At 72.9% G+C, this 57671-nt stretch carries 39 protein-coding genes and 2 pseudogenes (1 of these 41 running past the window's edge); 27 read left to right on the top strand and 14 right to left on the bottom strand.

Annotated elements, in window-relative coordinates; translation table 11 throughout:
* The coding region (gene gatB, locus A949_RS0109335) for an Asp-tRNA(Asn)/Glu-tRNA(Gln) amidotransferase subunit GatB (protein WP_019355744.1) at positions 1–1287 on the top strand (1287 nt) is incomplete at its 5' end.
* A 67-nt stretch (positions 1288–1354) separates the two neighbouring features.
* Here gatB and A949_RS0109340 read toward each other — a convergent pair.
* Positions 1355–2326 (bottom strand): MBL fold metallo-hydrolase, encoded by a 972-nt coding sequence (locus A949_RS0109340; RefSeq protein ID WP_019355745.1) that lies wholly within the window; start codon positions 2324–2326, stop codon positions 1355–1357.
* A gap of 186 nt (positions 2327–2512) precedes the next feature.
* Here A949_RS0109340 and A949_RS0109345 point away from each other — a divergent pair, with 186 nt between their 5' ends.
* Positions 2513–2956, top strand: a complete 444-nt coding sequence (locus A949_RS0109345) for a DoxX family protein (RefSeq protein ID WP_019355746.1) — start codon at positions 2513–2515, stop codon at positions 2954–2956.
* 147 nt (positions 2957–3103) lie between these two features.
* Here the strand turns inward: A949_RS0109345 and A949_RS0109350 are convergent, their stop codons facing one another.
* From A949_RS0109350 to A949_RS0109360, 3 genes are read right to left on the bottom strand one after another with little or no spacing between them, the layout of a single operon-like run.
* Positions 3104–3856 carry an AIM24 family protein gene (locus A949_RS0109350; RefSeq protein WP_019355747.1) on the bottom strand — a complete coding sequence of 251 codons (753 nt, stop codon included), beginning with the start codon at positions 3854–3856 and terminating at the stop codon, positions 3104–3106.
* 18 nt (positions 3857–3874) lie between these two features.
* On the bottom strand, positions 3875–4561 hold the full coding sequence (locus tag A949_RS0109355) for an AIM24 family protein (RefSeq protein ID WP_019355748.1): 687 nt from the start codon (positions 4559–4561) through the stop codon (positions 3875–3877).
* Between the two features lie 12 nt (positions 4562–4573).
* On the bottom strand, positions 4574–6337 hold the full coding sequence (locus A949_RS0109360; RefSeq protein WP_019355749.1) for a TerD family protein: 1764 nt from the start codon (positions 6335–6337) through the stop codon (positions 4574–4576).
* Positions 6338–6893: 556 nt separating this feature from the next.
* Between A949_RS0109360 and A949_RS0109365 the strand changes: the two genes are divergently transcribed.
* From A949_RS0109365 to A949_RS0109380, 4 genes are all read left to right on the top strand, one after another.
* The gene (locus A949_RS0109365) at positions 6894–9182 is read left to right on the top strand and encodes an MMPL family transporter (RefSeq protein WP_019355750.1); all 2289 of its coding nucleotides are present in this window, start codon (positions 6894–6896) and stop codon (positions 9180–9182) included.
* Positions 9139–9918, top strand: a complete 780-nt coding sequence (locus A949_RS0109370) for a hypothetical protein (RefSeq protein WP_019355751.1) — start codon at positions 9139–9141, stop codon at positions 9916–9918. Before A949_RS0109365 ends, A949_RS0109370 begins: the two co-directional genes overlap by 44 nt.
* Positions 9919–10236: 318 nt before the next feature.
* Positions 10237–10431, top strand: coding sequence for a hypothetical protein (locus tag A949_RS0109375; RefSeq protein WP_019355752.1), 195 nt, complete (start codon positions 10237–10239; stop codon positions 10429–10431).
* Between the two features lie 148 nt (positions 10432–10579).
* A complete protein-coding gene (locus A949_RS0109380; RefSeq protein ID WP_019355753.1) occupies positions 10580–13822 on the top strand; it encodes an AAA family ATPase in 3243 nt (1080 codons plus the stop codon).
* Positions 13823–13877: 55 nt separating this feature from the next.
* Here A949_RS0109380 and A949_RS38965 read toward each other — a convergent pair.
* From A949_RS38965 to A949_RS0109390, 3 genes and pseudogenes are all read right to left on the bottom strand, one after another.
* Positions 13878–13964: pseudogene (locus tag A949_RS38965) on the bottom strand (DUF6191 domain-containing protein); the annotation flags it as partial.
* A gap of 10 nt (positions 13965–13974) precedes the next feature.
* Positions 13975–15132: a PQQ-dependent sugar dehydrogenase gene (locus tag A949_RS0109385; RefSeq protein WP_106428779.1), complete on the bottom strand. Its 1158-nt coding sequence runs from the start codon at positions 15130–15132 to the stop codon at positions 13975–13977.
* 193 nt (positions 15133–15325) lie between these two features.
* On the bottom strand, positions 15326–16321 hold the full coding sequence (locus A949_RS0109390) for an aldo/keto reductase (RefSeq protein ID WP_078533983.1): 996 nt from the start codon (positions 16319–16321) through the stop codon (positions 15326–15328).
* Between the two features lie 249 nt (positions 16322–16570).
* Here A949_RS0109390 and A949_RS0109395 point away from each other — a divergent pair, with 249 nt between their 5' ends.
* The 6 genes from A949_RS0109395 to serA all read left to right on the top strand — a co-directional run bounded on the left by A949_RS0109395 (position 16571) and on the right by serA (position 26941).
* The gene (locus A949_RS0109395; protein ID WP_019355756.1) at positions 16571–17548 is read left to right on the top strand and encodes a 2-hydroxyacid dehydrogenase; all 978 of its coding nucleotides are present in this window, start codon (positions 16571–16573) and stop codon (positions 17546–17548) included.
* Between the two features lie 339 nt (positions 17549–17887).
* Complete coding sequence (locus A949_RS0109400) at positions 17888–21178, top strand: putative bifunctional diguanylate cyclase/phosphodiesterase (RefSeq protein WP_237735782.1); 3291 nt, start codon at positions 17888–17890, stop codon at positions 21176–21178.
* A 283-nt stretch (positions 21179–21461) separates the two neighbouring features.
* Positions 21462–23324, top strand: a complete 1863-nt coding sequence (locus A949_RS0109405) for an acetolactate synthase large subunit (protein ID WP_019355758.1) — start codon at positions 21462–21464, stop codon at positions 23322–23324.
* Between the two features lie 30 nt (positions 23325–23354).
* Positions 23355–23879 (top strand): acetolactate synthase small subunit, encoded by a 525-nt coding sequence (gene ilvN / locus A949_RS0109410; protein WP_019355759.1) that lies wholly within the window; start codon positions 23355–23357, stop codon positions 23877–23879.
* A gap of 78 nt (positions 23880–23957) precedes the next feature.
* Positions 23958–24956 carry a ketol-acid reductoisomerase gene (gene ilvC / locus A949_RS0109415; protein WP_019355760.1) on the top strand — a complete coding sequence of 333 codons (999 nt, stop codon included), beginning with the start codon at positions 23958–23960 and terminating at the stop codon, positions 24954–24956.
* A gap of 395 nt (positions 24957–25351) precedes the next feature.
* On the top strand, positions 25352–26941 hold the full coding sequence (gene serA / locus A949_RS0109420) for a phosphoglycerate dehydrogenase (RefSeq protein ID WP_019355761.1): 1590 nt from the start codon (positions 25352–25354) through the stop codon (positions 26939–26941).
* A 205-nt stretch (positions 26942–27146) separates the two neighbouring features.
* Here the strand turns inward: serA and A949_RS0109425 are convergent, their stop codons facing one another.
* The gene (locus tag A949_RS0109425) at positions 27147–28379 is read right to left on the bottom strand and encodes a PucR family transcriptional regulator (RefSeq protein ID WP_019355762.1); all 1233 of its coding nucleotides are present in this window, start codon (positions 28377–28379) and stop codon (positions 27147–27149) included.
* A 251-nt stretch (positions 28380–28630) separates the two neighbouring features.
* Here A949_RS0109425 and A949_RS0109430 point away from each other — a divergent pair, with 251 nt between their 5' ends.
* The 3 genes from A949_RS0109430 to A949_RS39500 all read left to right on the top strand — a co-directional run bounded on the left by A949_RS0109430 (position 28631) and on the right by A949_RS39500 (position 31766).
* Positions 28631–29557: a proline dehydrogenase family protein gene (locus A949_RS0109430; RefSeq protein ID WP_019355763.1), complete on the top strand. Its 927-nt coding sequence runs from the start codon at positions 28631–28633 to the stop codon at positions 29555–29557.
* A gap of 68 nt (positions 29558–29625) precedes the next feature.
* A complete protein-coding gene (gene pruA, locus A949_RS0109435; protein ID WP_019355764.1) occupies positions 29626–31257 on the top strand; it encodes an L-glutamate gamma-semialdehyde dehydrogenase in 1632 nt (543 codons plus the stop codon).
* 380 nt (positions 31258–31637) lie between these two features.
* Complete coding sequence (locus A949_RS39500; RefSeq protein WP_019355765.1) at positions 31638–31766, top strand: hypothetical protein; 129 nt, start codon at positions 31638–31640, stop codon at positions 31764–31766.
* 107 nt (positions 31767–31873) lie between these two features.
* Here A949_RS39500 and A949_RS0109445 read toward each other — a convergent pair whose 3' ends face one another.
* Positions 31874–33496 carry a purple acid phosphatase family protein gene (locus tag A949_RS0109445; RefSeq protein WP_019355766.1) on the bottom strand — a complete coding sequence of 541 codons (1623 nt, stop codon included), beginning with the start codon at positions 33494–33496 and terminating at the stop codon, positions 31874–31876.
* 150 nt (positions 33497–33646) lie between these two features.
* Between A949_RS0109445 and A949_RS0109450 the strand changes: the two genes are divergently transcribed.
* The 4 genes from A949_RS0109450 (at position 33647) to cimA (ending at position 39970) form a co-directional block, all read left to right on the top strand.
* Positions 33647–34714 carry a 3-isopropylmalate dehydrogenase gene (locus A949_RS0109450; protein WP_019355767.1) on the top strand — a complete coding sequence of 356 codons (1068 nt, stop codon included), beginning with the start codon at positions 33647–33649 and terminating at the stop codon, positions 34712–34714.
* A 347-nt stretch (positions 34715–35061) separates the two neighbouring features.
* Positions 35062–36168, top strand: coding sequence for a branched-chain amino acid aminotransferase (locus A949_RS0109455; protein WP_019355768.1), 1107 nt, complete (start codon positions 35062–35064; stop codon positions 36166–36168).
* A 166-nt stretch (positions 36169–36334) separates the two neighbouring features.
* Positions 36335–37981, top strand: a complete 1647-nt coding sequence (locus tag A949_RS0109460; protein WP_019355769.1) for an alkaline phosphatase D family protein — start codon at positions 36335–36337, stop codon at positions 37979–37981.
* A 330-nt stretch (positions 37982–38311) separates the two neighbouring features.
* Positions 38312–39970, top strand: coding sequence for a citramalate synthase (cimA, locus tag A949_RS0109465; RefSeq protein ID WP_019355770.1), 1659 nt, complete (start codon positions 38312–38314; stop codon positions 39968–39970).
* Positions 39971–39988: 18 nt separating this feature from the next.
* On the opposite strand, the gene A949_RS0109470 is transcribed toward cimA, so the two are convergent.
* The 4 genes from A949_RS0109470 to ureA form a co-directional block, all read right to left on the bottom strand.
* Positions 39989–40627: a TetR/AcrR family transcriptional regulator gene (locus tag A949_RS0109470; RefSeq protein WP_019355771.1), complete on the bottom strand. Its 639-nt coding sequence runs from the start codon at positions 40625–40627 to the stop codon at positions 39989–39991.
* Between the two features lie 136 nt (positions 40628–40763).
* Positions 40764–41798, bottom strand: coding sequence for an agmatine deiminase family protein (locus tag A949_RS0109475; RefSeq protein WP_019355772.1), 1035 nt, complete (start codon positions 41796–41798; stop codon positions 40764–40766).
* Between the two features lie 117 nt (positions 41799–41915).
* The gene (locus tag A949_RS0109485) at positions 41916–43637 is read right to left on the bottom strand and encodes an urease subunit alpha (protein WP_019355774.1); all 1722 of its coding nucleotides are present in this window, start codon (positions 43635–43637) and stop codon (positions 41916–41918) included.
* Positions 43634–44455 carry an urease subunit gamma gene (gene ureA / locus A949_RS0109490; RefSeq protein WP_019355775.1) on the bottom strand — a complete coding sequence of 274 codons (822 nt, stop codon included), beginning with the start codon at positions 44453–44455 and terminating at the stop codon, positions 43634–43636. The genes A949_RS0109485 and ureA overlap by 4 nt, the downstream gene beginning before the upstream one ends.
* 183 nt (positions 44456–44638) lie before the next feature.
* Between ureA and A949_RS0109495 the strand changes: the two genes are divergently transcribed.
* The 3 genes from A949_RS0109495 to A949_RS0109505 all read left to right on the top strand — a co-directional run bounded on the left by A949_RS0109495 (position 44639) and on the right by A949_RS0109505 (position 48295).
* A complete protein-coding gene (locus A949_RS0109495; RefSeq protein WP_019355776.1) occupies positions 44639–46105 on the top strand; it encodes a cytosine permease in 1467 nt (488 codons plus the stop codon).
* Between the two features lie 238 nt (positions 46106–46343).
* The gene (locus A949_RS0109500; RefSeq protein ID WP_019355777.1) at positions 46344–47966 is read left to right on the top strand and encodes an acyl-CoA carboxylase subunit beta; all 1623 of its coding nucleotides are present in this window, start codon (positions 46344–46346) and stop codon (positions 47964–47966) included.
* Between the two features lie 74 nt (positions 47967–48040).
* Positions 48041–48295 (top strand): acyl-CoA carboxylase epsilon subunit, encoded by a 255-nt coding sequence (locus A949_RS0109505; RefSeq protein ID WP_019355778.1) that lies wholly within the window; start codon positions 48041–48043, stop codon positions 48293–48295.
* A gap of 138 nt (positions 48296–48433) precedes the next feature.
* Here the strand turns inward: A949_RS0109505 and A949_RS0109510 are convergent, their stop codons facing one another.
* On the bottom strand, positions 48434–48649 hold the full coding sequence (locus tag A949_RS0109510) for a hypothetical protein (RefSeq protein WP_026004489.1): 216 nt from the start codon (positions 48647–48649) through the stop codon (positions 48434–48436).
* A gap of 564 nt (positions 48650–49213) precedes the next feature.
* On the opposite strand from A949_RS0109510, the pseudogene A949_RS32975 reads away from it, so the two are divergent.
* From A949_RS32975 to A949_RS0109535, 5 genes and pseudogenes are all read left to right on the top strand, one after another.
* A pseudogene (locus A949_RS32975) lies at positions 49214–51913 on the top strand (nitrate- and nitrite sensing domain-containing protein); the annotation flags it as partial.
* 1339 nt (positions 51914–53252) lie between these two features.
* Positions 53253–53666, top strand: coding sequence for a roadblock/LC7 domain-containing protein (locus A949_RS0109520; RefSeq protein WP_026004490.1), 414 nt, complete (start codon positions 53253–53255; stop codon positions 53664–53666).
* 67 nt (positions 53667–53733) lie between these two features.
* A complete protein-coding gene (locus A949_RS0109525) occupies positions 53734–54147 on the top strand; it encodes a DUF742 domain-containing protein (protein WP_019355780.1) in 414 nt (137 codons plus the stop codon).
* A gap of 49 nt (positions 54148–54196) precedes the next feature.
* On the top strand, positions 54197–54799 hold the full coding sequence (locus A949_RS0109530; protein ID WP_432069473.1) for a GTP-binding protein: 603 nt from the start codon (positions 54197–54199) through the stop codon (positions 54797–54799).
* A 366-nt stretch (positions 54800–55165) separates the two neighbouring features.
* A protein-coding gene (locus A949_RS0109535; RefSeq protein ID WP_078565378.1) for a nitrate- and nitrite sensing domain-containing protein crosses the window boundary here: on the top strand, positions 55166–57671 show its 5' portion. 677 nt of this gene lie beyond the right edge of the window; 2506 of the gene's 3183 nt are visible here — the first part of the coding sequence; it begins with the start codon at positions 55166–55168; its stop codon lies off the right edge, out of view.

The following is a 57671-nucleotide window of genomic DNA, read 5'->3' on the forward strand; positions in this document are numbered from 1 at the left end:
ATCGGCCTCGCGCTGAACTGCCGGATCGCCGACTGGTGCCGCTTCGCCCGGAAGAACTACTTCTATCCGGACATGCCGAAGAACTTCCAGACCTCCCAGTACGACGAGCCGATCGCCTTCGACGGCTATCTGGACGTCCAGCTGGCGGACGGCGAAATCTTCCGCGTGGAGATCGAGCGCGCCCACATGGAGGAGGACACCGGCAAGTCCACCCACGTGGGCGGGGCCACCGGACGCATCCACGGCGCCTCGCACTCGCTGCTGGACTACAACCGGGCCGGCATCCCGCTGATCGAGATCGTCACCAAGCCGATCCAGGGCGCGGGCGAGCGGGCGCCGGAGGTCGCCAAGGCGTACGTCGCCGAACTCCGCGAGCTCATCAAGGCGCTCGGCGTCTCCGAGGCCCGGATGGAGATGGGCCAGATGCGCTGCGACGTCAACCTCTCGCTCCGCCCCAAGGGCATCGAGAAGTTCGGCACCCGCAGCGAGACCAAGAACGTCAACTCGCTGCGCAGCGTCGAGCGCGCCGCCCGGTTCGAGATCCAGCGGCACGCCGCCGTGCTCTCCTCCGGCGGCACCATCATCCAGGAGACCCGGCACTTCCACGAGGAGGACGGGTCCACCACCTCCGGCCGGGTCAAGGAGGAGGCGGAGGACTACCGCTACTTCCCCGAGCCCGACCTGGTGCCCGTGGCACCCGCCCGCGAGTGGGTGGAGGAGCTGCGCGGCACCCTGCCGGAGCTGCCCCGGGTGCGGCGGATGCGGCTGCGCGAGGAGTGGGGCATCTCCGAGCACGAGATGCAGTCGGTGCTCAACGCGGGCGCCGTCGACCCGATCGTCGCCACCGTGAACGCCGGCGCCCCGGCCGACCAGGCCCGCAAGTGGTGGATGGGGGAGCTCGCCCGGCGCGCCAACGAGGACGGCAGCGAGCTGACAGCGCTGCCCATCACCCCCGAGCAGGTCGCCCGGCTCTGCGTGCTGGTCGCCGAGGGCTCGCTGAACGACAAGCTCGCCCGGCAGACCATCGAGGGCGTGCTGGCCGGTGAAGGCGGTCCGGACGAGGTGGTCGAGAAGCGCGGCCTCAAGGTCGTCTCGGACGAGGGCGCGCTGGGTACCGCTGTCGACGAGGCCATCGCCGGGAACCCGGACATCGCCGAGAAGGTGCGCGGCGGCAAGATCCAGGCCGCCGGTGCCCTGGTCGGCGCCGTCATGAAGGCCACCAGGGGCCAGGCCGACGCGGGCCGTGCCCGCGAGATGATCCTGGAGAAGCTGGGCGTCGAGGGCTGAGCCCGTTGAGCTGAGCCGTGACGGGTGGGGCACCGGATGGGATGGTTCCGGTGCCCCACCCGTGCGCTCAGAAGGAATGCGGCCGGCTGGCGAAGGCCACCATCTCGGGCAGGACCGCGGCTATCGGCTCCGGGGCCGTACCGTTCAGATGCCGGTACTCGGTGCCGACGGTCACCACGAGCCGCTCGGGCAGCCCGAGCCCCGGCCAGCGGCTTTCCCCGGCTATCGCGCGGGCAGCCTCGACGGCGGGCACCCCGCGGGCATGCAGCGCATGCGCCCGCTCTCGCACCTCTCCGAGGTAGTCGATGTGGGCGCGCAGCCCCGCCGGGTCGAGCACGGGGCCGTGCCCCGGCACGATGGTCTCGGCCCCGCAGGCCAGCACCCCCTCGCACGCCTGGATGACATTCTCCAGTGGCCCCGCCCAGTGCACCGCGTGGTCGCCGGGCTCCTCGGGTGTCGAGGCGAAGACGATGTCGCCGGTGAACACCGTGCCGTGGTCGGGCAGCTGAACGATCAGGTCCCCGGTGGTGTGCGCGGACGGCAGGCTGGTCAGCACGACGGGGTGACCTCCGACGGTCAGCTCCAGCTCCCCCTCGAACACGGTCGTCGGCGCGACGACCTCCGTCCGGGACCAGTCAAAGTGCCCGAAGTGTTCGGCGAGGTAACCGCCGACCGGCGACTGCGCACCCGCCCCCTCGATCAACTCCCGCAGCTGCTGCGGACTCGGCTCGATCTCGATGTGGTGCCGTGCCTCCCGGGTGGCGATCACCTCGGCGCCCGGCACGACATCGGCGCCCCACAGGTGGTCGCCGTTGGCGTGGGTGACCACGATCCGGGCTATCCCGCGCCCGCCGAGTATCCGCTGCGACTCCGCCAGGAACGCCTCGGCCAGGGGCCGGTCGTACGGGGTGTCGATCCACAGGGCCTCATCGGAGGCCGCCAGCAGCCCGCAGTTGGCGAGCCCCCAGCCACGCCGCGGTGGCTTCCACAGGTACAGGTCGTCAGCGAGGGGCAGCAGGGCCGTGGGGGAGAGTGCCATGGGCCCGATTGTGCCGTGGAGCATCGCCGCGGGCCGTCGCCGGGGCGGGTCCCGGGCGTCGTGGCGGGCGCGGGCGTGGGTGCGGTCGGCGGAGGAAGGTGACGGGTTCCGGTGCGAGCGATGAGTTCCGGCGGGTGGCGGGGTCTGTCCTTTCGAGAGTTGCCCGCACCTTCCCGAGGAGCCCCGATGTCCCAGACCCTCAGCGTCCCGTCCGCCACCGCCGACCGCCAGGAGGCGACCGGTCGCCGTGCAGAGCTCGCGGCGAAGATCCTCGTCGTGCTGCTCGCCCTGTTCTTCGGAACGGCCAGCGGAGCGCCCAAGCTGTTCCGGGCCCAGGCGGCGGTCGACGCCTTCGACCGGATCGGCTGGGGCGACTGGTTCATGTACACCGTCGGCTCGCTGGAGGTGCTGGGCGCGGCAGCGCTGCTGGTCCCGCTGCTGTCCGAGGCGGCGGCGCTGGCGTTCATCGGCCTGCTGGCCGGTGCCGCTCTCTTCAACCTGACCGTGCTCGACGCTCCCGGGGCGGTGGTCACCACCGTCGCCACGGCCGCGCTGTGCGGCTTCGTCGCCAGAGTGCGGCGAGGTGCCACGGCGCGGCTGCTGCACCGCCTGCGCTCCGGCCGTCCGTGACGGCGCCGCTGCGCCGACGGCCTTCGGCGGCCCGGCTCGGGAACCGGTCTGCGTGCGCGTCCTCCCAGGCGCGGCGCGGGCCGTCTCCCGGCTGTGCCAGGTGGGCGCCCCGGCTGTCCCTCGGGCACAGCCGGGGCGCCCACCGGCTCAGTTGGTGAAGATGTTGCCCTGGTTGTGGCCGCGGGCCCCCTGGGCGCCCATCCCGTACTGGGCGCGCAGTCCGCCGCCGAGCTGCGCGTGCTGCGGCGGGAGCAGCTCGCTGGGCTGCACGAGGGCGTAGCCCTGGCCCATGAAGGAGAGCTCCCAGCCCTCACCGGTGCTGCCGCGGCGGCGCCAGACGCCCTGCGAGGAGGTCTGGGCCTGCATCTGCACCCGCAGCCCGCTGGACCAGGCGACGACCGCGTCCGAGTCGGCGTTGACGTAGGTGTCCGGGGTGACGTTCAGCAGCAGCGGCTGTCCCGAGGTCATCAGCGCCACCTTGCCCTGCCCGGTGATGTTGAGGTTGTAGGCCCCGGTGCCGGAGATGCCGAACTGGCTGTCCACCGAGATCACCTCGTGGTGCAGCGTGGAGTCCATGGCCAGGACGTAGGCCGCGTCCACGGTCAGCCCGTCCCGGTCGATGTCCACCACATGGACGTACTGCGCCAGATTGGCCAGGAAGACCGTCCCCTGGCCGGAGCAGCGCATCAGCGGCACCTGCTCGCGGACCGGGCCGCGGTGCCCGCCGCGCGCCTGGTACTCGGCGTCGAACTCCAGCAGCCCCTGGTAGGCGACCATGGCGCCCTTGCGGGCCAGCACGTCGTCATGGCCCCCCAGCCGCACTCGCAGCAACTGCGGGTTCTGCACCGTGTAGCGGTCCTCCGTGGCGACCTCGGCGTATCCGAAGAGCGAACTCTGCACGGCTGTTCTCCTTCCCCCTCAGCCCCGGACCCGGATGCGGTCGGTGCTGTCCTCGCTCGGCTGGACCACCACGAAGCCCTGTCCGGAGAAGGCGATCTGGTACGCCTCGCCGCTGCCCCGGCCGATGAGGGCTCCGGCCTTCATGCTGCGCTTGCTCTTCATCTTCAGCCCGCTGGACCAGGCCACCAGCGCGTCCGGGTCGACGTAGGTCTCGTCCTCGCCGCGTCCGCAGTCCACGACCACGGGGGTGCCGCGCGAGGTGAGGGCCGCCCAGCCGGTGCCCCGGACGGAGACGTTGAACAGGCCCTGACCTGCGAACTTGGCGAGCCCCTTGACCCGCTCGACGCCCCACTGGAGGTGCGCGTCGAAGGCCAGCAGATTGGTGCCGTTGATCGACAGCCCCTCCTCGGCGAGGTTGACGCAGACCACGTCGGCGCCGTAGTCGGCCAGGTAGAGCAGGCCGTCGCCCCGGCAGAGCATCAGCGGGTTCTGCTCGCCGGTCAGCCACTGGGAGGCCAGCTGGCGGACGGCGGGCGGATTGGCCTCGTACTGCACGAAGCCCTCGTAGGCGACCATCGAGCCCGGCCGCGCGAACAGGTCCTGGCCCGACTGCATGGCCACCTTGACCATGTGCGAGCCGTGGTTCTCCATGCGTGCTGCCACGGGAGCGGGCGCGAAGCCCGCGAGCGGTGCTGGCTGGTTCATGACGGGCTCCCCCTAGACCTCGTACGGCTGGACGACGATGAAGTTGCCGGGTGCCCCGCGGAACTGGAGGTTCACGGTCTCCCCGCTGTGCCCCGGATAGGCGTTGCGGTGCAGCCGCACCTGGCTGGTGACGATGACCTGTGCCGCCGCCGACCACGCCACGACCGCCTGCGCGTCGGCGAAGGTGGTGGGGGTGACGGGGAGGACGACCGGGGTGCCCCGGGTCTTGACGACCACGGTGCCGGTTCCGCTGAACTGCATCGTGAACAGTGCGCCCCCGGGGATGCCGTGGCCCTCGATCCGGCGCACCTCGTGCTGCAGCGACTCGTCGAAGGCGAGCACGTTCTCGGCCGAGACGCACAGTCCGTCGCCCTGCAGTTCGACGGGGTGGACGTGTGCCGCGTCCTCGGCGAAGAAGACCTGCCCGCGGCCGGTGCAGCGCATGAGCTGCATCTCCTGGCCGGTGGCGTTGCCGACCACGCGCCCGGTGAAGCCGGCGCCCTTGTAGGAGAAGTCGACCTTTCCCTGGTAGAGCACCATGCTGCCCTGTCTGGCGAGCACGGGCCGGCCGTCGACGCCGAGGTCCGCGCGGACCAGGGAGGGATTCTGCAGGGTCCAGCGCTGGCCGTCGGGCGCCTCCTGGAACTTCTGCAGGACCGCGCCGATGCCCGCGGCCGGGCCCGGCGGGACCTGCGGGAACTGCGGTGCGCCGGGACCGCCGGGCGGCTGCTGCGCGAACGGATTGGAGAGCTGCTGCCCGCCGGGCGGCCCCGGCTGCTGCGGAGGCGGCGGCTGGTGCTGCGGGTAGGGCTGTGGTGCCTGTGGTGCCTGTGGCATCCCGCCGGGGGCGAACTGCGCTCCGCCGGGCGGCCCCGGCTGCGGCGGTGGCGGCGGACCGCCGTGCTGCGGCTGGAGCGGACCCACCACGGTCGGAGCGCCGTGGAGATCGGGAGCGGACGGTGGGGGTGACTGGGGCTGCTGGGGAGCCTGGGGTGGCTGAGGAGGCTGCGGCTGCTGCGGTGCCTGCGGTTGTTGCGGCGGCTGTGGTGCCTGCTGCTGCGGCACCTGCGGCTGCTGCGCAGCTGCTCGGGGCTGCGGAGCCTGTGCCGACGCGGGTGCCGGTGCGGGCGCGGGGCCCGCCGGAGGGGCGAACCCGGGAGCGGGCTGCGGCGGCGGAGCGTCTCCGCCCGGTGGCGCGAAGCCCGGCACCGCCCCGGCCCCGGGAGCGCTCTCCTCCTGCTGCTCCTCCAGCACCTCGCCGCCGAAGTGCGTGAGCAGCGCGTCCAGCCCGCCGTCGAATCCCTGGCCGATCGCGGCGAACCGCCAGACGTCGTCCTTCCGGTAGATGTCGCCCAGCATCACGGCACGCTCGGTGCTGAACTCCGAGCCGTCGAAGGGGTAGCGGGCCACCTCCTCGCCGCCCGCCACCAGGCGGATGTAGCCGGGGCCGATCCCGGACATCTGCCCGGCCCCGTCGAGCGAGGCCGTGAACGACAGCCGCCGCACCTGCGCGGGAACCCGCTCCAGCGTCACCCGGAAGGACTCGGTGTCCCCGGCCTGCGCCCCCAGGAGCTGCAGGGACTCCTCGGGCGAGGCGGGTTGGTTGAAGAAGACGAAGTAGCGGTCGTCCGAGAGCTGCTCCTGCCCGTCCAGCCCGAAGCAGCTGATGTCGAAGGAGAGTCCGGCTCCGGCGATCTGCACGCCCACGTACAGATCCGTGCCGGCCGTCAGGTCACTGATCCTGGCCTTGTGGCCGCGTTGGAATTCCCTGGACATACGTAACGACCGTCCCCCATCCCGTGTGGTGCGTGCGCCGGGCCTTCCGGCCTCCTGCGGACCGTCCGACCTCCGCGAGGGGATCGCCGGACGGCTCCCACAGGCTAATGGGTACCGACGACGGCGGTACCGCGCGAGTTCCCCCGGAGCCCCCGGCACGCGGCGCACGCCGGGCTTGCGTGGATTCGCGCCGGTCCCGCGCGGCCGAAGCCGCGCGGCACCCTTCCGCGGCGGGGCTCACCGCACCCTTCCGCGGCGCGTCCCCCGCGCCGGGGCTCGCCGGCCCCGGCCCGGAGCGCCGCGGCGGGAGCACCGTCCGAGCGGTGCGGACGCGGCTACGGACTGAGACCCCGGCCCGGGCCGCTGTGGGTATCGCCACAAACGCCGCAATCGATCTCCGTGGGATGGCACGCTGCAGAGCACGGTCCTTGAGGTGGGGTGTGCTGCCGCCTCGGACCGCCGCTCCCGGCCGACGGCCGGGAGGCCCGATGCGGCGGACAGGAGTCGACGCGCTCCGTTCCCCGCCCGTACGACACCCGGGAGCAGGCGACCGCCCGTGACCGCTCTTGCCCGCTGGTGCCTGAGGCGCCGCCTCCTCGTCCTGCTGCTCTGGCTCGCCGCGCTGGCCGGTGCCGTGACGGCCTCCTCGCTTCTCGGCAGCGCCTATTCCGACGACTACGGCGCCCAGGGCACCGAGTCCGGCCGGGCGGCGGAGCGTATGCACAGCGCCTTCCCCGACCGGGCCGGTGCCAGTGACACGATCGTGTGGCACTCGGAGCAGGGCACGGTGCGCGCCACGGCGGTCCAGGAGCGGATGACCGAGGCGCTGCACGAGGTCGAAGGTCTGCCCGGCGTCGAGTCCGTGGAGTCGCCCTACGGCGCCGGGGGCGGCGGCGCGATCAGCCCCGACGGGCACACCGCCTACGCCGCTCTCACCTTCGACGGGCCCACCGACGAACTGGGCGGGCAGACCGTGCAGCGCGTCCTGGACACCGTCCAGAACGCATCCGGGGACGGCCTGCAGGTCGAGGCGGGCGGCTCCGGCGTGGCGGTCGCCGAGGCCCCCACGGCCCACCTCGCCGAGGCCATCGGACTGGCGGCGGCGGCCGTCGTCCTCTTCCTGGCCTTCGGCTCGCTCGCCGCCACGGCGCTGCCGCTGATCACCGCGGTCGTCGCCGTGGGCACCGCGACGGCAGGCACCGGGCTGCTCAGCCGGCTGATGACCGTCGCCGACTTCGCGCCCATGCTGGGCATGCTCATCGGGCTGGGCGTCGGCATCGACTACGCGCTGTTCATCGTCACGCGGCACCGGCGCGGGCTGCGCGCCGGGCTGCCGGTGGTCGAGGCCGCACGCCGGGCGGTGACGGTGTCGGGACGCGCGGTGGTCTTCGCGGGGGCGACGGTCTGCATCGCCCTGCTGGGCATGTTCATCCTGCGGCTCGGCTTCCTCAACGGAGTGGCGATAGCCGCCTGTCTGACCGTGCTGCTGAGCGTGGCCGCCTCCGTCACCCTGCTGCCCGCCCTGCTCGGTTTCATCGGTATGCGGGCCCTCAGCCGCCGGGAGCGCCGTCAGCTCGTCGAGCGCGGTCCGCGACCGGACCGTCCCACGGGCTTCGCCATGCGCTGGTCCGCCTTCGTCGAACGGCGGCCCAAGCTGCTGGGCGGGGTCGCGGCCCTGCTGATGGCCGTGCTGGCGCTGCCCGCGCTCGGACTGCACCTGGGCACCTCGGACCAGGGCAACGACCCGGCGGCCAGCACCACCCGCAAGGCCTACGACATGCTCGCGGACGGTTTCGGGCCGGGCACCAACGGTCCGCTGACGCTGGTCGGCGAGCTGGACGGGGCCGGCGACAAACTGGCCTTCGACCACCTGCGCGGTGACATCCAGCACACCCCCGGGGTCGCCCAGGTCAGCGGGCCCGAGTTCAACGGCAGCGGCGACACCGGAGTGATCACGGTGGTGCCCGACAGCTCCCCGCAGTCCCGGTCCACCTCCGATCTGGTGGACCGGCTGCGCGGGGACGTCCTGCCGAAGGCCGAGGAGGGGTCGACGATGGAGGTCCTGGTCGGCGGGTCCACCGCGGGTCACGACGACTTCGCGGACATCATCGTCGGCAAGCTCCCGCTGTTCGGCGGCGTGGTCATCGGCCTCGGCTCGCTGCTGCTGCTGGTGGCCTTCAGGAGCATCGGCATCCCGGTCAAGGCTGCGGTGATGAACATCGCGGCGGTCGCCGGAGCCTTCGGCGTGGTGGTGGCCGTCTTCCAGTGGGGCTGGGGCAGCGAACTGCTCGGGCTGGGCAGTGCCGGCCCCATCGAGCCCTTCCTCCCGGTCATCATGATCTCGGTGCTGTTCGGGCTGTCCATGGACTACCAGGTCTTCCTGGTCAGCCGGATGTACGAGGAATGGCGGCTGACCGGCGACAACCGGCGTGCGGTGCGGGTCGGCCTCTCGGAGACCAGCAAGGTGATCAACTCCGCGGCCGTGATCATGATCTCGGTCTTCGGCGGGTTCGTGCTCAGCGGCGACCGGATCATCGCCATGTTCGGCATCGCGCTGGCCGCGGCGGTGGCCCTGGACGCGTTCGTCCTGCGCACGCTGCTGGTACCGGCGCTGATGCACATGCTCGGGGGCGCCAACTGGTGGCTGCCCAAGTGGCTGGACCGGCGGCTGCCGCGACTCAGCATCGAGCCGGAAACCAGCGCCGAGGAGGAAGCGCCCGTCACCACTCCCGTGCCGGTGGTCGGACAGCGTCCCGGCTCTCTCATCGGTCTCTCAGAAACCGCCCCTACCGTGGCCGCCCATGGCTACCGAAAGCACCACGACCACGCAGAACACGACCGTTAGGTCCCCGGACGAGGAACCGGCCGACGAGGCGGCCGCAGCGGAGCAGCGCAGTCCGGCGGCCGAGGAGCGGGCCGGGCGCGGCACGGCCCGGCGCGGCGGTGACGACGGCAAGGAGCCGGAGGAGGACGCGGCAGGCTCGTCCACCGCGGACGGGGACGGAACGGGCCCCGACGCCGCCGCGGACGCTCCCGACAGCGGGAGCGGCAGCGACGGCGACGAGTCCGGCGCCGGCGAAGACGACGAGGACGGCGGGGACGGCGGGGACAGCGGGGACAGCGGGGACGCCGACGACGGCCCGCGGGCCGCGGACTCCGGCCCCGGCCGGCGCCAGGACTGGGCAGGCGGCGCGGTGGCCGTCCTCAGCGCCGGGCTCGGCCTCGCCTCGCTGACCGGCACCTCCTTCAGCGACATGCTGCGCGAGCGCAAGAGCCTCATCGGCCAGATCGAGAGCAGCGCCCAGGGATCCGGTGGGTCCGCGGCCGACCAGGTCAACTCCCTCTACGGGGCGCCCTGGCACGCGGCGGCCGTGGTCAACGGGATCTTCGCCGCACTGGCCGTCGTGGTCGGCGCCCTGCTGCTGGCGGCACTCACCGGCCGCAGCCGGACGCGCAGCTGGGTCAAGGCCGTGGCGCTGGGCGGGGTACTGCTCGGCCTGGTCGGGCTCCTCGTCGCCGGGGGCATGTACTTCGACCTGTTCGCCGCGCAGCCCGAGGTACCCGCTGCGCCCGGCCAGTGAGCTCCCGGGGTCCCGCGGCCCCGGCCGGTGAGCCCCCCGGTCCCGCGGAGTCCTTCGGTCTCCCGCGGAGTCCTTCGGTCTCCCGCGGAGTCCCCGGGCTCCCGGCCGGGCCCGGACCCCCTTCCCACCCCGTGCGGTACCTCCTCCTCAGGTCCTCGGGCACCCGGGACCAGGGCCCTAAGGCCCCCGGGCCGACGCCGGTCGAGGTCCTAAGGCACCCGGACCGCCAGGACCGGGCAGTTGCCCGATGTGCCGCACCACCCTCAGGGAGGACTGTGGAAGCACAGTTCGCAACCACTCCCCGAGGGGGCCACGGAGATGCTGTACGACCTCGACCACACCCACCACCTGAGCCGGATGGACGATTTGCGCCGCGAGGCCGAGCACGAGCGCCTGGTCCGCGCGGCCAAGGCGGCACGCCGGGAGCAGGGCCGCGCGGGCGCGCGCTCCTGGCTCGGCCGCAGGAGCCGGGACCGGGGCGAGGGTGAGCGGGTGTGGGTCCCGGCCGCGTGAGCGCGGCGCGTGCCGCCCGCGGCAGGGGCGCCGCGGGCGGCGGACCGGCCACCGGGCACGGCGCGGCCGTGCCCGGCGCGCGCGTTCCCGGAGCGGCCGCGCCCCGGACGTCCGCCGCCGGAGCGGCCGCGCATAAGGCAGATGCCTTATGACGGTGCCGGATGCGATGCTGAGCGACGTGCCCCTGCAAACCGGTGTCAGTCCCGTGTTCGTCGGCCGTACCGCCGAACTGACCGCACTCACCACTGCCCTCACCCGCGCCGGTACGGGCGCTCCCCAGGCGCTCCTCCTCGGCGGCGAGGCGGGCGTGGGCAAGACCCGGCTGCTGGAGGAATTCCTCACCCGGGTCCGCACGGCCGACGGGGTCACCACCCTCGGCGGCTGCCTGGAACTGGGCGCGGACGGCCTCCCCTTCGCCCCCTTCACCACCGCGCTGCGCGGGCTGCGCGGCGCCGTGCCGCCCGCCGCGCTGGCCGCCGCCGCCGAGGGCCGCGAGACCGAACTGGCCCGGCTGCTACCGGACCTGGCAGCGCCCGGAGCAGCGGCGCCGCAGCGCGAGGAGTACGACGACGGCGCCGACGGCGGGCGCGCCCGGCTGTTCGAGGCCACGGCCCAACTGCTGGAACGGCTGGCCGCCGACCGCACCCTCGTCGTCGCCCTCGAAGACCTCCAGTGGGCGGACCGCTCCACCAGGGAACTGCTCGGCTACCTCTTCCGCTCCGTACGCACCTGCCGGCTCGTGCTGCTGGCCACCTACCGGACGGACGACATCCACCGCCGCCACCCGCTGCGTCCCTTCCTCGCCGAGCAGGACCGGCTGCGCACCGTGCTGCACCTGGAGCTGCCCCGGCTGACCCGCGGCGAGGTGCGCGACCAGATCACCGGCATCAAGGGCGCCGAGCCCGCCGGGGAGCTGGCCGAGGAGATCTTCTGCCGCTCCGAGGGCATCCCCTTCTTCGTCGAGGAGCTGACGGCCACCGAGGCCGCCTGCGCCATCAGCAACTCGCTGCGCGACCTGCTGCTCGTCCGCGTCGAGGCGCTGCCCGAACCCGCCCAGCGTGTGGTGCGGCTGGCGGCGGGCGGCGGTTCGGCCGTGGAGCACGCCCTGCTGGCCGCGGTCGCCGGACTCGCCGAGGACGCGCTGCTGGAGGCGCTGCGCTCGGCGGTCGGCGCCAACGTGCTGCGCCCCACCGCCGACGGTTCCGGCTATCTGTTCCGGCACGCCCTGCTGCGCGAGGCGGTACGGGAGGACCTGCTCCCCGGCGAACTGGCCCGCATCAGCCGCCGCTACGCCGAGACGCTGGAAGGCGATCCGTCCCTGGTTCGCGCCGAGGAGCGGCTGGCCCGCCTGGCGCACTACTGGCACCGCAGCCGGGACGCGGCCAAGGCGCTGCCCGCGGCGCTGTCCGCCGCCTGCGAGGCCCGGGACCGGCACGCGTACGCCGAGGAGCACAGCCTGCTGGAGCGGGTCATCGAACTGTGGGACGAGGTGCCCGAGGAGGACCGGGCCGCACTGCCCGCGCTGCGGATCCCGCGCACCTTCCCGAGCGCCGACGCCGCCGAGGACCCCGACGGCCACCGGGCTCCCGCCTTCCGGCCGCCGGGCTTCCTCGAGGTGCTGGCCGAAGCGCTCACCGCCGCCCGCGTCAGCGGCGACGTGGCGCGGGCCAAGGTGCTCGCCCGCCGTGCCCTGGCCCGGCTGGACGAGGCGAAGGACCCGCTGACCGCCGCCTGGTTCCAGCTCAGGAGTGGGCTGCTGCTGGAGGACATGGGCAAGGGCGACGGCTGGGCGCAGATCGCCAAGGCCCAGGAACTGGTCCGCGGGCTGCCGCCGTCGGCGGTGCACGCGGAGGTGCTCTCCGGCGCCGCGAGCTGGGGCATGATCCACCGTCCCGGGCGGGAGGCGCTGGCGACCGCCGTGCGCGCGGTCGAACTGGCCCGGGTGGTGGGTGCGACCACCATCGAGCTGGACGCCAGGGTCACCCTCGGCACCCTGCTCGCCGAGTCCGGCGATCTGGAGGAGGGGCTCGCCGAACTGGCCCGGGCGCGGGACGAGGCGGACGAGGCCGGCGTCACCAGCGTGATGACCTGCGCCGCCATCAACATCGCCGTGGAACTGGAGGCGGTGGGGCGCTCGGCGGAGGCCGCCGAGGAGGCCGCCGGAGCCGCCCGCGTCGCCCGGGACCGCGGGCGCCCCAACTCCTACGCGGGAGCCCTCGCCGGACAGGCCGAGGCGCTGCTCTCGACCGGGGACTGGCGGCGGGCGGAGGACCTGCTCGAACGGGCCGCCGCGGCGGCCCGCGTGGCCGACGTACGCGCCTGGGTGGCGCTGCTCCGTGCCCGGCTGGCGCGGGACCGGGGGGACCTCCCGGGGCTGGAGTCGGCCGTCGAGGAGGCCGCGGCCACCATGGGGTCGTCCCCGGCGGGCGAGCCGCAGCGGGTGGTGGCGCTCCGGCTCTTCACGATGGCGCTGGCGGCCGAGCGCGGCGCGGTCGCCGCGGCCCGCCGCGAGCTGAGGACCGCCCTCCAGGAGGGTTTTCCGCCGGGCACCCATCCCTACGCATGGGCGCTGCTGTACGCGGCCGCCTCCTGCGAGGCGGAGCTCCGCGGCCTGCCGGACGCCGAGCGGGGGCGGGACGAGGTGCTGGCCGAACTGCGCCGCGCGGCCCGCAGGCTGCCCCGGCCGGCCCCCGTGTGGGAGGCGTACGCGCTGCTGCTGGAGGCCGAGCTGAAGCGGGCGGCGGGGGAGGGCGATCCGCGGGCCTGGGAGGCGGCGGTGCGGGCCTGGGAGCCGGTGGGCCGCCCCGTGCCGCTGGCCCGTGCCCGGCTGCGCTGGGCCGAGGCGCTGCTGGACGCGGAAGCCCGGCGCGGCGACTGCCCGGCCCCGCGGGAGCTGCTGGGGCAGGCGCACTCCGCCGCGGTACGACTGGGCGCCGCGCCGCTGCGGGCCGAGGCCGAACAGCTCGCGGCCCGCGCCCGGATCGTGCTCGGCGGTGGCGCGGACTCCGGGCGCCCGGCCGCCGACCGGCCGGTATCCGCGCCCGCCGACCCGGCGGAGGCGTTCGGACTCACCCGGCGGGAGCGCGGTGTGCTGGAACTGGTCGCCGAGGGCCGCAGCAATCGGCAGATAGCCGAGCGCCTCTACATCGCCCCGAAGACGGCGAGTGTGCACGTCTCCAACATCCTCGCCAAGCTGGGTGTGGCCACTCGCGGCGAGGCGGCGGCCATGGCGTTCCGGCTGCGGCTGGTGAGCCCGAAGAGGCTCAGTTCCGCGGCGGTTCCGGACGGGGACGCCACGGCGGACGCTCCGCGGACGGCGGCTGCTCCGGGCGCCGCAGTGTCCCCGACGGCTCCGGCCGCGGCTCGATCCGTTGCTCGGGTGGACGGATGAGGGCCCGGCCGGAGGACAGGTCGATGGGCCCCTTTCCGGGGTCGCCGACGCCCTCCTGGACCCGGGTGTGCTCCAGCCGCCGCTGCTCGTCGTCCGTGTGCTTGCTGCCCGGTGAGAACAGCTCCTGCATCAGGTTGAACATCTGACCATCCTCAATGCACCTCGAGTCGCAGGATGCGGTCGTCCCCCTTCTCCGGCGAGCCGCGTCCGTCCGTCTCGCTCGTGACCAGCCAGAGTCCGTGGCCGCCACCGCTGCCGCGGTCGGCGACCACCGTCCGGAGCCGCCCGTACTTCCCCTTCAGGAACGCCTGGGGGGCGGCGGCGGGTTCCCCGCCCTCGAGCGGGATCCGCCACAGCCGCTCCCCGCGCAGCCCCGCCATCCACACCGACCCCGCGGCGACGGCCAGTCCGCTGGGGGACGCCTCGTCCGTGCGCCACTGCTCGACCGGGTTCTCGAACCTCTTGTCGTCACTCCTGCCCTCGGCGTCCGGCCAGCCGTAGTTTCCGCCCGGCTCGATCAGATTGAGTTCGTCCCAGGTGTCCTGCCCGAACTCGGAGGCCCACAGCCGCTTGCCGCGGTCCCAGTCCAGACCCTGCACATTGCGGTGCCCCCAGGAGTAGACGACCGAGTCCGGGTCGGGGCTGCCGTGCCCCGCGGGTTCGCCCTCGGGCGTCATCCGCAGGATCTTGCCGCCCAGCGACTTCTTGTCCTGCGCGAGTCCACCGTCGCCGGACTCACCGGTTCCGGCGTAGAGCATCTTGTCCGGGCCGAACGCGATCCGCCCGCCGTTGTGGATCCGTCCCTTGGGGATGCCCTTGAGGATGGTGTCCGGCGCTCCGAGCTGGTCGCCGGGCTCCTTGGCGGGGTCGTAGAGCATCCGCACGATCCGGTTGTCGGAGGCGGAGGTGAAGTAGGCGTAGACCATCTTCCCGGCTTCCGCCCCGTCCGGCGGGACGGCCAGTCCCAGCAGCCCGCCCTCGCCGCCCGGCTCCACCCCGGGAACGGTGCCCACCTCGGTCTTTCTGCCGCTGTCGCCGTCGATGCGCAGGATCTTGCCGGTGTCCCGCGAGGAGACGAGCAGGTCCCCGCCGGGCAGCGGGGCCAGCCCCCAGGGCGACTCCAGCCCCGTCGTGAGCGTCTTGACCACCTTCACCGAACCCTTGGCGGGAGCGGCGCTCGGCGAGGGCGCCGCGGCGGTGCTGCTCCGCGCTCCCGAGGGCTCGTCCCCGCCGTCGCCCCCGCCGGAACATCCCGCGCTCAGCGCCAGCGCGCAGACCGCGACGACGCGCAAACCTGCCGTACCTCGCACGTTTCGGCTCCTCGTTCTCGATCGGCGTCCCCGGCCGGCGTTCCCGACCGGCGTCCCCGGAAGGGTCCTCGGTCAGTCCTCGGCCGGTGCTCGACAGGCGGACTCCCCAGGGGACCACATCCTCCCCCGGCCGCGCCGCCGAGGCGCGGTCGTCCGCCGGATTCTCCGCCGGGCGCCGGAGCCGCCCGCCGGGTCAGTCCCAGGAACCCTGCGCGGCGGGGAGTCCGTCGACCTCGGCCAGGTCCTCGGCGGTGAGCGCCAGTCCGGCGGCGCGGGCGTTCTCGGCGGCCCAGTGCGCCTTCTTGGTGCCCGGCACCGGGATCACGTGCCGGCCCTGTGCGAGCACCCAGGCCAGGCCGACCTGCGCCGGGGTGGCGTTGCCGTGCCGTCGGGCCACCCGGCGCAGCCCGGCCACGATGGGCTGGTTGGCGGCCATCATGTCGGCGGTGAAGCGGGGGTGCCGGGCGCGCACGTCGTCCGGCTCGAAGCCGCCCCCGGTGGTGAGCGCGCCGCTCAGGTAGCCGTTGCCCAGCGGCATGGCGGCCAGGAACCCCACACCGCGCGCCTCGCACCAGGGCAGCAGGGTCTCCAGCGCCTCGCGGGACCAGACCGACAGCTCGGCCTGCACCCCGCTGACCGGGAACACCTGCTGGACGCGTTCGAGCTGCCGTATGGTCCCGTCGTGGATACCCGCGTCCGCGCGGCGATCGGCGCGGGCGCCCACGGCGCAGAAGCCCAGCGCGCGTACCTTGCCCGCCGTCACCAGCTCGGCCATCGCGCCCCAGGTCTCCTCGATCGGTACCTCGGGGTCGGCCCGGTGCAGCTGGTAGAGGTCGATCACGTCGGTCTGCAGCCTGCGCAGCGAGGAGTCGCAGGCGCGCCGCACATAGCCGGGGCGGCCGTTCGCGACGATGTGCTGCTCGCCCACGAGCAGTCCGCACTTGGTGGAGACGAACGCCTCCGCGCGCCGCTCCTTGAGCGCGCGCCCGATCAGCAGCTCGTTGGTGAAGGGGCCGTACATGTCGGCCGTGTCCAGCAGCGACATCCCCGCGTCCAGTGCGGTGTGCACCGCGCGCAGCGAGCTGTCGCCGCGCTGCTCGGAAGTGGAATAGGCCCAGCTCATCGGCATGCATCCGAGGCCAACGGCGCCCACGCCGAGCGCCGCCGCACCGATTGTCCTGCGCTCCACCTGGTACCCGCTCCCTCCCGGACGGCTCCCAACGTAACGGTTGCCTCCGGCGCCACACACGTTCGCTCCCACCACAGCTTCCCCCCGAGGTCCGTCCGTTCCGCCCGGTCCGCCGAGTCCGTCCGCTCTCCCGGCGTTCGCCTGCATCCCCTGCGTTTCCCTGCGTTTCCCTGCGTTTCCCGGCCGTGCCCCCGACTCCGGACGGGAGGTGCCCCGGAACCGCCGGCGCGGTCCGACTAGTCTCTCCCCATGGCCGATGCGAAGGAGATCTGGCTCGCGCTCCCGCCGGAGAGCGTCGAGGGCCTTCCCGACAACCTGACGTACCGGTACTGGACCGGAGAGCAGGAGTTCCCGGCGGACCCTGCCGACTGCGCCTTCTACGTCGTCCCCTATTCCGTGCGTGCCGAGGTCGCCGTACGGCCGCTCGCGCGGATGACGGGGGTGCGGGTCGTCCAGACCCTCACCGCGGGGATCGACCACATCGCGCCCGCCATCCCGCGCCTCCCCACCGGGACGCGCGTGTGCAACGCCCGCGGCGTGCACGACGCGAGCACCGCCGAGCTGGCCCTCGCACTCACCCTCGGATCCCTGCGCGACCTGCCCGGATCCGTCCGCGCCCAGGACCGCGGCGTCTGGCGGTCCGCCTTCCACCCGGCGCTCGCGGACCGCACGGTGCTCATCGTCGGGTACGGCGCGGTGGGCGAGGCCGTCGAGCGGCGGCTGCTGCCCTTCGAGGTCGCCGCCGTGCACCGGGTCGCCCGCTCCGCGCGGCAGGCACCGCTGGGGCCGGTGCGGCCGCTGGGCGAGATCGGTGAACTGCTGCCGCAGGCGGATGTCGTGATATTGGCGACCCCGCTCACCGAGCAGACCCGCGGCCTGGTGGACGCGGACTTCCTCGCCCGGATGAAGGACGGGGCGCTGCTGGTCAACGTCGCGCGCGGGGCCGTGGTGGACACCGCCGCGCTGCTCGCCGAGACCGGGACCCCGGCCTCGGCCCCGGGTGCGGAGGACGGCGTTCCGGGGCGGCTGCGGGCTGCGCTGGACGTCACCGACCCGGAACCCCTCCCGCAGGACCATCCGCTGTGGCGGGTGCCCGGTGTGCTGATCACTCCGCATCTCGGAGGGCCGACTTCCGCCTACCACCCCCGCGCGAGACGACTGCTCGCGTCGCAACTGAGGCGCTGGGCGGCCGGTGAGGAGCTGGCGAACACGGTGGCCGTGGCGTAGGGCCGGTAAACCCCCCGAGGCCGCGAGAGGCAACGCTACGGATCCGTACGACTGCACCCTGTACCGAGCTTCCCTCTTATGGTTACGGTCTGTATTGGGACTATGTCCCTGAGTGACGAACCTGGTGTATCGTCCCGATCGGGGGGCGAAACCCGGACACGAGGGGGGCGACGGGCGAATGTACGATCAACGGACGAATTGCCGTGCGGGCCGCGGGGACGGCGCCCGCGGACATTCCAACTCTCCAGCGGAACCCCCGCGTTGCGGGGCTCCGGCGCAGCTGTCCCGGAACGGCCGGACGGGCGCGGCAACGCGACCCCCGTCTCCACGGGTGGCGCGATGACCACCCACGAAGCGGCCCCCAGGCGGGGCCCGTGCTGGACCGGCACCCAGACCGCCCGCCCCGACGGCACCGCCCGGAGCGAGGCACCGCCGCCCGCGCCGCTCCCCGCGTATCCGCCGCACCCGCGGCAGCGGCGGCACACCCGGCCGGCGTCGGCGCCCCGCCCGTCGCAGACCGCGCCACGGGCCCGGGCGGCGACACCGACGCTGCCGCCCACCGCCCGGCCGCGCGACGGAGGAGACTCCGGCAGCGGCGGCCGCGGCACCCTGCTGCCGCAGCTCGCCCTCATCCTGGTCTGCGCCGCCTACGCCGTCGGCGCGGCCTTCGGCTGGGGATCCGAGACGGTCGCCGTCCTCATGGGCGACTTCGGACTCAGCGCCGCCGCGCTGCTGGCCGGCGGCTCGTGCCTGTGGTATGCGCGCATCCAGCGGCGGGAGGCGGCCGGCCATCTGTCGGCCCCCGCCCGCGCCCGCCTGGAGGCCAGCCGCCCGGCCTGGGTGCTCTTCGGCGTCTCCTCGCTGATGGCGGGGTTCGGCAACGCGGTGTGGGGCTGGTACGAACTGGTGCTGCACCAGGCGGTGCCGCGCCCCTCGCTCGCCGACTTCTGCTTCCTGCTGTTCGCCCCGCCGGCCATCGTCGGGCTGCTGGTGCTCGCCAAGCGCCCGGTGACCCGGGCCGGCTGGGTCTGCCTCAGCCTCGACGCCTGGCTCATCGGCGGCTCGCTGCTGACCCTCTCCTGGTCGCTCGCCCTGGCCCACACGGCCTACTGGCAGGGCGACTCGGTCGCCAGGGCCGCGCTCAACCTGGCCTATCCGCTGCTCGACATCGTGCTGGTCAGCATGGTGCTCGCGCTGCACTTCCGGCGCTCCTCGGCGCACCGCAGCGCCATCAACACCGCCATCGGCGCGCTCGCCCTCACGGTGCTGTGCGACGCGCTGTTCACCTCCCCGATGCTGCGTGAGCACTACTCCTCGGGGCAGCTGCTGGACGCCGGGTGGTTCGCCGGCTCGCTGCTCCTGGCCTACGCGCCCTGGGTCGGCCGGGCGCGCAGGAGCGACGGGGAGGCGGCCTCCACCGCCGCGCAGCAGCCGCTGGCCGCCACCGACCGGCAGGCCGAGGCCCGGGCCACCAACCCGAGCCGCCCCATCTCGGGCTCGCTCAGCGCGCTGACCCCCTACCTGGCGGCGGCCGTGTGCACCCTGGGCATCCTCTACAACTCGGTCGACGGCCGGGACATCGACCGCGTCGTCCTCTACACCGGCTGCACGGTCGTCCTCGCGCTGGTGCTGCGCCAGGGCATCATGCTGCTGGACAACATCACGCTGACCAGGGAGCTGGCGCAGAAGGAGAACCACTTCCGCTCCCTGGTCCAGGGTTCCAGCGACGTCATCATGATCACCGCGGCGGCGGGCACGCTCCGCTACGTCTCACCCGCCGCGGCCGGGGTCTACGGGCGCAGCGCCGAGGACATGGTGGGCTGCGAGCTCTCCTCCCTGGTGCACCCCGAGGACCTGGGCCAGGTGAACCACGAACTGCGCCGCTTCCTGGCGACCTCCGCCGACCGGGAGTCCAGCACCCGCGTCGAGTGCCGCTTCCGGCACGGCGACGGGCACTGGCTGAACGTCGAGTCCACGGTCAACCGCTACCAGGGCGGGCTGATCTTCAACAGCCGGGACGTCACCGAGCGGGTGCGGCTGCAGGCGCAGTTGCAGCACAACGCCTCCCACGACGCCCTCACCGACCTGCCCAACCGGGCGCTGTTCACCGAGCGGGTCCGGCAGGCCATCGGCGGTCGCCGCGGGGGCGACTGCGGTACCGCCGTGCTCTTCATCGACCTGGACGGCTTCAAGGCGGTCAACGACACCGTCGGCCACCAGGCGGGCGACGAACTCCTGGTGCAGGCGGCACGGCGGTTGCACGACTCCGTGCGTTCCGGCGACACCGCGGCCCGGCTGGGCGGCGACGAGTTCGCCGTCCTCATCCGCGGCGACGGCGAGCCGGGGCGGATGCCGGACGCCGAACGCGAGCTGCGCATCCACGACATCGCCGACCGGCTGCGGGTCACGCTCTCCGACCCGTACCGCGTCGAGGGCACGGAGCTGCGGGTCGCCGCCTCCATCGGCATCGCCTTCGCCGAGCCCGGCATCACGCCCGGTTCCCTGATGCGGAACGCCGATCTGGCGATGTACCGCGCCAAGCAGGCGGGCAAGGGCCGGGTGGAGCTGTACGCGCCGCAGATGCAGGCCGAGGTGGTCAAGCGGGCCGAGCTGGCGGCGCGGCTGCGCAGCGCGCTGCACGACGGCGAGTTCGCGCTGCTGCACCAGCCGATCGTCGAGCTGGCCAGTGGCAAGATCACCGCGGTCGCGGCCGAGGCCCGCTGGCGGTCGGCCCAGGGGATCCTGTTCACGCCGGCGGAGTTCCTGCGCACCGAGGGCGCCTCCGCCCGGGAGGCGCGCGGGGCCGGCGGCGAGCGGGCCGCCGAGGTGAGCCGGTGGCTGCTGGAGGAAGCGGTGCAGCAGGCCGCCGCCCGCCAGCGCGCCGGGTACGGCGCCCCGGTGACCGTGCGGCTGCCCGCGCGGCGGCTGACCGAGCCGGGGATGGAGCCGCGCAGCATCGGCGCCCTGCTGGCCCGGCACGGTCTCGCGGCGGCACCGGGCCCCACCGGCGGTACCGCCCTGGGCGCCCCGGCGGCCAACGCGGGGGTGCCGGGGGCGCCGGGTGCGCTGATCCTGGAGCTGTCGGACAGCGATCCGCGGATCCCGCTGGACGAGCTGGAGCGGCGGCTGACGGCGCTGCGCCGGCTCGGGGTGCTGATCTCGCTGGACGGCTTCGGCAGCGGCTATGCGGCGATCTCCGCGCTGCGCAGGCTGCCGGTGGACATCCTGCGGCTGGACCGGGGGCTGACGGACGGGATCCTGGAGTCCACCCGGCAGCGCAAGATCACCTCCGGGCTGCTGCGGATCGCCGGGGACCTGGGGCTGACCACCGTCGCGGAGGCGGTCGACCTGCCGGAGCAGGCCACGCTGCTGCGCGAGATGGGCTGCACCCACGGGCAGGGGGCGGTCTTCTCCGGTCCGCTGGACGAGCACCGGCTGCGCACCGCGCTGGCCCGCGGGGTCTACGCGGTCCCGGAGTCCACCCGCAGCGGCGGGGCCTCCGGGTACGGCGAGGAGCATCCGGAGGGCCGGGACGCGACCGTCACCGTGCCGGCGACGGTGCCCCTGGCACGCGGCGCGGGGGCGCTGCCGGTGAGGCAGGAGGGTGCGGCGGATCCGCTGGCGCACTGACCGCCTCGCCCGAATGCTGAGACGGCCGTCCCACTCACTTGACACTCGGGGCTTGACGGGGAGAGGGTCAGTGCCATGCGCACCCGAATTCTCGTACTTGGACAGCGCGTCGGCTGACCGCGGGACCCACCGATCCCGCGTCCACCAGCGGCGCGCTCCCCTCGCTTGCCTCACGGCACGGGGGGTTTTTTGTTGCACCAGCACCTGAGCACGAACCAGCGGTGAACCGAAGAAACCGCCCAAAACGAGCGTCAACCCTCACTCTCCGAGAAGAGATAAGCCGATGACCGATCAGGCCACCGGGGCCCCGAAACCGCAGCCGCGGGCCCGCAACAGCGGACAGTCCAACTCCGTGCCGGCCCAGGCAGCCCCCCGCATCACGGGCGCCCAGTCCCTCATCCGTGCTCTCGAGGAAGTCGGCGCCGACACCGTATTCGGCATCCCCGGCGGCGCCATCCTGCCCGCCTACGACCCGATGATGGACTCCTCCCGGGTCCAGCACGTCCTGGTCCGGCACGAGCAGGGGGCCGGGCACGCCGCCACCGGCTATGCGCAGGCCACCGGCAAGGTCGGCGTCTGCATGGCCACCTCGGGGCCCGGGGCCACCAACCTGGTCACCCCGCTCGCCGACGCCCACATGGACTCCGTGCCGCTGGTCGCCATCACGGGGCAGGTCGCCACCTCCCTGATCGGTACGGACGGCTTCCAGGAGGCCGACATCTGCGGCATCTCGATGCCGGTCACCAAGCACAACTTCCTGGTCAAGGACGCCGACGACATCCCCAGGACGATCGCCGAGGCGTTCCACATCGCCTCCACCGGCCGTCCGGGCCCGGTGCTGGTCGACATCGCCAAGGACGCGCTCCAGCGGGAGACCGCCTTCCAGTGGCCGCCCACCACCGAGCTGCCCGGTTACCGCCCGGTGACCAAGCCGCACGGCAAGCAGATCCGGGAGGCCGCCAAGCTGCTGGCCGACGCCCGCCGCCCGGTGCTCTACGTCGGCGGCGGCGTCCTGAAGGCCGGTGCCACGGCGGAGCTGAAGGTGCTCGCCGAGCTGACCGGCACCCCGGTCACCACCACGCTGATGGGCATCGGCGCCTTCCCCGACAGTCATCCCCAGCACCTGGGGATGCCGGGGATGCACGGCACCGTCGCGGCCGTCACGGCGCTGCAGAAGGCCGACCTGATCATCGCGCTCGGCGCCCGCTTCGACGACCGGGTCACCGGAAAGCTGGACTCCTTCGCCCCGCACGCCAAGATCGTCCACGCGGACATCGACCCCGCCGAGATCGGCAAGAACCGCGCGGCGGACGTGCCGATCGTCGGGGACGCCCGCGAGGTGCTGGCCGATCTCGTCGTCGCCCTCCAGGCCGAGGCGGCCGAGCACCCCGACCGGCACGGCGACCGCTATGCCGACTGGTGGACGCTGCTGGACCGCTGGCGCACGACCTACCCGCTGGGCTACGACCTGCCCGAGGACGGTTCGCTGGCTCCGCAGCAGGTCATCCAGCGGATCGGGGAACTGGCACCCGAGGGCACCATCTTCGCCGCGGGCGTCGGCCAGCACCAGATGTGGGCGGCCCACTTCGTCACCTACGACCGGCCCGCCACCTGGCTCAACTCGGGCGGACTGGGCACCATGGGCTACGCGGTCCCGGCGGCGCTGGGCGCCAAGGTCGGAATGCCCGACCGCGCGGTGTGGGCGATCGACGGCGACGGCTGCTTCCAGATGACCAACCAGGAGCTGGTCACCGCCGCCCTCAACGGCGCGCCGATCAAGGTGGCGATCATCAACAACGGAGCGCTGGGCATGGTCCGCCAGTGGCAGACCCTCTTCTACAACCAGCGGTACTCCAACACCGTCCTGCACAGCAGCGAGGAGGGCGAGCCCGGCCGGGGCACCCGCGTGCCCGACTTCGTGAAGCTCGCCGAGGCCATGGGCTGCGTCGGCATCCGCTGCGAGGACCCCGCCCAGCTCGATGCGGTCATCGAGAAGGCGAATGCCATCAACGACCGGCCCGTCGTCGTGGACTTCATCGTCCACGAGGACGCCATGGTCTGGCCGATGGTGGCGGCGGGCACCTCCAACGACGAGGTCATGGCGGCCCGCGGGGTCCGCCCCGACTTCGGCGACAGCGACGACTGACCAGGAACAGGAAACGGAAGGCACCGAACGATGTCCAAGCACACGCTCTCCGTGCTGGTGGAGAACACCCCCGGCATCCTGGCCAGGATCGCCTCGCTCTTCTCCCGCCGCGGCTTCAACATCGACTCCCTCGCGGTGGGCGTCACCGAGCACCCCGACATCTCGCGCATCACCATCGTGGTGAACGTCGAGGACCTGCCGCTGGAGCAGGTCACCAAGCAGCTCAACAAGCTGGTCAACGTCCTCAAGATCGTCGAGCTGGAACCCGCCTCCGCGGTGCAGCGCGAACTCGTCCTGGTGAAGGTCCGCGCGGAGGGCGAGACCCGCTCCCAGATCGTGGAGATCGTCCAGCTGTTCCGCGCCAAGACCGTCGACGTCTCCCCGGAGGCCGTCACCATCGAGGCCACCGGCAGCGCCGACAAGCTGGAGGCGATGCTGAGGATGCTGGAGCCGTACGGCATCAAGGAACTGGTGCAGTCCGGCACCATCGCCATAGGGCGCGGCGCCCGCTCCATCACCGACCGGAGCCTGCGTGCGCTGGAGCGCACGGCCTGACCCCGCCCCCGAACCCTCCGCCCGCCCGGCCGTCATAGGTTGGGCAGCACCCATCATCAGCACAAGGAGAAACCCCAAGTGGCCGAGCTGTTCTACGACGACGACGCCGATCTGTCCATCATCCAGGGCCGCAAGGTCGCGGTCCTCGGATACGGCAGCCAGGGCCACGCCCACGCGCTGTCCCTGCGCGACTCGGGCGTCGACGTCCGGGTCGGCCTGCACGAGGGCTCGAAGTCGCGGGCCAGGGCCGAGGAGCAGGGCCTGCGGGTGACCACGCCGGACGAGGCGGTCCGGGAAGCGAACGTGGTCATGGTCCTGGTCCCGGACCCGCTCCAGGCCAAGGTCTACGAGGAGTCCATCGCCCCCCACATCGAGGACGGCGACGCGCTCTTCTTCGGCCACGGCCTGAACATCCGCTACGACTTCATCAAGCCCCCGGCCTCGGTGGACGTCTGCATGGTCGCCCCGAAGGGCCCGGGCCACCTGGTCCGCCGCCAGTACGAGGAGGGCCGCGGCGTGCCGTGCATCGCGGCCGTGGAGCAGGACGCGAGCGGCGGCGCCTTCGCGCTGGCGCTGTCCTACGCCAAGGCCATCGGCGGCACCCGCGCGGGCGTCATCAAGACCACCTTCACCGAGGAGACCGAGACCGACCTCTTCGGCGAGCAGGCCGTCCTCTGCGGCGGTACGGCCGCGCTGGTCAAGGCGGGCTTCGACACCCTGGTCGAGGCCGGCTACCAGCCGGAGATCGCCTACTTCGAGTGCCTCCACGAGCTGAAGCTGATCGTGGACCTCATGTACGAGGGCGGTCTGGAGAAGATGCGCTGGTCCGTCTCCGAGACCGCCGAGTGGGGCGACTACGTCTCGGGTCCGCGGGTGATCAACGACCAGACGCGGGCCGAGATGAAGAAGATCCTCGGCGACATCCAGGACGGCTCCTTCGCGAAGAACTGGATGGCCGAGTACAACGCCGGTCTGCCCCGGTACAACGAGTACAAGAAGGCCGACGAGGACAGCCTGCTGGCCACCACGGGCAAGAACCTGCGCTCCCTGATGAGCTGGGTCGACGAGGAGAAGTGACCCTCGTCCGGCGCTGAGCAGCCGTCCCGGCCGCGCCCGCGCTCCGCGGAACCGGAGCGCACCCGCGGCCGGGGCGGGCACGTCCGCGCCCGGGGTTCCGCACGGACCCCCGGGCGCGGACGCGCAGCGCGCCGGGGCGGGTGCCGGGTGCGCCCGCCCGGAGCGGAATCCGCCGGAATCCACCCGAACCCGTACCGCCGCAGGCGCCGGGTGTTCCGTTCCGCGGCCCCGAGGGCACGCTCAGGGGCGGAGGCCCGCCCCGCAGGCGGTGTGGACCGATCGGCCACATCGGGGCGGTGCCCTCGATAGACTGCGGGTCCACAGGCTCACAGCGTCGTGCGTCTGCTCCTCCCGCCCCGCAGGGAAACGCGCCGTCCCAAGAATTTGGAGACCACGTGAGCAAGCCCGTAGTACTCATCGCCGAAGAGCTGTCGCCCGCGACCGTCGAAGCGCTGGGGCCGGATTTCGAGATCCGGCAGTGTGACGGCGCCGACCGGGGCGAACTCCTCCCCGCTCTCGCCGATGTGGACGCCGTTCTCGTCCGCTCCGCCACCAAGATCGACGCCGAGGCCGTGGCCGCGGCGCACAAGCTCAAGGTGGTCGCCCGCGCCGGAGTCGGACTCGACAACGTGGACGTGCCCGCCGCCACCAAGGCGGGCGTGATGGTGGTCAACGCCCCCACCTCCAACATCGTCACCGCGGCCGAACTGGCCTGCGGCCTGCTCATCGCCACGGCCCGGAACATTCCGCAGGCCAACACGGCGCTCAAGAACGGCGAGTGGAAGCGCAGCAAGTACACCGGCGTGGAGCTGAGCGAGAAGACGCTCGGCGTGGTCGGCCTGGGCCGGATCGGTGTGCTGGTGGCCCAGCGGATGTCGGCGTTCGGGATGAAGGTCGTCGCCTACGACCCGTTCGTGCAGCCGGCGCGGGCCGCGCAGATGGGCGTCAAGCTGCTCTCGCTGGACGAGCTGCTGGCCGTCTCGGACTTCATCACCGTGCACCTGCCCAAGACCCCGGAGACCCTCGGACTCATCGGGGACGAGGCGCTGCACAAGGTCAAGCCGAACGTGCGCGTGGTCAACGCGGCACGCGGCGGCATCGTCGACGAGGAGGCGCTGGCGGCGGCGATCAAGGAGGGCCGGGTCGCGGGCGCGGGGCTGGACGTGTACGCCTCCGAGCCGTGCACCGACTCCCCGCTCTTCGCCTTCGACCAGGTCGTGTGCACCCCGCACCTGGGCGCCTCCACCGGTGAGGCGCAGGAGAAGGCCGGTATCGCGGTCGCCAAGTCGGTGCGGCTGGCCCTGGCGGGCGAGCTGGTGCCGGACGCGGTCAACGTGCAGGGCGGGGTGATCGCCGAGGACGTGCGCCCGGCGCTGCCGCTCGCCGAGAACCTGGGCCGCATCTTCACCGCGCTGGCCGGCGAGGTCGCCGTCCGGCTGGATGTGGAGGTGTACGGCGAGATCACCCAGCACGACGTCAAGGTGCTGGAGCTGTCCGCGCTCAAGGGCGTGTTCGAGGACGTGGTGGACGACACGGTCAGCTATGTCAACGCACCCCTGTTCGCCCAGGAGCGCGGGGTCGAGGTGCGGCTGACGACCTCCAGCGAGTCCGCCGAGCACCGCAACGTGGTGACCGTGCGGGGCACCCTCGCGGGCGGCGAGGAGGTCTCGGCTTCCGGCACGCTGTCCGGCCCCAAGCACCTCCAGAAGCTCGTCGCCATCAACGAGCACGGTGTGGACCTCGCGGTCGCCGACCACATGGCGTTCCTGCGCTACAGCGACCGGCCCGGTGTCGTCGGCACCGTCGGCCGCGTCCTGGGCGAGTCGGGTGTCAACATCGCGGGCATGCAGGTCTCCCGCGCCGAGGAGGGCGGCGAGGCGCTCGTCGCGCTGACCGTCGACGGCACCATCGGCGCCGCGGCCCTCTCCGAGATCGCCGACGAGGTGGGTGCCACCCACGCCCGGGCGGTCAACCTGACCGAGTGACGCGGGGCCCCACGAGGGGCCCACGCAGGCACAGCGGAAGGGGCCGCACGGAGACCGCGTGCGGCCCTCCGCCGTCCGGACCGCGATCTGCCCCGGGCGGCGCCGGAGCTGCCGCCGCCCCCGGCCGCGCAGTCGCCCCCGGATGACCTCCTGGCGGCTGTCGTCAGCGGCGGCGAGGCGGCGAGGCGGCGGGTCCGGCGGGCGGTCACAGCCGGGCGGCCTTGAGCGCCATGTGCAGCAGCAGGCGGTCCTCGCCCTCGTCCAGATCCAGGCCGGTGAGGCGCTCGACCCGGGAGAGACGGTAGTAGAGGGTCTGCCGGTGGATGCCGAGCGCGGCGGCGGCGCGGCCCGCCTGGCCCGCGCAGTCGAGGTAGACCTCGGCGGTGCGGGCCAGCTCGTGGTGGGTGGCGCGCAGGAGGTCCTGCACAGCGGGATCGGGTGCGGTGCCCGCGGTGCGGGGGATGCCGGTGAGCATCCGGTAGGGCCCGATGGCGTCCCACTCGGCCAGTGCGCCCGGCCGGGGTTCGGCCGCCGCGGCGCGGGCCGCGGCGCGGGCCTCGTACCAGGCCGTCGACAGGTCCGACAGTCCGCTGCGCGGGCTGCTCAGCCCGGCGGTCGGAGCCGGAGCCCCGCTGGCCGGGTCCGCGCTCCCGGTCCGGCCCGGCGCGCGCAGCAGCCGGTCGGCCGCCGACCGGGCCGCCTCCAGGCCGTGCGGAGTGCGCAGCCGCACGAGCGCGGCCAGCGTCCCGTCCCGCACGCACTGGGCCGCGAGCCGGGGGAGGGCGGCCGGGAGCGGTCCGCGGACCGCGGTCGCGTCCTCCTCCGGCCAGGGCAGCACCGCCACCAGCACCAGTGGCCCGTACGCGGTCTCGCCCAGTGCCGTCCGCAGTCCGGCGACCGCCTCGTCCCGTGCGGCCCCGCCGCGCTCGGCCAGGGCCGCGTGCAGCAGTTCCCCGGTCTGTTCCTCGGCGCGGGAGTCGGCGGCCAGCTGGGCGCCGGTGCGCTCGGCGACCGCCATCGCCGCGGCCAGCCGCGGGTCGGTGAGCTCCAGCGCCCCGTCGTCCAGCAGCCAGATGTAGCCGTGCACGACGCCCCGGTCGCGCACCGGCAGGCAGATCCGGCCGTGCACCAGGCCCGCTGCCGGGTCCGGCGGGACCTCCTGGCCGGAGACCGGGGGAGGGATGCGCACCGGGCCGCTCGCCCGGGCGATGCCGTAGCTCTCGAAGAAGGCGCGCACGGCGGGGGTGGAGCGGCGCTGGAGGATGGTGCGGGTGCGCACCGGGTCCAGCGCGGGGCCACCGTCCTGCCCCTCGTCGCCGTCGGCACCGCCCTCGTGCGCCCCGAAGGCGATCAGCGAGAAGTCCCGGCTCTCCAGCGTGGCCGGGGTGCCCAGCAACTGCGAGACCTCGTCGATCAGCGCCTGATAGTCCTCGCGCATGTCGTGGCCTCCTGTGCCTCGCGCCGTGCCGTCTGTCACTCGCGGCCGTGCCGTCGGCGCTCGCCGCGGCGGTCCGCGTGCCCGCCGGTCCATTCTCATACATCTGTCTGAGAGCCGGACCACGGACGCGTGACACCTGTCGATGGCCCCCGCGGTGGCGCGATCCTTAACTTCTAGGTGGCTTCCGCGTCACGCCTCCGCTGCGCGTGCGCCACCGAGCCACCCGCAAGAAGACTTCGTGGAGGTGCCCCGTGCTGGGACCCGTGCTCCTCGCCGCCGCGCGCAGCGACAGCATTCGCCGCCTCGTCTCGGCCGCTCCGGTGACCCGCCCGATGGTGGACCGGTTCGTGGCAGGCGAGCGGCTCGATCCGTGTCTGGACTCCGTCGCGGCGCTGGCCGCGCGCGGCATGCAGGTGACCATCGACCACCTGGGCGAGGACATCACCGACCGGTCGGAAGCTCTCCGTAACCGCGACGCCTACCTCGCGCTGACCGAAGCGCTGGCCGCCGCCGGGCTCGCGGAGCAGGCCGAGATGTCGGTCAAGCTCTCGGCCTTCGGCCAGGCGCTCCCGGGCGGGCACGACCTGGCGCACGACAACGTGCTGCCCGTCGTCGAGGCCGCTGCCGCCGCCGGGACGACCGTCACCCTCGACATGGAGGACCACACCACCGTCGACTCGACGCTCGCGATCCTCTCGCAGCTGCGCGAGCGCTTCCCCGGTACCGGTGCCGTGGTCCAGTCGTACCTCTTCCGTACCGAGGAGGACTGCCACGCGCTCGCGGGCGAGGGCTCCCGGGTCCGGCTGGTCAAGGGCGCCTACAAGGAGCCCGCCGAGGTCGCCTACCAGGACAAGCACGAGGTCGACCGGGCGTACGTGCGCTGTCTGAAGATCCTGATGGCCGGTGAGGGCTACCCGATGGTGGGCTCCCACGATCCCCGCATGGTGGCCATCGCCCAGAACCTGGCCGAGCGTTACGGTCGAAAGCGGGACGAGTACGAGTTCCAGATGCTCTACGGGATCCGCGCGGCCGAGCACGAGCGGCTGGTCGCGAACGGGCACCGGATGCGCGTCTACGTTCCGTACGGCACCGACTGGTACGGATACTTCATGCGGCGGCTGGCGGAGCGCCCCGCGAACATGGGCTTCTTCCTGCGCTCGCTCGCCACCCGCAACTGAGAACACCGCATCCGGGCACCCGACCGGCGCCCCCACCGACCGTCCGAACCACGACCCGAGGAGCAACCGTGGACGCTGTGACCCAGGTCCCCGCCCCGTACAACGAGCCGGTGCACACCTACGCGCCCGGCAGCCCCGAGCGCGCGCGCCTGGAGGCCAAACTCAAGGAGCTGGGCGACAGCCCGCGCGAGCTGCCGATGACGATCGACGGCGTCAAGCGGATGGGCGGCGGCGAGCGTGTCGACGTCGTCCAGCCGCACAACCACCGGAAGGTCCTGGGCACCTACGCGACCGCCACCCGGCAGGACGCGCAGGACGCCGTCGACGCGGCGCTCGCCGCGGCCCCGGCCTGGCGTGCGCTGTCCTTCGACGACCGGGCCGCGATCATCCTCAAGGCCGCCGAGCTGCTCTCCGGCCCCTGGCGCGAGACGATCGCCGCCTCCACCATGCTGGGCCAGTCCAAGACCGCGCAGCAGGCCGAGATCGACGCGCCCTGCGAGCTGATCGACTTCTGGCGCTTCAACGTGCACTTCGCCCGTGAGCTGATGACCGAGCAGCCGCTGGTCCAGCCCAACGGGATCTGGAACCGCATGGACCACCGCCCGCTGGAGGGCTTCGTCTACGCGATCACGCCGTTCAACTTCACCGCGATCGCGGGCAACCTGCCCACGGCCCCGGCGCTGATGGGCAACGTGGTCGTCTGGAAGCCGTCCCCCACCCAGACGCACTCCGCCGTGCTGCTCATGGAGCTGCTGGAGGAGGCCGGGCTGCCCAAGGGCGTCATCAACCTGGTGACCGGCGACGGCAAGGAGGTGTCCGAGGTCGCACTGCCGCACCCGGACCTGGCCGGCGTGCACTTCACCGGCTCGACCGCCACCTTCCAGCATCTGTGGAAGTCCGTCGGCGAGAACATCACGAACTACAAGTCCTACCCGCGTATCGTCGGCGAGACCGGCGGCAAGGACTTCATCGTCGCCCACCCCTCGGCCGACCCGGCCGTGCTCAAGACCGCCATCACCCGGGGCGCCTTCGAGTACCAGGGCCAGAAGTGCTCCGCCGCATCCCGCGCCTACCTGCCCCGCTCCCTGTGGGAGAGCGGCTTCAAGGACGACCTGGCCACCGAGGTGCGGGGGCTGTCCATGGGCGATGTGACGGACCTGTCGCACTTCATCGGCGCCGTCATCGACGACCGGGCCTTCGCCAAGAACAAGGCCGCCATCGACCGCGCCGCGGCCGATCCGTCCTGCGAGATCCTGGTCGGCGGCAGCTGTGACGACAGCACCGGCTACTTCGTCTCGCCGACCGTCATCGTCTGCTCCGACCCGGAGAACGAGGTCTTCAAGGCCGAGTACTTCGGCCCGATCATCGCGGTCCACGTCTACGAGGACGAGAACTGGGACGCGATGCTGGACCAGATGGAGTCGGCCTCGGCGTACGCGCTGACCGGTGCCGTGCTGGCCAAGGACCGTGCGGTGCTGGCCGCCGCCTCGGAGAAGCTGCGGTTCGCCGCGGGCAACTTCTACCTCAACGACCGGCCCACCGGTTCCATCGTCGGCCAGCAGCCGTTCGGCGGTGCGCGGGCCTCGGGCACCAACGACAAGGCCGGCTCGAAGTTCAACCTGATCCGCTGGTCCTCGCCGCGCGCGATCAAGGAGACCCAGGTCGCGCCGACCGACTACCGGTACCCGCACATGGGCTGACGCCCCCGTGGCCCCTGTGCGATGAGGGCCCGGCCCCCTTCTCCGCCCGTACGGAGGGGGCCGGGCCCGGCTCATTTTCCGCTCGTTCCCCGGCTTTCCCCCGGCCTTCCCGGGCTTTCCCCGGGCCCGTGGCGGCGGGCCCGGTGTGGGGCTCGTCTCAGATAGTAGGAAGCCCAACTATTTGGCGAGACATCACGGGCTCCGGCTCCTATCGTTGTAGGAAGCCGATCGTCCCGCTCGACCGAGCGCTTCGCGGATGCGACACCGTGCGTCTCCGGCAGGTGATCCCTGCCGCACCGGTTGTCCCCGCACCGTTGGCTGTCCGGCAGATCTCTCCTCGCGTCTTGCGTTCCACGCCGTGCAGAAGGAGTTGCATTCCCATGGCCACGCCCACAGCCACCCACGTCCCCGCCTCCCGCGTCCGCCGCTCCCGTGCCGCGGCCCGCCTCCGCGAGGAGGACCGCCGCAAGGCAGCCGAGGCCCTCCAGCGCGCCTTCGACCGCCGCTGAGCGACCGCCGCCGAGCGGCGCGGGCCGAGCGCCTGCCGTGTCGCCGTCCGGCCGGGTCCGTGCTCCGCGGCCCTCCGCGGGGACGGTTCCCGGCCGCGGCGGGAGCCTCAGCTGCGGCGCACCGCGAAGTGGTCGATGCGCCGCCCCGAGTGCGCCAATGCCGTCACCGAGAGTGCCGGCCGAGGCCCGGGGCGGGACTCCACCGCGAGGAAGGAGAACCCGGTGTAGCGGACCCGGGACCACTCCACGCGGTCCCGTTCGGCGGTCCGCTCCCCGGTCCAGCGGATTCCCGGCACGCTGTCCCGCTCCCGGACGTGCCCCTCGTGGCTGTCCGGTGCCCGGAAGCCGTACAGCTCGCGCCCGCCCCCGCCCGCCGTGACGTACACGGTCCCGTCCGCGTCCGGGTCGGTGGTCCCGCCGCTCCGCAGCGCGCGGGTGGGTCTGCCGCCGCGCAGCGGGTCGGTGCGCTCGTAGACGTGATTGTGCCCGTTGACCACGAGGTCGACGTGGTGCCGTTCGAACAGCGTCACCCACCTCTCCCGTACCCCGCCGTCCGAGCCGTGGGTGGCGGTCGAGTACGCGCAGTGGTGGAAGAAGACGACCAGGAAGTCGACGCCCCGGTGGGCGCGCAGCCGCTCCAGCGTCCGCTCCAGCCACCGCGTCTGCGCTCCGCCGGTGCAGCCGCGGTTGGCCGGGATCTCGTAGGAGACGTCGTTGGCGTCCAGGGCCAGCACGCCGACGTTCCCGTACACGAACGAGTAGATGCCGGGCGCCCGCTCCGGGTCGGGCCCGTCGCCGGGCAGCGACCAGCGCGCGGTCTGACCGCCGTAGCCGTCCGGCGAATACCAGGCCTCCATGTCGTGGTTGCCGGTGGTCACCATCCACGGCACCCGGCGGGCCACCGGTTCGATCTGGGCGAGGAAGCGGTCCCACGTCCGCGCGTCGTAGCGGTCGGAGTCCGCTCCGTGCCCGGTCCCGTCGGCGTAGCAGATGTCGCCCGCGTGCAGATGGAAGGCCGGGTCCCGGTCGAGCAGGAGCCGGCCGGCGGTGCGCGCCCCGGGGCTGACGCCCTGGTCGCCGAAGGCGGTGAAGACGAAGGGCCGGGTGCCGTCGGCGGGGGCTGTGGTGAAGGAGTCCACGGTGTGTGACCGCGCGGGCGCCGCGGGGTCGAAGCCGTCGTGGCCGACGCCGTAGTAGTACGTCGTGCCCGGGCGCAGCCCCTCCAGGCCGACGTGCAGATGGAGCTGCTCGACGCTCGGCAGCGTGCTGCTCAGCGCCGGGGTGTACAGCGCACGGACCTCCGCCGCCACTCTGCCGCCCAGGTCCCACGGTGCGGTGCCCACCCGCAGGTAGGGGCGCCGGACCGGGAGCGGTACCTGCCAGGAGATCCGCATCTGCGAGGCCGGGTCGGCGCCGAAGGCCAGGTGGCGGCCGAACGGCGCGACCAGCGCACCGTCCACGGCGGTCCGGGGCAGCAGCGCCGTGCTGCCGCCGGGAGCGCTCCCGCCGCGCAGCACCCCGGCGTCCGCGCGCAGCCCCGCGGCGCCCGCCGCACCGGCTGCCAGCAGTCCGCCGCCGCGCAGCACCCCGCGCCTGGTCGGACCGTTCGGCAGCACGGGACGGGGGCGGCGGCCGAGCTTCTCGCGCAGGTAGGCGTGCTGCTCGGCCATGCTCAGGCGGGCGGCGAGCCGAGCGGGCACGCCCAGGTCGGGCAGGTCGTTCGCGGCCATGGTGCCAGGGTCCCCACGGGGGCCAACTGGTGGGCGACAGCGGCGGATACGCCGGCTGAACAGCGTGCGTCAGCCGGTGCGACCGCGGGTGTCGTCCGTCATACGGACAGCCTTATGTCACAGCCTGGGACGGGGAGTAGTGTCCGGCGTATGTCTTCAGGAACGGCCTCCCGCACGGACCGCACCATCGACCTCGCAGTGATCTCCGGAGACGGAATCGGCCCGGAGGTCGTCGCCCAGGGCCTCAAGGTCCTCACCGCCGTCCTCCCCCCGGACGTCGCCCTGGAGACGCACGAGTACGATCTCGGTGCCAAACGCTGGCACGCCACCGGGGAGACTCTCACCGAGGAGGAACTGGAGCGGCTCGCGGGGCACGACGCGATCCTGCTCGGCGCCATCGGCGACCCCGGTGTCCCCTCCGGGGTGCTGGAGCGCGGGCTGCTGCTCAAGCTGCGCTTCGCCTTCGACCACTTCGTCAACCTGCGTCCCTCCACGCTCTTCCCGAACACCGAGTCCCCGCTGGCGGGCCGTCCGGAGATCGACTTCGTCGTCGTCCGCGAGGGAACCGAGGGGCCCTACGTGGGCAACGGCGGCAGCATCCGCAAGGGCACCCCGCACGAGGTCGCCAACGAGGTCAGCGTCAACACCGCGTTCGGTGTGGAGCGGGTCGTGCGCGACGCGTACGCCCGGGCGCAGGCGCGCCCGCGGAAGAAGCTCACCCTGGTGCACAAGAACAACGTGCTGGTGCACGCCGGCCACCTGTGGAAGGACACCTTCGACCGGGTCGGCCGCGAGTACCCCGAGGTGACGACCGACTATCTGCACGTCGACGCGGCCACGATCTTCATGGTGACCGATCCGGCGCGGTTCGACGTGATCGTCACCGACAACCTCTTCGGCGACATCATCACCGACCTCGCCGCCGCCGTCAGCGGCGGTATCGGGCTCGCGGCCTCGGGGAACATCAACCCCACCCGGCAGTTCCCCTCCATGTTCGAGCCGGTGCACGGGTCGGCGCCCGACATCGCGGGCAGCGGAAAGGCCGACCCGACCGCCACCGTGCTGTCCGTCGCCCTGCTGCTGCGCCACCTCGGCCACGAGGCGGAGGCCGCCCGCGTCGAGGTGGCCGTCACCGCGGATCTCGCCGAGCGGGACGCCGCTCCGGTCCGCACCACCGACGAGATCGGCGACGCGCTCGCGGCCCGCGTGGCCGACTGAGCCGTCCGTGGCGCCCCCGGCACCGGCTGTCTCCGGATTCCGGGGGGAGTGCTGCCGCAGGCCGCGGCCCCCTGATCCGGCCCGCCCCGCCGTCGCGGCGGGACGGGCCGCCCTTGCACGCTTTCTCGCACCCCTGTCCGAAAGTGTTCGGCCGGCGCGCGATAATCGGAGTGTGGACAGCGCCGGGAGGCTGCTCCCGAGCCCCGGTACCGCGCTGTGGAGCGCGGTGGTGCCGGGGCGGCAGCGTGCTCGGAGCGACTGCGCCGCGAGGGCAGCCGCACCGGAGGCCCGTACCGGTGGGAAGCCCGGCCGCAGGGTCCGCAACGACACGAGCTAAGGACGCGGACATGACGACCCCCCGTATCGCATTCGACCTCGAACCGACCGCCGAGCCGCTCGGCACCGCCGAGCGGGAGGCGGTGCTGGCGAATCCCGGTTTCGGGCGGTACTTCACCGACCACATGGTGACCATCCAGTGGACCGAGGACCGCGGCTGGCACGATGCGCGGCTGCAGCCCTACGCTCCGCTGGAGATCGACCCGGCGAACATGACGCTGCACTACGCGCAGTCGATCTTCGAGGGGCTGAAGGCGTACCGGCAGCCCGACGGCTCGGTGAAGGTCTTCCGGCCGGACGCCAACGCCCGCCGCTTCCGGCGCAGCGCCCGCCGGCTGGCGATGCCCCAGCTGCCCGTGGAGACCTTCGTCGAGGCGTGCGACCTGCTGGTGGGGCAGGACAGCGCGTGGGTGCCCGGCGGCGGCGAGGCGTCGCTCTATCTGCGGCCGTTCCTGTTCGCCACCGAGGTCGGGCTGGGGGTGCGGCCCGCGAACCGCTACACGTTCATGGTCATCGCGTCCCCGGCGGGTGCCTACTTCCCCGGCGGTGTCGAGCCCGTCTCGGTGTGGCTCTCCGAGGAGTACGTGCGTGCGGCGCCGGGCGGGACGGGCGAGGCCAAGTGCGCGGGCAACTACGCCGCCTCGCTGGTCGCCCAGGCGGAGGCCGCCGGGCACGGCTGCGACCAGGTGGTCTGGCTGGACGCGGTGGAGCGCCGCTACGTCGAGGAGATGGGCGGCATGAACCTCTACTTCGTCCAGGGCTCCGGCGCCGACGCGCGGATCGTGACCCCGGAGCTGACCGGGACGCTGCTCCCGGGCATCACCCGTGACTCGCTGCTGCGGATCGCCGCCGACCTCGGGTATGCCACGGGGGAGGTGCGGCTGACGACCGACGAGTGGCGCGCGGGCAACGCCGACGGCTCGATCAGCGAGGTGTTCGCCTGCGGGACCGCGGCGGTGATCACGCCGGTCGGCCAGGTGAAGTCGGCGCGTGGCGAGTGGAAGGTCGGCGACGGGGGCGCCGGTGAGATCACGATGCGGCTGCGCGAGGCGCTGCTGGCGGTCCAGACCGGCCAGGCGGAGGACACGCACGGCTGGATGCACACCCTCGGCTCCTGAGGGGTAGGTCCTCACGGACATCGTGGGGCGTGTCACGGTAAGCCCGGAACCGACCTGACGTACATGTACCTGACATGCGGGGGTCGAACTTCCGTAGCTGAAGGGCCTTTTGGCAGCGCTGTCATGACGGTGTCATCGACCGCCTCCCGGAGGGCCGAGATCCACGATGCCGCGTCCCCGCACGACCCAGCAGGATCAGGACAGCCAGCAGGAGATCAGACGGGCGGCGGCGGCACTGGGCCGCCGCCGCCTGCTGACCGTCACGGGCGCCGCCGCGGTGCTCGCCTTCACCACCGACCTGCCCGGCAGCGCACAGGCGGCCGAGGCGGACGCGCGGACCGCCGTCCGCGCCGACCCCTTCACCCTGGGCGTCGCCTCCGGTGACCCGCAGCCCGGCTCCGTCGTGCTGTGGACGCGCCTCGCTCCCGAGCCCTACGAGCCCGGCAGCGGCCTGCCGAAGGCGCGGATCCCCGTCCGCTGGGAGCTGGCGCACGACCGCCGCTTCCGCCGCGTCGTGCGCCGCGGTGCGGCCCTCGCCCACCCCGAGCTGAACCATGCCGTGCATGTGGAGGCCGAGGGCCTGGGCGCCGACCGCGTGTACTACTACCGCTTCCGGGCGGGGAAGTGGCTCAGCCCGGTGGGCCGCACCCGCACGGCACCGGCCCCCGGCGCCGACATCGGCGAGCTGCGGCTGGCCGCCGTCTCCTGCCAGGCGTACCACCACGGCTACTTCACCGCCCACCGGCACCTCGCCGAGGAGGACGTGGACCTGGTCCTCCACCTCGGCGACTACCTGTACGAGTACGCCGTCGACGCGCACGGCGGCGCCCGCGGGTACACCGACCGGGAGCTGCCCTCCCGCTTCGACCGGGAGACGGTCTCGCTGGAGGAGTACCGGCTGCGGTACGCGCTCTACAAGTCGGACCCCGATCTGCAGGCGGCGCACGCGGCGCACCCGTTCGTGGTCACCTGGGACGACCACGAGACGGAGAACAACTACGCGGACGACGTCCCCGAGGACGGCGGCTCCTCGGAGGACTTCCTGGTGCGCCGGGCGGCCGCCTACCGCGCGTACTGGGAGAACCTGCCGCTGCGCCGCCCCCAGCGGCCCAGGGGCCCGGACATGCGGCTCTACCGCAGGCTGCGGTTCGGCAGGCTGGCCCAGTTCGACATCCTCGACACCCGGCAGTACCGCTCGGACCAGGCGTACGGCGACGGCTGGCACCACCCGGGCCCGGAGTCGACGGACCCGGCCCGCACCATGGTCGGCGCCGCGCAGGAGCGCTGGCTGATCGACGGGTGGCGCGGCTCGGACGCCGTCTGGAACCTCGTTTCGCAGCAGGTCACCTTCTCCGAGCGGCGCAGCAGCAGCACGTCCGCCTACAAGGTCAGCATGGACGCCTGGGACGGCGCCCCGGCCTCCCGCGACCGGCTGCTGGCGGGCGCCGAGGCGGCCGGGGTGGAGAACCTGATGGTGCTCACCGGGGACGTGCACAAGGGGTACGCCTACGACATCAAGCAGGACTTCGGCGACCAGGACTCCCGCACGGTGGGGACCGAGATCGTGGCCACCTCCGTCACCAGCGGCAAGGACGGCGAGGACCGGCCCTCCAACTGGGAGACCTACCTGGCGGCCAACCCGCACATGAAGTTCTACAACGGGCACCGGGGCTATGTGACCGTGCGGCTGGACAAGCGGCAGGCACGGGCGGACTTCCGCACGGTCGCCGTCGTCACCGAGCCGGGATCGCCGGTGCGCACCGCCGCGTCCTTCGCCACCCGGGTCGGCGAGCAGGGCCTGCACGAGGTGTGAGCGGACCGGGGTCGACCGTCTGAGCGGCGGGTTTTCGCATCGTGAGACGGAAGGGGGCGTGGGGGGCGGGTTGTGCGAGACTTCCCCCGTGCCCTCGTTCGTCATGATTATTGGCAGCAGGCGCGCCGGTCCGCAGTGACCGACTGCCGTGGAACGACCCGTACGGCAGCGGACACCGTGCCCCAGACCCGCGCGCAGACCTCTCGCACCCGCGAGGGGTTTTTTCGTTTTCCGGCCCACCTCAGCCGGAGCGGACGGCGCGAGGGATGATGGGGGCAAGTGGAGCGCTTCCTTCCGGAACCACTGAACCCAGCCCAGGAGCCACCAGCCATGACCTCCGACGCGGCAGGCGCCGCAGCAGCCACCGGCAGTCCGACGGGACCGCAGGCCCCCGACGACGGTTTCCACGTCTTCGACACCACTCTGCGCGACGGGGCGCAGCGCGAGGGCATCAACCTGACCGTCGCCGACAAGCTGACCATCGCCCGCCACCTCGACGAGTACGGGGTCGGCTTCATCGAGGGCGGCTGGCCGGGCGCCAACCCGCGCGACACCGAGTTCTTCGCCCGCGCCCCCCAGGAGATCGACTTCCGGCACGCACAGCTCGTCGCCTTCGGCTCCACCCGCAGGGCCGGTGTCCCCGCGCAGATCGACCCGCAGGTCCAGGCACTGCTGGACGCGAAGGCGCCGGTGGTCACGCTCGTCGCCAAGGCCCACGACCGCCACGTGGAGCTGGCGCTGCGCACCACGCTGGAGGAGAACCTGTCGATGATCGCCGAGACGGTCGGCCATCTGCGGGACCACGGCCGCCGCGTCTTCGTCGACTGCGAGCACTTCTTCGACGGCTACCAGGCCAACCCCCGCTACGCCGAGCAGGTCGTGCGCACCGCGTACGAGGCGGGCGCCGAAGTGGTCGTCCTCTGCGACACCAACGGCGGGATGATCCCCGCCCGGATCCAGGCCGTCGTCCGCACCGTGGCGGCCGACACCGGGGCCCGGCTGGGCATCCACGCGCAGGACGACACCGGCTGCGCGGTCGCCAACACCCTGGCCGCCGTCGACGGCGGTGCCACCCACGTCCAGTGCACCGCCAACGGCTACGGCGAACGCGTCGGAAACGCCAACCTCTTCCCCGTGGTCGCCGCACTGGAGCTCAAGTACGGCAGGCGCGTGCTGCCCGAGGGCGCGCTCGCCGAGACCACCCGCATCTCGCACGCCATCGCCGAGGTCGTCAACCTGACCCCCTCCACCCACCAGCCCTACGTCGGCACCTCCGCCTTCGCCCACAAGGGCGGACTGCACGCCTCCGCGATCAAGATCGATCCGGACCTCTACCAGCACATCGACCCCGAACGCGTCGGCAACACCATGCGGATGCTCGTCTCCGACATGGCCGGGCGCGCCTCCGTCGAGCTCAAGGGCAAGGAGCTGGGCTACGACCTGAGCGGTGACCGGGAACTGGTCGGCCGGGTGGTCGAGCGGGTCAAGGAGCAGGAACTCAAGGGCTACACCTACGAAGCCGCCGACGCCTCCTTCGAACTGCTGCTCAGGGACGAGGTGCACGGCGGCGCCACGGGCACCGCGCCGCGGTTCTTCCGGGCCGAGTCCTGGCGCGCCATCGTCGAGCAGCGGCCGGACGGCATGCAGGTCAACGAGGCGACGGTGAAGCTGTGGGCCAAGGGCGAGCGCATCGTCGTCACCGGCGAGGGCAACGGCCCCGTCGACGCGCTGGACCGGGCCCTGCGCGCCGGACTGGAGCGCATCCACCCCGCGCTGGCACGGCTGAACCTGGTCGACTACAAGGTCCGCATCCTGGAGGGCGCGCACGGCACCTCCTCCACCACCCGGGTGCTGCTGTCGATGAGCGACGGCAGCGGGGAGTGGACGACGGTCGGCGTCGGCGACAACGTCATCGCCGCCTCCTGGCAGGCCCTGGACGACGGCTACACCTACGGGCTGCTCCGCGCCGGGGCCGAGGCGCACGACTGACCGCGCCCGGCGCGCCGGTCAGCCTGCCGCGGGGGCCAGGGACTGGTCGAAGTGGTCGCGGACGTGGCCCAGGACCAGCTCCCGGTCCACCCCCGGCAGGCCCACCACCAGATGGGTGCCGAAGCCGTCCAGGAGGGCCCGGGTGCGGGTGGCGAAGCGGTCCGCGTCGACCGCGGCGAACTCGCCCCGGCCCGCGCCCTCCACCAGCAGCGCCACCAGGTCCCGGTGCCAGCTCAGCTCCAGTTCGAGCTGCCGGGCGCGCATCTCGTCGTCACCGGACTGGGACCGGTTCCACACCTCCAGCCACAGCGCCCAGTGCGGGTCCCGGTGGCCCTCCGGCAGATAGAGCGCCACCAGCGCGTCCAGCCGCTCGCGCGCGGGCACCCGCCGGGCGAGAGCAGCCCGCCGCGCCGAGCCCAGCTGCTCCTCGCTCCACTGCAGGGTCTGCAGCAGCAACTCGTCCTTGGTCTTGAAGTAGTAGACGAGATGACCGCTGCTCATACCGACCTCACGGCCGAGCGCGGCCATCGTCAGCCGGTCCAGGCCGCGTTCGGCGATCATCTCCATCGCGGTGGCCAGCAGCTGCTCCCGGGGCTGGGCAGCCCGCCGCCTGCCCCCGTCGGGGCGCTCGCGGTTGCCTCCGGTCCGTGCGACCACCGCCGTGCTCCTCCCTCGGACTGTGCGCCCGGCGGCGCCGGCCGGCGCCGCGGCGCCCTCGGCTGCCGGCCGTTCAGCCTATCCGGGCCCGGCAGCGCCGGTGCCGGGACTGCCCGGCCCCCTGCCGCCGGCCGGGTCAGACCCGCGGCTGCTGCTGGGTGATGCAGTGGATGCCGCCCCCCGCGGCGAAGACGGTGCGCGCGTCCACCAGCGTGACCGTGCGCCGCGGGAAGAGGCGGCGGAAGATCCCGGCGGCGTGCTCGTCCCGCGGATCGCCGAACCCGCACAGCACGACTCCGCCGTTGCACAGATAGTGGTTGACGTAGCTGTAGTCGACCGGTTCGCCGTCCGCCGTGTGCGTCACCGTCGGCGCGGGCAGCTCGACGACCTCCAGCCGCCTGCCCCGCGCGTCGGTCGCCGACCGCAGCAGCTCGACCGTCTCGGCGCACAGCTCGTGGTCGGGGTGCGCGGGGTCGGGCTGGGTGTGGGCCACCACCACGCCCGGCGCCGCGAAGGCGGCCACCAGGTCGACATGCCCGCGGGTGCCGAAGGTGCCGTAGTCGGCCGTCAGACCGCGGGGCAGCCAGACCGCCTTGCGGGTGCCCAGCCGCGCGTGCACCTCCGCCTCGATCTCCTCGTGCGTCCAGCCCGGATTGCGCTCCGGGCCCAGCTGCACGGTCTCGGTGAGCAGCACCGTCCCCTCGCCGTCCACATGGACGCCGCCGCCCTCGTTCACCAGCCGCGAGGTGTGCACCGCGGCGCCCGCGCGCCCGGCCACGGCCGCGCCGATCCGCGCGTCCCGTTCCCACCGGGCCCAGGACTGGGCACCCCAGCCGTTGAACGTCCAGTCCACGGCGGCCAGCCGGCCGCCCTGGGTGACGAACGTCGGCCCGATGTCCCGCATCCACGCGTCGTCCAGCGGCTCGGCGACCACCTCGATGTCCGGGCCCAGCTGCTGCCGGGCCACTGCCGCGTCGGGGGGCGAGGCGACCATCGTGACCGGCTCGAAGCGGCGCACGGCACGGGCCACCGACGCCCAGGCGGCGCGTGCCTCGGCCAGCACCGCCGGGTCCTCGAACGTCGGGTTGGCGCCCGGCCAGGCCATCCAGGTGCGCTCGTGCGGCGCCCACTCGGGCGGCATGACGGGGGCGGCGGAGGTGGGGGTGCTCATGGAGGCGGCTTCCTTGCGGTGGTCGGCGGTCGGTCGTGCCGCGGGTGCGGCCAGGGCGGTCGGGGGCGGGGCGGTCGGGGTGCTGTCGCAGGAGGGCCGGACGGAGGACCGGAGGGGTCAGAGGAAGTAGAGGCGGTTGAGCGGGACCTGCTCGGCCGGGTCGGAGCGCAGCGGCTCACCGTCCAGCGTCACCAGTCCGCTGTGCTGGTCGACCTCGACCGAGCCCAGCCGTGTGTTGTGCACCAGGTCCGCCGGACCGATCCCGCGGGTGCCCCGCACGCCGACCCGGCGACGGCGGGTCGGCAGGGTGTCCGCGCCGCGTTCGGCCGCGGCCGCGGAGACGAAGGCGACGGACAGCTCGGCGGGCGCCGCGCCGTGCGCCCCGAACTGCGGCCCCAGCACCAGCGGTTCGCTGGTGTCGGTCGCCGCGTTCGGGTCGCCGGTCACCCCCCAGGCGGGGAAGCCGGACTTGAGGACGAGCTGCGGCTTGGCGCCGAAGTAGGCGGGGTGCCACAGCACGATGTCCGCCATCTTGCCCGGCTCCAGCGAGCCGATCTCGTGCGCGAGTCCGTGCGCCAGGGCCGGGTTGAGGGTGAGCTTGGCGATGTAGCGCAGCACGCGCGCGTTGTCATCGGCGCCGTCGGCGTCCCCGGTACCGGCGCCGGGGACCGCCGCGCGGTCCTCCAGCGGTCCGCGGTCCGCCTTGAGCTTGGCCGCCATCTGGAAGGTGCGCCGCACGGTCTCGCCCGCGCGTCCCATGCCCTGTGCGTCGGAGGAGGTGATGCCGATGGCGCCCAGGTCGTGCAGGACGTCCTCGGCGCCCATGGTGCCCGCGCGGATCCGGTCGCGGGCCATGGCCGCGTCGCCGGGCAGGTCCGTCTTCAGGTCGTGCACCGAGACGATCATGCCGTAGTGCTCGGCGACCGCGTCCCGGCCGAAGGGCAGCGTGGGATTGGTCGAGGAGCCGATGACGTTGGGCACGCCGGCCATCCGCAGCACGTTCGGGACGTGGCCGCCGCCGCAGCCCTCGATGTGGAAGGCGTGGACGGTGCGCCCCTCCAGCACGGCGAGAGTGTCCTCGACGGCCAGCGCCTCGTTCAGCCCGTCGCTGTGCAGCGCGACCTGGACGTCGTACTCCTCGGCCACCCGCAGCGCGGTGTCCAGCGCCCGGTGGTGCGCCCCCATGTCCTCGTGCACCTTGAAGCCGCAGGCACCGCCCTCGGCCAGCGCCTCCACCAGCGGCGCGGGATGCGAGGAGGAGCCGCGGCCCAGGAAGCCGATGTTGACCGGCCAGGCGTCGAACGCGGCGAAGGCGTGCCGCAGCGCCCAGGGCGAGTTGACCCCCACCCCCCACACCGGGCCGAACTCCTGGCCGATGACGGTCGTGGTGCCGGAGGACAGGGACGCCTCCATGATGCGCGGGGAGAGCAGGTGGACGTGGGTGTCCACGGCGCCCGCCGTGGCGATCAGCCCCTCCCCGGAGACGATCGAGGTGCCGGTGCCCACGACGACGTCCACGCCGTCGACGGTGTCCGGGTTGCCCGCGCGTCCGATCGCGTGGATCCGGCCCTCCCGGATCCCGATCGACACCTTCCGGACGCCCTGCACGGCGTCGATCACCAGCACGTTGCTGATCACCACGTCGCACGTCTCGCGGACGGCGGCCGCCTTGAGATGCAGCCCGTCCCGCGCCGTCTTGCCGAACCCGGCCAGGAACTCGTCCCCCGGCTGCTGGGAGTCGGACTCGACCCGGACGACGAGTCCGGTGTCGCCCAGCCGCACCCGGTCGCCCTTCCGCGGCCCGTGCACCGCCGCGTACTCGCGTGCGTCCCCGCTCATGCCTCGCCCTCCTCGCGGCGCGCGTCCGAGGCGGCCGCGCCCAGATATCCGCAGGCCGCCGCGCGCCGCAGTGCCTCCGCGCGGGCCCCGGGCGCGTCCAGCGGCCCGTCCACCAGCCCGGCGAAACCGATGGCGATCCGGTCGCCGCCCAGCGGCACCAGCTCCACCGTGCGGATGCCGCCCGGATCGAAGCGCACCGAGGAGCCGGCCGGTACCGCGAGCCGCATGCCGTAGGCGGCGGCACGGTCGAACTCCAGCCGCGGGTTGGCTTCGAAGAAGTGGAAGTGCGAGGTCACGCTGACCGGCACCGCCGCGGTGTTGCGCACGGTCAGCGACAGCGCGGCCGGTCGCGGTGCGTAGGCCGCGTCGGTGCCCTCGTCCGGCCCGGCGGGCAGCACGGCGCCGGGGGCCGTGTCCGCGTCCGCTCCGTCCGGGGTTCCGGCACCGTGCCCGGCCGGGTCGCCGGCACCGGCGGAGTCACCGGCACCGGCACCGGGCCCGTCGCCGGAGCCGGGGGAGCGGAGCGGGAAGGGGAGCACGGCCAGCCGGGAGCCGTCCTCGAAGACGGCCTCCACCTGGATCTCGGTCAGCACGTCGGCCACGCCGGGCAGCACGTCCTCGGGGCCCAGCGCGGCGCGGCCGGCCGCGATGGCCTCGGCGAGCCGGAGCCCGTCGCGGGCCGCCTCGCAGACGGTGTCGGCGATCAATGCCGTGGCCTCCGGCACGTTCAGCCGCAGTCCCCGGGCCCGCCTGGCCCGCGCCAGCTCGGCCGTGCCGAAGATCAGCAGGCGGTCTCGTTCGGTCGGACCCAGCCGCACGCTCTCCCCACCTTCCGGTCGTGATGCATGACGCCGGGCCGCGCCGGACGTCACCTGTATGCGGCCAGCATTTAGAGCGGCACTCAAATAGTCAAGTCTCTGCATCGACCATTGACCGCATGGCTCGGGATGCATCAGATTGAGCGCTGCTCAAACCAATGCCAGGACCCTCCAGGGAGCACCATGCAGATCGAGCAGCACGGCGTCGATGTCATCCCCGAACCGGAACGCACCAGCAGTCCCCGCGACATCGTGAGCTTCCTCATCGGATCGAATCTGGCGCTCGGCGTCGTCATCTTCGGCTGGCTGCCGGTCTCCTTCGGGCTCGGCTTCTGGCCCGCCGTCACCTCGCTGGTGGCCGGAACCCTGGTCGGCACGGTGCTCGTCGCCCCGCTCGCGCTGGTCTCGCTGCGCACCGCGACCAACCTCTCGACCAGCAGCGGCGCCCAGTTCGGGGTGCGCGGCAGGCTGCTGGGCTCCGCGATCGGGCTGCTGCTCTCACTCGGCTACACCGCGCTCACCCTGTGGGTCGGCGGCGACGCCATGGTCGGCTCGCTCGCCCGGCTCTTCGGACTGCCCGACTCGGCGGCCGGATACGCGCTCGTCTACGCCGTGCTCGCCGTGTGCACCGCCGGGTGCGCCGTCTACGGCTACAAGCTGCTGCTGCGGCTGAGCCGCGTCCTCGCCCTCGGCATGACCGCGCTGCTGATCGTCGGGGTGTTCGCCTACGCGCCGCACTTCACCACCCAGGCGCCCGCCGGCACCTCGTACCTGCTCGGCGACTTCTGGACCACCTGGCTGCTGTCGGTCGTGGCGGCCGGACTCAGCGGTCCGATCGCCTTCATCACCCTGCTGGGCGACTACACCCGCTACATGTCACCGGCCCGGCACTCCTCCCGCCGGGTCTACCTCACCACCTGCGTCGGACTGGTCGCCGGGCTGCTGATCCCCCAGCTCTTCGGCACCTTCACCGCGGTCGCCGTCGGTGCGGCCACCGACTACGCGGGACCGCTCGTGCGGGAGGCGCCGTTCTGGTTCCTGGTGCCGCTGCTGCTCGCGGCCTCGTTCGGCTCGGTCGGCAACGCCGGGCTGATGCTCTACTCGATGGGGCTCGACCTGGACGCCATCGTCCCGCGCACCACCCGCACCAGGGCCACCTACACCGTGGCGGCCCTGGCGACCGCCCTCGTCTTCCTCGGCCACTTCGTCTGGGACGCCCAGGACGCGATGACCTCGTTCGTGCTGCTGCTCACCGCCGTGGGGACCCCCTGGGCGGTGATCGTCCTGATCGGGCACGCACGCTGCCGGGGGAGCTACGACGCGGAGGCGCTGCAGGTCCTCAACCGGCGCTCGGTGGGCGGCCGCTACTGGTACACCGCGGGCTGGCACCTGCGAGCCGCGCTGGCCTGGGCCGTCGGTTCCGCGGTCGGACTGCTGGCCGTCGACACGCCCCTCTACACCGGTCCGCTCGTCCCGCATCTGGGCGGGTTCGACCTCAGTTTCCTCCTCTCGGCCGCCGTGTCGGCCACGGCGTTCCTCCTCCTGGTACGGGACCGGGCGGCGGCCGCCCCCGGCGGGCGGTCCGCGGCCGGAGCGCCGGGAGCGACGGCGCGCGACCGGGGGCCGAAGACGGCCGCACCGCGGCCCTGACCACGCCCCGTCGGGCGCGCCGCGGGCCGCGCGGGGCGCCCGACGGTCCCGGGCGGGCGCAGAACCGCCGGTCGGGAAGCTGTGGGGACTCCACAGCGTGCCAGTCCGGGCATGGGAGAGTTCCCTGCTCACCGGCCGCGCTTCGGCAAGGTTCTGTCCAGCGCTGCCATGAAAACGCCACGGAGACTGTACGAATCTGACGACGGTGATCGGCGCCCGGGTTTCGTAGGGTCTATACATGACCGATCTGTCCCAGCCGTCGCCCCAGGCCGAGCAGGCCCCGCCCGGTTCGCCCGGTTCCGTTCCGGCGCAGGACACGCGCGGCCGTGTCGCCGAGCTGCACGCGATCCGTGCGCAGGTGCACCGAGGCCCCAGCGAGCGGGCGACCGAGGCCCAGCACGCGAAAGGCAAGCTGACCGCCCGCGAGCGGATCGAACTGCTCCTGGACGAGGGCAGCTTCCGCGAGCTCGAGCCGCTGCGCCGGCACCGCGCCACGGGCTTCGGCCTGGAGGAGAAGAAGCCCTACACCGACGGTGTGATCACCGGTTGGGGCACCGTGCACGGCCGGACCGTCTTCGTCTACGCGCACGACTTCCGGATCTTCGGCGGCGCGCTGGGCGAGGCCCACGCCACCAAGATCCACAAGCTGATGGACAAGGCCATCGCGGCAGGTGCCCCGCTGGTCTCCCTCAACGACGGCGCCGGGGCCCGCATCCAGGAGGGTGTCGCGGCGCTGGCCGGCTACGGCGGCATCTTCCAGCGCAACACCAAGGCGTCCGGGGTCATCCCGCAGATCAGCGTGATGCTCGGCCCGTGCGCGGGCGGCGCCGCCTACAGCCCGGCGCTGACCGACTTCGTCTTCATGGTCCGCGACACCTCGCAGATGTTCATCACCGGGCCCGACGTGGTGCAGGCGGTGACCGGGGCCGAGGTGAGCCAGGACGGTCTGGGCGGCGCCGATGTGCACGCGGCGACCTCCGGCGTGGCGCACTTCGCCTACGACGACGAGGAGACCTGCCTGGAGGAGGTGCGCTACCTCCTCTCGCTGCTTCCGCAGAACAACCGGGAGAACCCGCCCTCCGAGCCCACGGACGACCCCGCCGACCGGCGCGGCGAAGCCCTGCTGGACCTGGTGCCCGCCGACGGCAACCGCCCGTACGACATGCGCAAGGTGATCGAGGAACTCGTCGACGACGGCGACTTCCTGGAGGTGCACGAGCGCTGGGCGACCAACATCATCTGCACCCTGGCGCGGATGGACGGCGAGGTCGTCGGCATCGTCGCCAACCAGCCGCAGTCGCTCGCCGGCGTGCTGGACATCGAGGCCAGCGAGAAGGCGGCCCGCTTCGTGCAGATGTGCGACGCCTTCAACATCCCGATCCTCACCCTGCTGGACGTCCCCGGCTTCCTCCCCGGCGTCGACCAGGAGCACGGCGGCATCATCCGGCACGGCGCCAAGCTGCTGTACGCCTACTGCAACGCCACCGTGCCGCGCATCTCCGTCGTCCTGCGCAAGGCGTACGGCGGCGCCTACATCGTGATGGACAGCCAGTCCATCGGCGCCGACCTGACGTTCGCCTGGCCGACCAACGAGATCGCCGTGATGGGCGCCGAGGGCGCCGCCAACGTCATCTTCCGCAAGCAGATCGCCGCGGCCGACGACCCCGAGGCCATGCGCACCCGCATGGTCAAGGAGTACAAGGCCGAGCTGATGCACCCCTACTACGCCGCCGAGCGCGGACTGGTGGACGACGTCATCGACCCGGTCGAGACCCGCGAGGTGCTCGTGCGGTCCCTGGCGATGCTGCGCAGCAAGCACGCAGACCTGCCGTCGCGCAAGCACGGCAACCCCCCGCAGTGACACCGCGGGCGCCGGTGCACACCGCGGCGGCGCCCCGGGAACCGCACAGCAATCCGGCAGTGATGGGAGCACAGATGAACGAGAGCCCGAAGGAGCCTGGCAGTACGGGTCCGCTGACCGCCGAGGCGAACAGCGTCGTGCGCGTGGAGAAGGGGCGGGCCAACGCGGAGGAACTGGCCGCGGTCACCGCGCTGCTGCTCGCCCGAGCCGCCTCGACCCGCGCCGGGGAGCCGCAGCCCGCCGCCCGCCGCGGCCGCCCGAGCAAGGCGGGATGGCGCCGGCTGGAGCGCCAGCACGGCTTCCGCGCCCCGCACAGCTGGCAGGGCTAGTCACCACTTCGCGCGCTGCGCCGTGCGCAGCCGCCACACGGGGACGACGAAGGCGCGTGCCGGAATCCCGGGACAGGATTCCGGCACGCGCCTTCGTGCGGTCGCGCTGCTCTTCGGCTGGGTGCGCGGGGCGGCGGATCAACCCGCCGGGGCGTCCACCAGGGTGGTGCGGCGGGGATTGGCGGTCCGCTCCGGCAGCGCGGCTGCCGCTTCCTGCCCCTCCGGGGCCTCGGCGGGTCCGCCCACCGAGCCGTCGAGGGTGCCGGCGTCGCCGACCGGGTCGGCGTCCTTCAGGTGTGCCAGGGTGGTGCGCCGCGGGTTCGCTATGTTCCGCATGGTCGCTGTGGACTTCACTGGGGCCCTTACCTCGCTCGGCTTGTCATTTCAACGTGGTATGTAAACGCCGAGGGTAGGCCCGCCATTCCCCACTGGAACGTGATCTAGGCAACGTCCGCCCTGTGAGTTTCCTCACGGGTCCGTGGTCAAAACAGACATAAGCAGTCGTTGAATCCGGATGCGTAATCGGACACAGGTGGGCCAAGAGGGCAATGCACCCGTAGGGCCGGGCGTACGGGCGTGTCGCGCTCGCACCGGAACCGGCGGGTCCGATCCACCGAAATCCGGCATTTCGCGGCACGAATATCACGGTCGGTGCGACGTCGAACGCGCGCCGTAATCGACACCCAAGGGTTATCCACAGACCTTGTTGGAGATCCTGCACTGTGCTGGAATTCCACGGACCGCCGTAGGACGAAACAGACCGGAGCGCGTCGGGCGCACACGCAGCGGCGCCGCGCGACGGTGATGAGGGGACGCGCCGGTCATCACGACCGCCATGGGGGCCTCGGACCCCCACGACTCGATACCGTCCCGCCCGTCGCGAGCGGGGGGACGCCTGGTCCAGAGGTTGCGACGCTAGTGCAGGGACGTTTCAAGAGGGATGGCAGCGCTGAGGGAGCCCCGGAGGCGCACGGCTCGGCCGACCACGGGTCCCGGACGCAGCGCGCCGAGGACGGCGGGTCCGCGGGCGGTGAGCAGGGCGCGCCCGCCGGCGGGCAGGTGAGCACCGCCAAGGGAGCCGGGAAGAAGGGGAAGACCGGCAAGGCACCCAAGGGCGGCAAGCCGGCCAAGGGCGGCGCCGGAAACGTCGGAGACGCCGAGAGCGGCGGGAACGCCGGGGATCACACCCAGGGCCCCGTCGAGGGCGGTCCCGACCTCGGCCCCCGGGTCGCCCTGCGCAACTGGCGCATCAGCACCCGCCTGGTCTCTCTCCTCGCGCTCCCCGTCATCGCCGCCACCACGCTCGGCGGGATGCGGATCTCCAGCTCGCTGCAGAACGTCGACCAGCTCGACAACATGAAGCTCCTCACCGAGATGACGGAGCAGGCCACCAACCTGGCGGCGAAGCTCCAGGACGAGCGGGACAAGTCCGCCGGTCCCCTGGTGAGCACCGGTGACGAGAAGGACGACAACGTCGTCGCCCCCCGGGAGCAGACCGACAAGGCGTTCCGCTCCTTCCAGAAGGCCACTGCCGACATCGACGGCAGCGACGAGGCGATGGTGGGCATCCAGTCCACCGTCCTGGACATCGTCCGCCAGCTCCAGGCGATCAACACGATCCGCGAACGCGCCTACGAGAACCCCGACAACGTCTCCCAGACGGTCAACGCCTACAACCAGGTGATCGACTCGCTGCTCTCCCTCTCGCAGGACATGGCGCAGGCGACGAGCAATTCGGAGATGATCCGCAGCACCCGCGCGCTGGCCGCCTTCTCCAGCGCCAAGGAGTACGCCTCCATGCAGCGCGCGATCATCTCCGCCGGGCTGGCCCACCAGCCCAGCCCCAAGCTCTCCGAGAACGACCGGCTCTACGCCCGGACCGCGACCGACAGTGAGGACGCCGAGCTGGACAGCTTCGGCAAGGTCTACGGCGACAAGGCCGCCGACACCCTCCTCAAGCCGATCAGCGGCGGCGACGTCAACGTCCGGCTGGCCGACAACTACCGCGACCGGATGCTGCACAGCCCGGATGCGATCAGGAAACAGAAGCGCACCTACGTCGACTGGATGGACCAGGACGCTTCCAAGATCGTCAGCATGGAGAAGATCGAGCGCACCCTGCTGGAGAAGATGGAGCAGCAGGCGCGTGAGCTGCGCTCCGAAGCCCAGCGCGAGGCGTTCATCAGCGGTGCGCTCATCCTGCTCGTGCTGGGCATCTCGCTGGTCGGCGCGTTCGTCGTCGCCCGTTCCATGGTCCGCTCGCTGCGCCGCCTCCAGGACACCGCCCAGGACGTGGCCCGCAAGCGGCTGCCCGAGCTGGTCAAGCAGATGTCCGAGGCCGAGCCGCAGGACGTGGACACCTCCGTCGAGTCCGTCGGTGTGCACAGCCGGGACGAGATCGGCAAGGTGGCCGCGGCCTTCGACGACGTCCACCGGGAGGCCGTCCGCCTCGCCGGTGAGCAGGCGCTGCTGCGGGGGAACGTCAACGCGATGTTCACCAACCTCTCGCGGCGCAGCCAGAGCCTGATCCAGCGTCAGCTCTCGCTCATCTCCGAACTGGAGTCCCGCGAGGCCGACCCGGACCAGCTCTCCTCGCTCTTCAAGCTCGACCACCTCGCCACCCGCATGCGGCGCAACGGCGAGAACCTGCTGGTGCTCGCCGGCGAGGAGCCGGGCCGCCGCTGGACCCGCCCCGTGCCGCTGGTCGACGTGCTCCGCGCGGCCGCCTCGGAGGTGGAGCAGTACGAACGCATCGAGCTGAACGCGGTCCCCGCCACCGAGGTCGCCGGCCGGGTGGTGAACGACCTCGTCCACCTGCTCGCCGAGCTGCTGGAGAACGCCACCTCGTTCTCCTCCCCGCAGACCAAGGTCAAGGTCACCGGGCACGCACTGCCCGACGGCCGCGTCCTGGTCGAGATCCACGACACCGGCATCGGGCTGTCGCCCGAGGACCTGTCCGCGATCAACGAGCGGCTGGCCAATCCGCCCACGGTGGACGTCTCCGTCTCCCGCCGGATGGGCCTGTTCGTGGTCGGCCGGCTCTCCCTGCGGCACGGCATCCGCATCCAGCTCCGGCCCTCCGACTCCGGGGGCACGACCGCGCTGGTCATGCTCCCCGTCGACGTCGCGCAGGGCGGGGGCCAGGGCACCAAGGGCCGTCCGGGAGCCGGCACGCCCGGTGGCCAGGGAGGCCCGCCGCCTCCGCAGACCCGGGGCGGCAGCAAGGGCGGCAACCTCGCGGCGGCGCTCCAGCGCGGACCGCAGAGCGGTGCCCCCGGTGGCCCGGGCGCTCCCGGTCTCGGCCAGGGCCCCGGCCCGGCCCTGGGCACCGGTGAGCCGGCCCGGATGGACGCGCTGCCGCCGCGCGGTCAGGACACCGGCGGTGCCCGGCCCGCGCTCCCCGCCCGGGACGCCAACCGCCCCCAGCCCGGCTCCGGTGGCAGTGCCGTCGACTTCTTCGGCGCTCCGCCCGACCCGGGCCGTCCCGGGCAAGCCCCGGCCGGCCCGGACCGCGGCGCCACCCCGTCCGCACCCCGGCGCGACCAGGGCGGCCCCGCCGCCGAACTCCCCGGCGGCCCCGCGGGCCCCCCGGCCGCGCAGGGCCCGGGTACCGGGCAGTTCGCGCTGCCGCAGTCGGGTGATCCTGCCGACACGGGTGGGTTCGCGCGTCCGGGCGGTCCGCAGGACGGTCCGGGGAGCACGAGCGAGATTCCGCGGATCACCCCGGACGGCCCCGCCGACACCGGCCGGTTCCCGCAGCCCACCGACACCGGCCGGTTCCCGCAGCCCACCGACACCGGCCAGTTCCCGCAGCCCGCCGACACCGGCCAGTTCCCGCAGCCCGGCGGCCCCCAGGCGGGTCCGGGCAGCACGGGGCAGTTCCCGCAGATCGGCCAGGGCGGTCCCGGCCAGTTCCCGCAGCCGCCCTCGGCGCAGGGTGGTCCGGGTACCGGGCAGTTCGCGCTGCCGCAGTCGGGTGATCCCGCCGACACGGGTGGGTTCGCGCGTCCGGGCGGTCCGCAGGACGGTCCGGGGAGCACGAGCGAGATTCCGCGGATCACCCCGGACGGCCCCGCCGACACCGGCCGGTTCCCGCAGCCCGGCCGCCCCGACGGCCCGGGCCACACTGGCCAGTTCGCCCGCCCCGGTGGCCCGGCCCCGTTCCCGCAGGCGCCCTTCGGGGACGCCCCGGGCGAGCGGCTCCCGGACGGCGAGCAGAACCGCCCGAGCTGGGCACGGCCCGAGCAGGGGCCAGGCGACGAGGACACCCCGCGCGGCCACGACGAGCCCGAGGGCACCGGCGAGTACCCCCGCCCGGGATATCCCGGAGCCGTTCCGGGCCCGGCGGGCCAGGGCATCCCTCACGGGCAGCCGGGAGCCGCGTCCGGCGACGGCATACCCTCCGGCCCCCCGGCTCCCGCGGACGCCCCCACGCCGATTTTCGCGTCCATGGAGTCCAACTGGTTCCGCGGCCCCGGCCAGTCCGCGCCGCAGCAGCCCATGCCCCAGCAGGCGCCCGGCGTCGGCCCGGCCGGCACCGGCCAGTGGCCGGCTCAGCAGCAGGCCCCCGAGCAACCCGGCCCGGCGCCGGCCCCGCTGCCCCCAGGCCGCCCCGGGCGCCCCCGCCGGCGCGGGCCAGGGCGGCCCGGCCGCCGACGAAAGCTGGGGTGCCTCACCCAACGACGAGCGCTGGCGGCGTGCCGAACAGCTCCGCCAGCCCGCAGCCGGCGGGGTCACCACCTCGGGTCTGCCGCGTCGGGTGCCCCGCGCCAACCTGGTCGCGGGCACCGCGCAGCAGCAGTCCTCGGCACAGGCCGGCCCCCAGGTCTCCCGCGCGCCGGACGACGTGCGCGGCCGGCTGACCAATCTCCGCCGCGGTATCCAGCAGGGCCGACAGGCCGGCACGGATCCCCGTGGCGCAGGTCCCACCTACCAGCAGGAGCGCTAGTTGAGTCCGATGAGCCAGGCTGCGCAGAATCTGAACTGGTTGATCACCAACTTCGTGGAGAACACCCCAGGGGTGTCGCACACGGTGGTGGTCTCCGCCGACGGCCTGCTTCTGGCCATGTCGGAGGGCTTCCCGCGGGATCGTGCCGATCAGTTGGCGGCGGTCGCGTCGGGTCTCACCTCGCTGACGGCAGGTGCCTCGCGCATCTTCGAGGGCGGCAGCGTCAACCAGACGGTTGTGGAGATGGAGAAGGGTTTCCTCTTCATCATGTCCATCTCCGACGGCTCTTCACTGGCCGTCCTCGCCCACCCGGAGGCGGACATCGGCCTCATCGGCTACGAGATGGCTCTCTTGGTGGACCGTGCTGGAAGCGTACTCACTCCCGACGTGCGCGCGGAACTCCAGGGAAGCATTCTCAACTGATCATCACGCTCCCCCCACCTGAGCACCACAGTCCGTTCGCCGACCCCATGCCTCGCTCGGAGGAGCCATGACCCCGCCGCCCGCTTCGCACGATCCGTACGGTGCGCACAACGCGCATGCGCCGTACGGAGGAGAGGGCGACCAGCCTCTGGTGCGTCCGTACGCCATGACGGGCGGCCGTACCCGGCCGCGCTACCAGCTCGCCATCGAGGCGCTGGTGAGCAGCACCGCGGATCCGATGCAGCTGCAGGGGCTGCTCCCCGAGCACCAGCGGATCTGCCACCTGTGCCGGGAGGTCAAATCGGTCGCGGAGATCTCCGCGCTGCTCGCCATCCCGCTGGGGGTGGCCCGCATTCTCGTCGCCGACCTCGCCGAGGCCGGGATGGTGGCCATCCACCAGCCCGGCAGCTCCTCGGACCCGGGCGGTGCCCCCGATGTGACGTTGCTGGAAAGGGTGCTCAGTGGACTTCGTAAGCTCTAGCCCGCAGATGGACCCCGCCGGGCGGCAGCCGGCCCCGCCGGTCGGGCCGATGGGTTCCATGGGACAGGCCGGCCAGCAGGGGTACGGGACGCCCGCCTCCGGGCGGTCGACGACCTCCGCGAAGATCGTGGTGGCCGGCGGTTTCGGCGTGGGCAAGACGACCTTCGTCGGTGCGGTCTCGGAGATCAACCCGCTGCGCACCGAGGCCGTGATGACCTCTGCCTCGGCCGGTATCGACGATCTGACCCACACCGGGGGGAAGACCACCACGACGGTGGCCATGGACTTCGGCCGGATCACCCTGGACGACGATCTGATCCTGTATCTGTTCGGTACGCCGGGTCAGGACCGGTTCTGGTTCATGTGGGACGACCTGGTGCGGGGTGCGATCGGTGCGGTGGTGCTGGTGGACACCCGCCGGCTGGCGGACTGTTTCCCGGCGGTGGACTACTTCGAGAACAGTGGGCTGCCGTTCGTGATCGCGCTCAACGGGTTCGACGGGCACCAGCCCTACGCGCCCGAAGAGGTCCGCGAAGCCCTCCAGATTGGCCCCGACGCGCCCATCATCACCACCGACGCTCGGCACCGCGCCGAGGCGAAGAGCGGGTTGATCACCCTGGTGGAGCACGCGCTGCTCGCCCGCCTCAAGTAGCGCGCCGCGCCCGGCCCGAAAGGGCTGGGGCATCGTACGACCGGTGTCCCGGGAAGGCTGTGTTTTTCGCCATGCCCGGGAACCGTGACGGCCTCACGTTCATAACGTTTCGACAGAGAATTACGACCGTGTGAACACGCCGGGCGCGCGGAGCGTCTCACTCTGCGCACGAATCCCGGGCCATTTGGCGCTGCACGGCCCCAATGCCCGTTTTTCCGCGGGCCGGAATCCGCGTTCTCCCTCGCCCTCCGTAATGCGCCAACTGTTTGGAGGGAGCGGTCGTGACGTGCTGGAATTCCCTGAACTCAGCAGTAGCGCAGGCGCAGGCTGTCAGGGGGCGCCGCGCACCGAGAGGTGAGAAGTCGAGTGAGGCGAACGACCAGGGGTACGTCGGGACCGGCACAGGGTTCCGCACGGCAGGGCGCTGCGGAATCGCGGGGTAACTTCACCCCGCCGCAGCGCTCCGCCACGTCGCGCGGCCCGGATGCCTCGGCCTCCCAGCCGCCGCCCGCAACCGGGGGCGGCAGCAGATGGCAGGCGCGGAACTGGCGCGTTCCCACCCGGCTGAACGCGATCCTGCTCATACCCGTGCTCGTGGCGCTCGTCTTCGGCGGTTTCAAGGTCGAATCCGACATCTCCGCCTGGCAGGACGCCAAGGAAGCCCAGCGTACGGCGGAACTGGTGGAGGCGGCCGCCAATTACGGCAACGCCCTCATCGACGAGCGGGACCGCACCGCCGAGCCGCTGCTGCGGGGGGACCGGGACGATCCCGCGGTCCGCAAGGCCCGCGCCGCCACCGACCGGGCCGCCGCGGAATTCAAGAAGGCGGCCTCGCACCTCCCGGACAATCCGGGTCTCAAGCGCCGGCTCGCCGCGTTCGAGAAGGTGGAGCCGCGGCTGCCGGTGCTGCGGGAGTCCGCGTACTCCGAGGACATGAGCGGCGTGGAGACCGAAGAGGGCTACGTCACCATCCAGCACCCTCTGATGGAGTTCGCCAACGAACTGGGGCTGGGCACCGGCAACGTCACCTCCTTCGGCCGGACGGTCTATGCCATCTCGCTGGCCAAGGCCGCCGAGTCGCTGCAGCGCGGCCTGGGCACCCATCTGATGGTCGAGCCGGGCCCCACCCGCGCGGACAAGGAGGCCCAGACGACCGCGCTGGCCTCGTACCACTACCTGGAGCGCATCGCGCTGGGCGAGTACACCTCCGGTGGCCGCCCCGAGGACGTGAAGCTGCTCAAGCAGGAGTCCGCCAAGGCCGAGGAGGCGGGCCGCAGGCAGGTGGAGGCGGCGCGTGAGCATGCCGCGGCCAAGGGGGAGAAGTTCGTGGCCCCGCCCTCCATGGCCAAGATGGTCAAGGCCATCGGCTCCGGTGCCGGGTCGCGCGAACTGCGCGCCAAGGGCATCACCACCGAGAGCTATTTCGAGACCGCCACCGGCACCTTCGACGCCTACCGCGCGGTCGAGTCGAAGCTGACCCGGGACGCGGTCGCCGACACCGAGGAGATCGCCTCCGACGCGCGTCGGAACGCGCTGGTGAACTCGGCGATCGTGCTGGTGGCGCTGCTGTTCGCGTTCATCATCGCGGGGCGGATGGCCCGCTCGATGAGCCAGAGCATGCGCACGCTGCGCACTGCGGCCTTCGATGTCGCCCAGCAGCGGCTGCCGATGCTGGTCGACCAGCTCTCGCGTACCGAACCGGGCCGTGTGGACACCCGCGTGCAGCCGATTCCGATCACCAGCCGCGACGAGATCGGCGAGGTGGCCCGCGCCTTCGACCAGGTGCACCGGGAGGCCGTGCGGCTGGCCGCCGAGCAGGCGCTGCTGCGCGGCAACGTCAACGCGATCTTCACCAACCTCTCCCGCCGCAACCAGGGTCTCATCGAACGCCAGCTCGAGCTGGTGACGGAGATGGAGAACAGCGAGGCGGACCCGGACCAGCTCGAGAAGCTGTTCCGGATGGACCACCTGTCCACCCGTATGCGGCGCAACGGCGAGAACCTGCTGGTCCTCGCGGGCGAGGAGCCCGGCCGCCGGTGGACGGAGCCGGTCCCGCTGGTCGACATCCTGCGTGCCGCCTCTTCCGAGGTGGAGCACTACGAACGCATCGAGATCAGCGGCATCCCGGAGACGGAGATCCACGGGCAGGTCGTCAACGACCTGGTCCACCTGCTCGCCGAGCTGCTGGAGAACGCCGCGTCGTTCTCCTCGCCGCAGAGCAAGGTACGGGTGACCGCCACCCGGCTGCCGGACGGCCGGATGATGATCGAGATCCACGACAAGGGCATCGGTCTGACCGCCGAGGACTTCGCGGACCTCAACCACAAGCTGGCCAATCCGCCGACCGTGGACGCCGCCGTCTCCCAGCGCATGGGGCTGTTCGTGGTCGGCCGCCTCGCGGACCGGCACGGTATCCGCGTCCAGCTGCGCCCCTCCGGCGAGCAGGCGGGCACCACCTCGCTGGTGATGCTGCCCGACGCCATCACCCATGGCGGCGGCGGCGAGGAGAGCCCCGAGGAGGACTTCACCGTCTCCCGGATCGTCCCCGAGCATCCGCGCGGCCCGAACGGCGTGGAGGGCGCGCGCTCTGCCGCCGAACTCGGCTTCGACGATTCGCGCTACGGCTCCGGGAACCAGGCACGGCTGCCGGGCCCCGACGACCGTTCCGGGCTCCACGAGCAGCGCCGGTCGGCCATCGAGGCGCCGCAGCAGCCCCAGCAGCCCCAGCAGGATGTCCATCCGCAGGGGCTGCCCGGTGGCCAGGGGCAGTACGACCCCTATCAGCAGCAGGACGGCGCACCGTACCGGCCCGGGTACGAGCAGACCGGCGAGATCGCCGCCCAGCAGTACACCGGCGGCTATCCGGAGGCGT

Origin of the sequence: Streptomyces sp. AA1529, assembly GCF_000280905.1 — a bacterium.
GTDB lineage: Bacteria > Actinomycetota > Actinomycetes > Streptomycetales > Streptomycetaceae > Streptomyces.

What these genes read in the sequence shown, in the direction of transcription:
- A949_RS0109460 (WP_019355769.1), top strand. Translation starts at nt 36,335, where the DNA reads ATGCCGCGTCCCCGCACGACCCAGCAGGATCAGGACAGCCAGCAGGAG.
- A949_RS0109340 (WP_019355745.1), bottom strand. Translation starts at nt 2,326, where the DNA reads ATGGCACTCTCCCCCACGGCCCTGCTGCCCCTCGCTGACGACCTGTAC.
- A949_RS0109345 (WP_019355746.1), top strand. Translation starts at nt 2,513, where the DNA reads ATGTCCCAGACCCTCAGCGTCCCGTCCGCCACCGCCGACCGCCAGGAG.
- A949_RS0109445 (WP_019355766.1), bottom strand. Translation starts at nt 33,496, where the DNA reads ATGGCCGCGAACGACCTGCCCGACCTGGGCGTGCCCGCTCGGCTCGCC.
- A949_RS0109380 (WP_019355753.1), top strand. Translation starts at nt 10,580, where the DNA reads ATGACGGTGCCGGATGCGATGCTGAGCGACGTGCCCCTGCAAACCGGT.
- A949_RS0109395 (WP_019355756.1), top strand. Translation starts at nt 16,571, where the DNA reads ATGGCCGATGCGAAGGAGATCTGGCTCGCGCTCCCGCCGGAGAGCGTC.
- A949_RS0109400 (WP_237735782.1), top strand. Translation starts at nt 17,888, where the DNA reads ATGACCACCCACGAAGCGGCCCCCAGGCGGGGCCCGTGCTGGACCGGC.
- A949_RS0109495 (WP_019355776.1), top strand. Translation starts at nt 44,639, where the DNA reads ATGCAGATCGAGCAGCACGGCGTCGATGTCATCCCCGAACCGGAACGC.
- A949_RS0109475 (WP_019355772.1), bottom strand. Translation starts at nt 41,798, where the DNA reads ATGAGCACCCCCACCTCCGCCGCCCCCGTCATGCCGCCCGAGTGGGCG.
- A949_RS39500 (WP_019355765.1), top strand. Translation starts at nt 31,638, where the DNA reads ATGGCCACGCCCACAGCCACCCACGTCCCCGCCTCCCGCGTCCGCCGC.
- ilvN (WP_019355759.1), top strand. Translation starts at nt 23,355, where the DNA reads ATGTCCAAGCACACGCTCTCCGTGCTGGTGGAGAACACCCCCGGCATC.
- A949_RS0109485 (WP_019355774.1), bottom strand. Translation starts at nt 43,637, where the DNA reads ATGAGCGGGGACGCACGCGAGTACGCGGCGGTGCACGGGCCGCGGAAG.
- A949_RS0109425 (WP_019355762.1), bottom strand. Translation starts at nt 28,379, where the DNA reads ATGCGCGAGGACTATCAGGCGCTGATCGACGAGGTCTCGCAGTTGCTG.
- A949_RS0109505 (WP_019355778.1), top strand. Translation starts at nt 48,041, where the DNA reads ATGAACGAGAGCCCGAAGGAGCCTGGCAGTACGGGTCCGCTGACCGCC.
- A949_RS0109370 (WP_019355751.1), top strand. Translation starts at nt 9,139, where the DNA reads ATGGCTACCGAAAGCACCACGACCACGCAGAACACGACCGTTAGGTCC.
- A949_RS0109520 (WP_026004490.1), top strand. Translation starts at nt 53,253, where the DNA reads ATGAGCCAGGCTGCGCAGAATCTGAACTGGTTGATCACCAACTTCGTG.
- A949_RS0109500 (WP_019355777.1), top strand. Translation starts at nt 46,344, where the DNA reads ATGACCGATCTGTCCCAGCCGTCGCCCCAGGCCGAGCAGGCCCCGCCC.
- cimA (WP_019355770.1), top strand. Translation starts at nt 38,312, where the DNA reads ATGACCTCCGACGCGGCAGGCGCCGCAGCAGCCACCGGCAGTCCGACG.
- A949_RS0109530 (WP_432069473.1), top strand. Translation starts at nt 54,197, where the DNA reads ATGGGTTCCATGGGACAGGCCGGCCAGCAGGGGTACGGGACGCCCGCC.
- A949_RS0109375 (WP_019355752.1), top strand. Translation starts at nt 10,237, where the DNA reads ATGCTGTACGACCTCGACCACACCCACCACCTGAGCCGGATGGACGAT.
- A949_RS0109455 (WP_019355768.1), top strand. Translation starts at nt 35,062, where the DNA reads ATGACGACCCCCCGTATCGCATTCGACCTCGAACCGACCGCCGAGCCG.
- A949_RS0109405 (WP_019355758.1), top strand. Translation starts at nt 21,462, where the DNA reads ATGACCGATCAGGCCACCGGGGCCCCGAAACCGCAGCCGCGGGCCCGC.
- A949_RS0109360 (WP_019355749.1), bottom strand. Translation starts at nt 6,337, where the DNA reads ATGTCCAGGGAATTCCAACGCGGCCACAAGGCCAGGATCAGTGACCTG.
- A949_RS0109450 (WP_019355767.1), top strand. Translation starts at nt 33,647, where the DNA reads ATGTCTTCAGGAACGGCCTCCCGCACGGACCGCACCATCGACCTCGCA.
- A949_RS0109355 (WP_019355748.1), bottom strand. Translation starts at nt 4,561, where the DNA reads ATGAACCAGCCAGCACCGCTCGCGGGCTTCGCGCCCGCTCCCGTGGCA.
- A949_RS0109525 (WP_019355780.1), top strand. Translation starts at nt 53,734, where the DNA reads ATGACCCCGCCGCCCGCTTCGCACGATCCGTACGGTGCGCACAACGCG.